Annotated in this window: 50 protein-coding genes, 1 tRNA gene and 2 pseudogenes (2 of these 53 only partly in view); 27 read left to right on the top strand and 26 right to left on the bottom strand. The window is 38.1% G+C overall.

What is annotated here, in order from left to right:
* Positions 1-145 carry the 5' end (the start) of a hypothetical protein gene (locus ACFX5U_RS20330; protein ID WP_400261901.1) on the bottom strand. The gene continues 1,010 nt to the left of window position 1, outside the view, so 145 of the gene's 1,155 nt are visible here — the first part of the coding sequence; it begins with the start codon at positions 143-145; its stop codon lies beyond the left edge, outside the window.
* 1 nt (position 146) lies between these two features.
* Complete coding sequence (locus ACFX5U_RS20325) at positions 147-2,141, bottom strand: SusC/RagA family TonB-linked outer membrane protein (protein ID WP_400261900.1); 1,995 nt, start codon at positions 2,139-2,141, stop codon at positions 147-149.
* 598 nt (positions 2,142-2,739) lie between these two features.
* On the opposite strand from ACFX5U_RS20325, the gene ACFX5U_RS20320 reads away from it, so the two are divergent.
* The 11 genes from ACFX5U_RS20320 (at position 2,740) to ACFX5U_RS20270 (ending at position 15,491) form a co-directional block, all read left to right on the top strand.
* Positions 2,740-3,057 (top strand): hypothetical protein, encoded by a 318-nt coding sequence (locus ACFX5U_RS20320; protein WP_400261899.1) that lies wholly within the window; start codon positions 2,740-2,742, stop codon positions 3,055-3,057.
* A gap of 591 nt (positions 3,058-3,648) precedes the next feature.
* Positions 3,649-4,278 (top strand): fibronectin type III domain-containing protein, encoded by a 630-nt coding sequence (locus ACFX5U_RS20315; protein ID WP_400261898.1) that lies wholly within the window; start codon positions 3,649-3,651, stop codon positions 4,276-4,278.
* 2 nt (positions 4,279-4,280) lie between these two features.
* Complete coding sequence (locus tag ACFX5U_RS20310) at positions 4,281-4,730, top strand: DUF5675 family protein (RefSeq protein ID WP_400261897.1); 450 nt, start codon at positions 4,281-4,283, stop codon at positions 4,728-4,730.
* Between the two features lie 63 nt (positions 4,731-4,793).
* The gene (locus ACFX5U_RS20305) at positions 4,794-5,069 is read left to right on the top strand and encodes a hypothetical protein (RefSeq protein ID WP_400261896.1); all 276 of its coding nucleotides are present in this window, start codon (positions 4,794-4,796) and stop codon (positions 5,067-5,069) included.
* Between the two features lie 10 nt (positions 5,070-5,079).
* On the top strand, positions 5,080-5,229 hold the full coding sequence (locus ACFX5U_RS20300; protein WP_400261895.1) for a hypothetical protein: 150 nt from the start codon (positions 5,080-5,082) through the stop codon (positions 5,227-5,229).
* A gap of 2,362 nt (positions 5,230-7,591) precedes the next feature.
* Positions 7,592-10,831, top strand: a complete 3,240-nt coding sequence (locus ACFX5U_RS20295) for a SusC/RagA family TonB-linked outer membrane protein (protein ID WP_400261894.1) — start codon at positions 7,592-7,594, stop codon at positions 10,829-10,831.
* 11 nt (positions 10,832-10,842) lie between these two features.
* Positions 10,843-12,612: a RagB/SusD family nutrient uptake outer membrane protein gene (locus ACFX5U_RS20290; protein ID WP_400261893.1), complete on the top strand. Its 1,770-nt coding sequence runs from the start codon at positions 10,843-10,845 to the stop codon at positions 12,610-12,612.
* Positions 12,613-12,991: 379 nt separating this feature from the next.
* Entirely contained in the window at positions 12,992-13,504 is a 513-nt protein-coding gene (locus ACFX5U_RS20285; RefSeq protein ID WP_400261892.1) for a hypothetical protein, read from the top strand.
* Positions 13,505-13,849: 345 nt separating this feature from the next.
* Positions 13,850-14,524 carry a hypothetical protein gene (locus ACFX5U_RS20280; protein WP_400261891.1) on the top strand — a complete coding sequence of 225 codons (675 nt, stop codon included), beginning with the start codon at positions 13,850-13,852 and terminating at the stop codon, positions 14,522-14,524.
* Positions 14,525-14,640: 116 nt separating this feature from the next.
* Positions 14,641-15,117, top strand: coding sequence for a lipocalin family protein (locus ACFX5U_RS20275; RefSeq protein ID WP_400261890.1), 477 nt, complete (start codon positions 14,641-14,643; stop codon positions 15,115-15,117).
* An 11-nt stretch (positions 15,118-15,128) separates the two neighbouring features.
* Positions 15,129-15,491 (top strand): hypothetical protein, encoded by a 363-nt coding sequence (locus ACFX5U_RS20270; protein WP_400261889.1) that lies wholly within the window; start codon positions 15,129-15,131, stop codon positions 15,489-15,491.
* Between the two features lie 101 nt (positions 15,492-15,592).
* On the opposite strand, the gene ACFX5U_RS20265 is transcribed toward ACFX5U_RS20270, so the two are convergent.
* From ACFX5U_RS20265 to ACFX5U_RS20240, 6 genes and pseudogenes are all read right to left on the bottom strand, one after another.
* Positions 15,593-15,997: a cytochrome C gene (locus ACFX5U_RS20265; protein WP_400261888.1), complete on the bottom strand. Its 405-nt coding sequence runs from the start codon at positions 15,995-15,997 to the stop codon at positions 15,593-15,595.
* Positions 15,990-16,214 carry a hypothetical protein gene (locus tag ACFX5U_RS20260; RefSeq protein ID WP_280571657.1) on the bottom strand — a complete coding sequence of 75 codons (225 nt, stop codon included), beginning with the start codon at positions 16,212-16,214 and terminating at the stop codon, positions 15,990-15,992. Before ACFX5U_RS20260 ends, ACFX5U_RS20265 begins: the two co-directional genes overlap by 8 nt.
* A 49-nt stretch (positions 16,215-16,263) precedes the next feature.
* Positions 16,264-16,845, bottom strand: coding sequence for a c-type cytochrome (locus ACFX5U_RS20255; RefSeq protein ID WP_400261887.1), 582 nt, complete (start codon positions 16,843-16,845; stop codon positions 16,264-16,266).
* Positions 16,846-16,869: 24 nt separating this feature from the next.
* A pseudogene (locus ACFX5U_RS20250) lies at positions 16,870-16,923 on the bottom strand (hypothetical protein); the annotation flags it as partial.
* A 142-nt stretch (positions 16,924-17,065) separates the two neighbouring features.
* Positions 17,066-17,272: pseudogene (locus ACFX5U_RS20245) on the bottom strand (cbb3-type cytochrome c oxidase subunit II); the annotation flags it as partial.
* 7 nt (positions 17,273-17,279) lie between these two features.
* Positions 17,280-19,418, bottom strand: a complete 2,139-nt coding sequence (locus tag ACFX5U_RS20240) for a cbb3-type cytochrome c oxidase subunit I (protein WP_400261886.1) — start codon at positions 19,416-19,418, stop codon at positions 17,280-17,282.
* Positions 19,419-19,712: 294 nt separating this feature from the next.
* On the opposite strand from ACFX5U_RS20240, the gene ACFX5U_RS20235 reads away from it, so the two are divergent.
* The 3 genes from ACFX5U_RS20235 to ACFX5U_RS20225 all read left to right on the top strand — a co-directional run bounded on the left by ACFX5U_RS20235 (position 19,713) and on the right by ACFX5U_RS20225 (position 24,036).
* Positions 19,713-20,075 carry a cupin gene (locus ACFX5U_RS20235; RefSeq protein ID WP_400261885.1) on the top strand — a complete coding sequence of 121 codons (363 nt, stop codon included), beginning with the start codon at positions 19,713-19,715 and terminating at the stop codon, positions 20,073-20,075.
* 430 nt (positions 20,076-20,505) lie between these two features.
* Positions 20,506-21,123, top strand: a complete 618-nt coding sequence (locus ACFX5U_RS20230) for a LuxR C-terminal-related transcriptional regulator (protein ID WP_400261884.1) — start codon at positions 20,506-20,508, stop codon at positions 21,121-21,123.
* A gap of 90 nt (positions 21,124-21,213) precedes the next feature.
* Positions 21,214-24,036, top strand: coding sequence for a collagen binding domain-containing protein (locus ACFX5U_RS20225; protein ID WP_400261883.1), 2,823 nt, complete (start codon positions 21,214-21,216; stop codon positions 24,034-24,036).
* On the opposite strand, the gene ACFX5U_RS20220 is transcribed toward ACFX5U_RS20225, so the two are convergent.
* From ACFX5U_RS20220 to ACFX5U_RS20200, 5 genes are all read right to left on the bottom strand, one after another.
* Positions 24,033-25,442 (bottom strand): hypothetical protein, encoded by a 1,410-nt coding sequence (locus tag ACFX5U_RS20220; RefSeq protein WP_400261882.1) that lies wholly within the window; start codon positions 25,440-25,442, stop codon positions 24,033-24,035. The two genes, ACFX5U_RS20225 and ACFX5U_RS20220, sit on opposite strands and share 4 nt — an antisense overlap.
* A complete protein-coding gene (locus ACFX5U_RS20215) occupies positions 25,417-25,743 on the bottom strand; it encodes a hypothetical protein (protein ID WP_400261881.1) in 327 nt (108 codons plus the stop codon). Before ACFX5U_RS20215 ends, ACFX5U_RS20220 begins: the two co-directional genes overlap by 26 nt.
* On the bottom strand, positions 25,712-26,218 hold the full coding sequence (locus ACFX5U_RS20210; RefSeq protein ID WP_400261880.1) for a hypothetical protein: 507 nt from the start codon (positions 26,216-26,218) through the stop codon (positions 25,712-25,714). Before ACFX5U_RS20210 ends, ACFX5U_RS20215 begins: the two co-directional genes overlap by 32 nt.
* Positions 26,219-26,243: 25 nt before the next feature.
* A complete protein-coding gene (locus ACFX5U_RS20205) occupies positions 26,244-26,765 on the bottom strand; it encodes a hypothetical protein (RefSeq protein WP_400261879.1) in 522 nt (173 codons plus the stop codon).
* A gap of 90 nt (positions 26,766-26,855) precedes the next feature.
* The gene (locus tag ACFX5U_RS20200) at positions 26,856-27,476 is read right to left on the bottom strand and encodes a hypothetical protein (RefSeq protein ID WP_400261878.1); all 621 of its coding nucleotides are present in this window, start codon (positions 27,474-27,476) and stop codon (positions 26,856-26,858) included.
* Positions 27,477-27,786: 310 nt separating this feature from the next.
* Between ACFX5U_RS20200 and ACFX5U_RS20195 the strand changes: the two genes are divergently transcribed.
* Positions 27,787-28,023: a hypothetical protein gene (locus ACFX5U_RS20195; protein WP_280571664.1), complete on the top strand. Its 237-nt coding sequence runs from the start codon at positions 27,787-27,789 to the stop codon at positions 28,021-28,023.
* A gap of 16 nt (positions 28,024-28,039) precedes the next feature.
* Here the strand turns inward: ACFX5U_RS20195 and ACFX5U_RS20190 are convergent, their stop codons facing one another.
* Together ACFX5U_RS20190 and ACFX5U_RS20185 are read right to left on the bottom strand one after the other, a co-directional pair.
* The gene (locus tag ACFX5U_RS20190; protein ID WP_280571665.1) at positions 28,040-28,753 is read right to left on the bottom strand and encodes a response regulator transcription factor; all 714 of its coding nucleotides are present in this window, start codon (positions 28,751-28,753) and stop codon (positions 28,040-28,042) included.
* Complete coding sequence (locus tag ACFX5U_RS20185; protein WP_400261877.1) at positions 28,750-29,997, bottom strand: sensor histidine kinase; 1,248 nt, start codon at positions 29,995-29,997, stop codon at positions 28,750-28,752. Before ACFX5U_RS20185 ends, ACFX5U_RS20190 begins: the two co-directional genes overlap by 4 nt.
* Positions 29,998-30,063: 66 nt before the next feature.
* Here ACFX5U_RS20185 and ACFX5U_RS20180 point away from each other — a divergent pair, with 66 nt between their 5' ends.
* Positions 30,064-31,050 (top strand): hypothetical protein, encoded by a 987-nt coding sequence (locus ACFX5U_RS20180; RefSeq protein WP_400261876.1) that lies wholly within the window; start codon positions 30,064-30,066, stop codon positions 31,048-31,050.
* A 290-nt stretch (positions 31,051-31,340) separates the two neighbouring features.
* Here ACFX5U_RS20180 and ACFX5U_RS20175 read toward each other — a convergent pair whose 3' ends face one another.
* On the bottom strand, positions 31,341-31,976 hold the full coding sequence (locus ACFX5U_RS20175) for a TetR/AcrR family transcriptional regulator (RefSeq protein WP_400261875.1): 636 nt from the start codon (positions 31,974-31,976) through the stop codon (positions 31,341-31,343).
* Between the two features lie 370 nt (positions 31,977-32,346).
* Between ACFX5U_RS20175 and ACFX5U_RS20170 the strand changes: the two genes are divergently transcribed.
* Both ACFX5U_RS20170 and ACFX5U_RS20165 read left to right on the top strand, forming a co-directional pair.
* A complete protein-coding gene (locus ACFX5U_RS20170) occupies positions 32,347-33,309 on the top strand; it encodes a glycoside hydrolase family 43 protein (RefSeq protein ID WP_400261874.1) in 963 nt (320 codons plus the stop codon).
* A 248-nt stretch (positions 33,310-33,557) separates the two neighbouring features.
* Positions 33,558-34,220 (top strand): Pr6Pr family membrane protein, encoded by a 663-nt coding sequence (locus ACFX5U_RS20165; protein WP_400261873.1) that lies wholly within the window; start codon positions 33,558-33,560, stop codon positions 34,218-34,220.
* A gap of 204 nt (positions 34,221-34,424) precedes the next feature.
* On the opposite strand, the gene ACFX5U_RS20160 is transcribed toward ACFX5U_RS20165, so the two are convergent.
* From ACFX5U_RS20160 to ACFX5U_RS20135, 6 genes are all read right to left on the bottom strand, one after another.
* Positions 34,425-36,233, bottom strand: coding sequence for a hypothetical protein (locus ACFX5U_RS20160; protein WP_400261872.1), 1,809 nt, complete (start codon positions 36,231-36,233; stop codon positions 34,425-34,427).
* Positions 36,234-36,263: 30 nt separating this feature from the next.
* Positions 36,264-36,437 (bottom strand): hypothetical protein, encoded by a 174-nt coding sequence (locus ACFX5U_RS20155; protein ID WP_400261871.1) that lies wholly within the window; start codon positions 36,435-36,437, stop codon positions 36,264-36,266.
* Between the two features lie 709 nt (positions 36,438-37,146).
* Positions 37,147-38,142 (bottom strand): hypothetical protein, encoded by a 996-nt coding sequence (locus ACFX5U_RS20150; protein WP_400261870.1) that lies wholly within the window; start codon positions 38,140-38,142, stop codon positions 37,147-37,149.
* A 10-nt stretch (positions 38,143-38,152) separates the two neighbouring features.
* The gene (locus ACFX5U_RS20145) at positions 38,153-38,980 is read right to left on the bottom strand and encodes a hypothetical protein (protein ID WP_400261869.1); all 828 of its coding nucleotides are present in this window, start codon (positions 38,978-38,980) and stop codon (positions 38,153-38,155) included.
* A gap of 467 nt (positions 38,981-39,447) precedes the next feature.
* Positions 39,448-41,286: a hypothetical protein gene (locus tag ACFX5U_RS20140; protein ID WP_400261868.1), complete on the bottom strand. Its 1,839-nt coding sequence runs from the start codon at positions 41,284-41,286 to the stop codon at positions 39,448-39,450.
* 32 nt (positions 41,287-41,318) lie between these two features.
* On the bottom strand, positions 41,319-41,486 hold the full coding sequence (locus ACFX5U_RS20135; RefSeq protein WP_400261867.1) for a hypothetical protein: 168 nt from the start codon (positions 41,484-41,486) through the stop codon (positions 41,319-41,321).
* Between the two features lie 1,111 nt (positions 41,487-42,597).
* Between ACFX5U_RS20135 and ACFX5U_RS20130 the strand changes: the two genes are divergently transcribed.
* The 5 genes from ACFX5U_RS20130 (at position 42,598) to ACFX5U_RS20110 (ending at position 48,784) form a co-directional block, all read left to right on the top strand.
* Positions 42,598-44,202 carry a hypothetical protein gene (locus tag ACFX5U_RS20130; protein WP_400261866.1) on the top strand — a complete coding sequence of 535 codons (1,605 nt, stop codon included), beginning with the start codon at positions 42,598-42,600 and terminating at the stop codon, positions 44,200-44,202.
* A gap of 37 nt (positions 44,203-44,239) precedes the next feature.
* Entirely contained in the window at positions 44,240-44,401 is a 162-nt protein-coding gene (locus tag ACFX5U_RS20125) for a hypothetical protein (protein WP_400261865.1), read from the top strand.
* A gap of 386 nt (positions 44,402-44,787) precedes the next feature.
* Positions 44,788-46,413 (top strand): hypothetical protein, encoded by a 1,626-nt coding sequence (locus ACFX5U_RS20120; protein WP_400261864.1) that lies wholly within the window; start codon positions 44,788-44,790, stop codon positions 46,411-46,413.
* Positions 46,414-46,987: 574 nt separating this feature from the next.
* Positions 46,988-47,170 (top strand): hypothetical protein, encoded by a 183-nt coding sequence (locus tag ACFX5U_RS20115; RefSeq protein WP_400261863.1) that lies wholly within the window; start codon positions 46,988-46,990, stop codon positions 47,168-47,170.
* Positions 47,171-47,194: 24 nt separating this feature from the next.
* On the top strand, positions 47,195-48,784 hold the full coding sequence (locus tag ACFX5U_RS20110) for a hypothetical protein (protein ID WP_400263634.1): 1,590 nt from the start codon (positions 47,195-47,197) through the stop codon (positions 48,782-48,784).
* Positions 48,785-48,867: 83 nt separating this feature from the next.
* On the opposite strand, the gene ACFX5U_RS20105 is transcribed toward ACFX5U_RS20110, so the two are convergent.
* Positions 48,868-49,671 (bottom strand): tyrosine-protein phosphatase, encoded by an 804-nt coding sequence (locus tag ACFX5U_RS20105; RefSeq protein ID WP_400261862.1) that lies wholly within the window; start codon positions 49,669-49,671, stop codon positions 48,868-48,870.
* A gap of 474 nt (positions 49,672-50,145) precedes the next feature.
* Here ACFX5U_RS20105 and ACFX5U_RS20100 point away from each other — a divergent pair, with 474 nt between their 5' ends.
* The 4 genes from ACFX5U_RS20100 to ACFX5U_RS20085 all read left to right on the top strand — a co-directional run bounded on the left by ACFX5U_RS20100 (position 50,146) and on the right by ACFX5U_RS20085 (position 56,209).
* The gene (locus ACFX5U_RS20100; protein WP_400261861.1) at positions 50,146-51,261 is read left to right on the top strand and encodes an SDR family NAD(P)-dependent oxidoreductase; all 1,116 of its coding nucleotides are present in this window, start codon (positions 50,146-50,148) and stop codon (positions 51,259-51,261) included.
* Positions 51,248-52,123 (top strand): polysaccharide biosynthesis protein, encoded by an 876-nt coding sequence (locus ACFX5U_RS20095; RefSeq protein WP_400261860.1) that lies wholly within the window; start codon positions 51,248-51,250, stop codon positions 52,121-52,123. Before ACFX5U_RS20100 ends, ACFX5U_RS20095 begins: the two co-directional genes overlap by 14 nt.
* Positions 52,124-52,325: 202 nt before the next feature.
* The gene (locus ACFX5U_RS20090; protein ID WP_284180537.1) at positions 52,326-54,488 is read left to right on the top strand and encodes an ATP-binding protein; all 2,163 of its coding nucleotides are present in this window, start codon (positions 52,326-52,328) and stop codon (positions 54,486-54,488) included.
* A 653-nt stretch (positions 54,489-55,141) separates the two neighbouring features.
* Positions 55,142-56,209 carry an acyloxyacyl hydrolase gene (locus ACFX5U_RS20085; protein ID WP_400261859.1) on the top strand — a complete coding sequence of 356 codons (1,068 nt, stop codon included), beginning with the start codon at positions 55,142-55,144 and terminating at the stop codon, positions 56,207-56,209.
* 31 nt (positions 56,210-56,240) lie between these two features.
* Here ACFX5U_RS20085 and ACFX5U_RS20080 read toward each other — a convergent pair.
* The 3 genes from ACFX5U_RS20080 to ACFX5U_RS20070 all read right to left on the bottom strand — a co-directional run.
* Positions 56,241-56,318 (bottom strand) — tRNA-Val (locus ACFX5U_RS20080).
* A 242-nt stretch (positions 56,319-56,560) separates the two neighbouring features.
* Positions 56,561-57,637, bottom strand: a complete 1,077-nt coding sequence (gene gmd / locus ACFX5U_RS20075; protein WP_400261858.1) for a GDP-mannose 4,6-dehydratase — start codon at positions 57,635-57,637, stop codon at positions 56,561-56,563.
* A gap of 9 nt (positions 57,638-57,646) precedes the next feature.
* Positions 57,647-57,671 carry the 3' end of a GDP-L-fucose synthase gene (locus ACFX5U_RS20070; RefSeq protein ID WP_280571684.1) on the bottom strand. It continues 923 nt past the right edge of the window, so 25 of the gene's 948 nt are visible here — the last part of the coding sequence; its start codon lies beyond the right edge, outside the window; its stop codon occupies positions 57,647-57,649.

Raw genomic sequence — 57,671 nt, 5'->3', positions numbered from 1 at the left:
TGGTAACGGTTTCCCAAGTTAAGCCTCTATTTGCTGGTTTGGATTCTTTTGTACCCGTAACTGCTTTATCATTGAAGTTATAAGCAGGAAATATTGCATAGGTCTGGAAGTAATCGTAGTAGCCTACGTTATTGATGTTCCCCAATTCACCCCATGAAACCTCTTACTTTTAGGTTTTGGATCCAAGATACATCTTGTAGAAAATCTTCCTGATCTAAACGCCAACCGGCCGAGAATGATGGGAAGTATCCCCAACGGTTGTCTTTATGGAAGCTAGAAGAAGCGTCTGCGCGCATATTGGCTTCAAACAAATATTTATTGGCAAAGCTATAATTGATACGGCCGAAATAAGAAAGTAACTTATTATCCTCAAATCCTCCGTTATTACTGATATCAGGTCCTGCGGTAGAGCCACCATTCATATCTATCAGACCATCTGTAGGGAAGTTTTTTCTTGAACCACCTAAGGCTTGGTATCTCATATCTTCATAAGAGGTTCCAGCCAAGATTTTAAAGTCATGATCACCGATGGTTTTGGAATACTCTGCAGTTGCTAAGTATTGCATACGTTGTCTACTTCTCCAGTCCATAGACATCTGGTTGGTGTAGACACCAGTACCCGGAATAGGAGCTCCTGTATTGAAGTTTTTCACTTCATCCTGCAATGCCGTGTAGGATTTACCTTTGTACTCGTAGCGGTTCATGATACCTTGCGCGCTCAAGACCAATCCGTCGATAGGTTTTAGATCAAATCCCAAGTTGTAAATGGTGTTTTCTGTGGTACTGTTTGACCAATTGTTTTTGCTATAAGCCCGTAATGGATTGGCGTTTAGAAAGGATTGCGTAGCCAGTTGACCACCTGAAATACTTCCCCATTCCCCATTCGAATGTTTGGCGACCATGGTTGGCGGGGCAATCAGGAAATTTGCTAGACCGGGTTGGCCATTTTTCACATCGCCCTGGTTGCGGATATAGCTTATATTACCTTTAATCGTTAACCAGTTGGTAACATCGGAACTCAAATTGGTTTGAAAGTTGTATTTTTTACTTTCGGAACCTGGTGTAAATGCTTGATCTTGGTTATAACCCAATGCAGTAAAGTAATTTATCTTACTGGAACCACCACTGAAATTCAAGTTATGATTGGTCGTTGGTACAGTTTTGTCCAAAGCGATATCAAACCAATCGGTATTGGGGTAGCGGTCAGGATCGGATCCATTCGCAAATTTTTCAACTTCTTCCGGAGTATAGGCTTGATTCATACCTAGTTTTGGGTTGCGGTTGAACATGGCTTCGTTCATCAGTTCAGCATATTGGGTCGAGTTCACCACTTTCGGGAGGTATGTCGGTGTTCTATAACCCAGATACCCACTGTAGTTGATGGCCATCTTGCCTTCTGTACCTTTTTTGGTCGTTACCAAAATCACACCATAAGCAGCACGTGATCCGTAGATAGCAGATGAGGCGGCATCTTTTAGAAACGATACCGATTTAATGTTGTTCGGGTCTAGGTTACTGAATACAGTTCCATCAGAAATGGCACCGTCGATGACATAGAGGGGCGAAGATGCACCTAGGTTTCCTCGACCACGCACGTTAATCGCTGCAGCTTGGCCAGGACGAGAAATAACCGTAACACCTGGTGTGGTCCCTTGTATAGCTGAAGCCAGATTGGGTTGTACACGATTCTGAACGGTGCTCAGGTCTAATGATGCGACCGAACCTGTTAGGTTGGCTTTCTTTTGCGTACCAAATCCAACCACGACTACTTCTTCCAGTGCTTGGTTTGATGCCGTAAGATCAATGTTATTAACTAGGCTTGAGATAATTATCTCTTGGCTGTTGTATCCAATTGCAGAAACAACCAGTGTTTGTCCTATGGAGGCTTGAATGCTGAAATTACCCTGATTGTCGGTCGAAACAGATACAGTGGGTTTCTCTTTGACGGTCAAGGTTACGCCTGCTACAGATTCTTGATTCGCAGTGACACGTCCTGTTACGTTTTGCTGCGTAACAACAAGGTTATAGGGCAAGGTTAATTTGGCTGATGCTTCTTGAGTAGCCATTGTGCTGAGCAAGATCAGCGTTGCTAAGCGTGAAGTCTTTCCCCTAAATAGTAAAGGTCCAAGTTGGTTTATCATATTGGTGAGTTAATGGTTTTATGATTGAGTTTAGGGTTACAATCTACAGGGAAAATTAGGTCTTTTAAAATTAGTTTTATAAACAATCGTTTGCGCATATTGCGCATCCGATTGCGCAATATGTGGTGTTTATTTTGCTTTAGATAATTAGTTATTAGTTCGTTTGTATGGTCATCATCACTTGTTAATTAGCGAATCAATATGAAATTCATAGAGATTTTTTGTAATTTTTAATTGTGCATTTGATGGAGATAAAAGTGATACTATAATAGTAATTGGTGTTATATACCATTAACTAATACTTAGATATTACAACATAACTGTGTTAGTGTTCCCTTTGTCACTTTTTTTACTGTTTATTAGATTAGAAAGTTATGCTGTTTACTACTATTATAGTAGCAGTTGTGGACTTGAATCTGCTCTTCGGCTGTAACTTTCATCGTAAATCGTTATCTTCAAGGTAATTATAAACCTTTACCATCCCGTTGTGGAATTTCTATTGTTTTTAGGGGCTTGGCGGACCTTTGAACTGTTACTTTTTTTCCTGGTCCTAGGAGATTCCTCTACCTGTGCGATGATGGTCTTAACACAATAGACCATGAATTTACATATCGTGTTGATGACACTGATCGATAAAATTGAAAAATTGACGGAAGCGTTGCTTCTCATCTATAATCTTCTTACGCTATTTAACACTGTCTCAAGAACTAGGAAGACACCGATAACCGATTTGTCCGAGCGGAAGTTGTGGACACATCTCGAGGTAATGGATTATCTGAATATCAGCTTGTCAACGTATAAAAGGAGGGTGAAAGATGGGCTCCTCAAGCCCATGACACTGACGGGGGATGACCGCTACTTTGAGGAAGACCTGACCGAGGCGATGGAACGCAGCCGAATCAAAGGTAAGGTGTAGCGGAGTTTGCTAGGTGGTTACTTCGTCACTCGTTCATTTCGTTACTATTGCTAAAGTTTGTTGGTTCCGCGTTATGGCGGAAGGTTTTCGACAGGAGAGTAAAGTAATTTGTCGTACGGAAATGTGGTTCACTCACAGCGAAAATAGTCAATTGTATACGGGTAAATCAATCCGACATTAGTCTTTTTGATTCAGCCATATGGAAAGATCAGTTTCTCATTGGTCTTTATGGTGTTGCGCTATGGGGAAACCGAAATTCCAGGAGGAGAAATGATACTTCCACAGAGAAAAATGGAACTGATGTAGGGCGGAATGATTTCCTCAAGTTGGGAAATGACAGGTCTGTTCAGGAGCTTCCTTTCACTATAGCGCGAAATTGCCGTACTGCTGATATTTCTGGTTCAGCATGGCTCAAATGGAGTCAATATCATCCAATCCGATTCAAAAGTTCATTTTTTTTGACCTTGAGGATATGTTTGCCTCATTAAATAAGCTCGCGAGGAATATTTAATGTGTTAATAAACAGATTTTTAATCGATATGTGGGACCTGTTGTGAAACAGATCTGCGTATCAGTCCAATTGACAAAATTATGGCGACAAAAATGAAAGCCCTGATCGGGTTTGCTAAAATGAAAGATGATGAATTGGTTATTGTAACTAAAACCATTATCGGAGCGATGAGTTCAAACGCGAAATACCCTAATCCGACACCGGACCTACCGGACTTGGAGGCTATTTTAGATGAATTTATACTTAAACTGGCGGTGGCCAGAAAGAGAGGGTCTCCGGAAGATACGGCTGTTAAAAATGAAAGCCGCGAACCGCTGATTGTGGCTTTGCAGCAGTTGGGTTATTATGTCAACGGTGTGGCCCAGGGGCATCTTTCGACCTTGCTGAGTTCGGGATTTCCGACCAATAGTGCAGTTTTTGCTAATCAGGTTCCACTAAAAGTGGATAACGTACGCCTGTCGGATGGGAGGCAATCGAGACAGGTAAAACTGGAATTTGCCTCGCAGAAAATAGCGACCATCTATGAATACCGTTTTCGTATCCGTGATGATTTTGAAAATTTGTGGGGCGATCGGTTTACTACGACTTCATCGCGGGGAAATATCATTGCTCCTCTTGAAGTTGGAAAATTTTACGAAGTACAGGTAAGGGCGGTGAATACGCAAGGTACCGGCGACTGGAGCGACGCGGCAAGTATATTGGTCAGGTAGTGATGTTTACACTTATACGTAGGAGACAGGGGAAGAATAGTACGCTGTCTCATCTTTATCTGAACGGGATTTTTATCTGTTATGTGCTGGAAGACGCGATCCGTGAGGTGAAAATCAGGGGCGAAACATGTATCCCAGTGGGAACATACGCATTGGGATTAAATAAAACGGCTGGTATGAATGCGCGCTATAAACAGCTGCATGATGGTATGCATCAAGGTATGGTGGAAGTTAAGGGGATTCCGAACTTCAGTTTGGTGTTCGTTCATATCGGTAATTACCATCAAGATACGGAAGGCTGTCTGCTCACGGGGAGCTACTATCAGTTCTTTGAAGGTGATTATCGGGTATTGCACTCGGCTGCAGCGTACAAAATATTGTATCCGCTTATCCTTGAAAAACTGAATGCCGGAGATTGTTTTTTGGAGGTTAGTAATAGGGTGACCGAGTGACCTAGTAACGGATTGATTAGTAGTGAGTAACGAAGTAAAGAGTAACCTTTAAACTTTTTTAATATGAAAAAATGGTTCAATAAAATAAGTAGGGCAGTACAGGTAATCTTAATGGCTCCGGTGAAGTTGCCAGGTAAGGTAATGAGTATTCTCAAATATGTAGGGCTGGGGCTGGGGGTTATCGAGATGGTGCTGGAGCAACCGGATGATAAAGCTGAGCAACATAATGATACTGCTGAAAAGAAATCGGATTCTGCTGGTTTATCGGAGGAAACTTCTAATGAATTATTGTCGCCTACGCGCACGACAGATGACAAGGAGGTGCGCGATGAAGTTTAATGATCTGCGGATGGGTACGCTGGGTGGTGGCATCTGTTCGATATGGGCATCAATCTCATTTGGAGATGTCTTGCAGACGGCATTGACTGCGATAGTGGGCACATGTGTTAGTGTGTTGGTGAGCAGGTTGTTGGGCCGAGTGATGAAGCAGCGCAAGTAGCTTGAGCTGGATTGATTACTGCTGCAGGATTTAAAATCCTGTATATTGGAAAAGGGTAGGAAGTTTATGTTTTCCTCCCCTTTTTTTATTTACCTGAACTTAAAAAGGGGAGGCTTTTCAAGATAATCTTGTCTTTTTTGTACTTGCTTTAAGGTGAGTTATTGAGCTGGCCTTAAAAAAGGGTACATTTTAAGGTGAGTAAGTTTTCTATTCTATTAATTATACCGCTATAAGTAAAAACAGGGTAGTATCTGACGCTATGTGGTACAATTCGGGGAATGGGGCTGCATATCTTTTAGCCCTTTCGTTATCCACAGTTTGTGGATAAGACTCTTGATTTTGTGAAATGGGCATATTTGTCCGTAAGTTATCCACTTTTTGTGGACGGAGGGAAGCTTATTGTGAATGAGTCTTCTCTTGCTGTTGATATCATGTTGATAAGATGTTAGTTTGTGTGGAAAACTATCCCAATTATCCAGATGAGTCTTTCTTCTTTTCTTTTTTAATTTTAGTTTATAGTCTGGTTATCCATATTTTATCTATTTCTATAAGATTTTGTGTGTAATATATTTGTATTTTAAAATGTGGATTACTTTTTCCACATTTTGTTCACGTGATGTTAAGATAGTTGTGGTTGGTGACGAGTGATTTGCTTGGCAATGTGGTGGGAAGTGAAGAAAATCCGTTAGTTTGTTAACAGCCCGACTTGTTTTTAAGCCAAAATCACAAAATGACCAGATTTTTCCACAATGTTGGTAAAATGGTATTAAGATAGAAAAGGTACTGTTGATAAATTAGCAAAATGACCTTAGTTATCTACGATGTTGGTAAATGATCTGAAATTTATCGAGTTTTTATATGGGGATGATATTGGTAAAATCACAAATCGATGGTACTTATAAACAATGTTGATAAAAGTATGATTTCGGATGAGTGTGATTTCGTTTTGTCAGTAACATCATGATTCGTTTTTAAGCCAAATTCACAATAACACTAAATCTATCAACAATGTTGGTAAAATGGGGATAATTTTCAGTCAAACTCACAAAACGGGAGGATTTATCCACAATGTGGATAAGATGATGTTAAAAATAACAAAGGGGTGGGTGCAAAGTCATAAAACCAGCAAAGTTATCAACGATGTTGGTAAAATGGGAATAATTTTCAGTCAAACTCACAAAACAGGTACATCTATCCACAATGTTGATAAGAGCTGTGATTTTGAATGTAGTCGTGGAAAGATTGGATAGCTTTTTTTATGTTTCTGAACGTTTTTAGTGGCGTTATTCACTTTTTGTTAATAGTGCTGCCAATTTAATGGTATATAAGTGTTAAAAATGTTGATAACATGTTAATAAGTGTATTTGCCGCATTATTTGATAGGCTTTTAAATGTGATTATTTTGTGAATAATATGGACTTATATTCATATTATCGACATATTTGATTCATGCTTTGCCTATTTGTTTGCAATAACCAGTTTGCTATGGAATGTTAATTACTTTTTCAACATTTTGAGTTTTTTGTTAGAAAATATGAAGTTATACACCATTTAGAGAAAGTTATAAACATTATGTTAATAACTGTATTGCCATTTGTGGGAATTTTAGTGTTTTATTGTTGGTAACATGTTGATAAGTGTTGATAATTATTATTGAGGTATAAACATATCGTTATCGTCCCCTTCCATAATATTACTTTATGCACACATAATCTACATTTTGTGTTTGTAAAATAACAATCTCAGTATTATTTGATACTTCATTATGAATGTGGATTACTTTTTCCACATTTTTTTCACATTGTGTGAAAAATCGTATTTGTAGTATGAAAAGCAAGATGAACATACCTAAGGAATCAGAGGGGGATTGCAGTTTTAATGCAACGCATGTAGGTGGAAATACCCACTATGGGGAATAGGTCTAAATAGACGTGTTTCGCTAAAATTTGCTGTATTCGTATTTAACTCCGAAGCTTTGAATACCAGAGAGACAGAAACAAGCTATTAATCATAGGTACTTATTAAGTAATGGTAAAGTGAAATGAATTATTTAAATGGTGTGTTAGAGGAGCAATTGCTATTTTTTAAGGCTGTTAATTAACTAAATCTAAACATATTCTTAATGATGAGTTGACATAGATAGGGTAACCTTGTACCGAGAAAATAAGAGGTGGCAGAGGTAGTGTTGTGTAAGGTAAAAGATGACTGTTATATTCTTGTTTTACTGGGTTGGGCCGATGTTTTTTTATGTATTGCTAGTGACTGACATTGCATTTTCTTTTTATTCTAATTGCTTTAAGTTATCCAGATAACTTAGAGCATGTTGCAAGATTTGAAATTTTCTAAACCATAATAATCAATAATGAATAAATTGCTATCTATTTCTTTATTAGCGGGTGTGCTTTACAATTCCAACACCTATGCTAATAATTTTGTGAAAGTCGATTTTAATAAATCGAGGAGTAAACATGTTCAAAATCGTATTACTGGAACGGTAATTAACCAAGATGGCCAATCGGTAAGTGGGGCTACGGTATCGATTGTAGGAAAAAATATGATAACAACGACAGATGATCGTGGAAATTTCTCTCTCGAGGAAATAAACGAAGCTGTTGTTTTGCGTATTAGTTTTGTTGGTTATACAACAAAGGAAGTTAAGGTGGAAGCAAGGGCTTCCAATTTAAAAGTTACCTTAGAAAGTGATAATACACTGGAAGAGGTGATTGTTGTCGGATATGGAACTCAAAAGAAAGCGAACCTAACTGGTGCAGTGGATCAGGTTGGTTCTGAGGTGTTTGAGGGTAGAGTAATGGCTAATGCAAGTCAGATGTTGCAGGGTGCTGTTCCAAACTTAAATATTCTTCCTGCTGATGGAAAACCGACTCGTTCGCCAAGTTTTAATATTCGTGGTACCACATCTATCGGTCAAGGTGGTTCTGCTTTAATCTTAATTGATGGAATTGAAGGTGATCCATCTACATTGAATCCAAATGATATCGAGTCGGTATCTGTATTGAAAGATGCATCTTCTGCTGCAATATATGGATCTAGAGGTACTTTTGGAGTCGTATTGATCACGACAAAAAAAGCGAAAAAAGATCAAAGCTCAATCGCGTATTCGGGTAGTGTTTCGTTACAAAACCCAGTGACTTTACCGGACTTTGTAACTGATGGCTACCAATATTCAGAACGTTTTTACGAGGCTTATAATGCTTGGAATAACTACTCTTCTGTTCCAAGTAAATTAAATAAAACACAGATCTTCACCTTGGATTGGTTAGAACAATTCAGACTTAGAAAGGAACAGGGCAATACCGAAGAAGTAACCGTAAATCCAAATGGTGAATATGTGTACTTTGGAAATGAAGATTATTATGGTGAATTGATCAAAGATAAAACGTTTGTTCAGGATCATAATGTCTCCATAAGTGGAAATAACAAAAAGCTAGATTATTATCTGTCGGGACGTGTATTTGATAATAACGGTTTGTATCGTCATAATTCGGATACCTATACCAGTTATAATACGCGTGCAAAAGCAGGTCTACAAGTTACGGATTGGCTGAAAGTGAGCAATAATATTGATTACTCTTTTATCAAATATCGGGATCCTTCAACTGGGGGTGAGGGTGGAAATATCTGGAGGAATATTGCGGATGAAGGTCATCCATCTTCTCCGATCTATAATCCTGATGGTTCGCTCTCGTATTCGGCAGCTTATACCGTAGGGGATTTTATCTATGGTAAAAATGGTACGAATTCGGAAAATATCGATCTCAGAAATACGACCTCATTCGAAACAAACTTCTTTAATAATAAATTCAGGATCAAAGGGGATCTGACATTTAGAAATCGCGATTTTTCTTCTACTCGTGTTCGTATTCCTGTACCTTACAGTGTGAAAGAGGGTGAAATAAGGAGATTGGAAACGAGTATGAACGATAATATTTATGATGTTTCTCAAAAATATAAAAACTTGTTTACGAATATATATGCAGAATACGAGGATACCTTTGGAAAGGATCATTATTTTAAGGGGCTGTTAGGGTATAATTATGAACAGCAACAATATGAGTCTACTTACATTACTAAAAATGGTCTTCTTACTGAAAATACAGAGAACTTAAATTTAGCATTGGGCGAATCTGTTACGGCTACTGCTGGATACAATAAGTATCGTCTAGCTGGTGTGTTCTTTAGAATGAATTATATCTATAAGGATCGGTACTTATTGGAAGTGAACGGTCGCTATGATGGTTCTTCGAAATTTCCGAACAATGAGCAATGGGCATTTTTCCCTTCTGTTTCTGCCGGTTGGAGAATTTCTCAAGAATCTTTCTGGGATGTCAACCCGTCCATTATTTCTGATCTGAAGGTGAGAGGGTCTTATGGGTCTCTTGGAAATGGAAATATTAGTCCTTATGCTTTCTTGAATCAATATGGCATCTCTACCTCAGGAAGAGTGCTGAATGGTGCTAAAAATCCTTATACATCTGTTCCTGCTGTGATTCCTAATAATCTAACATGGGAGACTGCTCGTACGGCAAACTTTGGATTAGATCTATCCCTTCTGGATAATAAATTGAGCCTTGTGGCTGATTTTTATTCTCGCCAAACGTTGAATATGTATACCACTGGTCAGCAGTTGCCTGATGTGTTTGGAGCGAGTTCTCCAAAAGGAAATTTTGCTGACATGACTACGAAAGGGTTTGAGCTATCAGTTAACTATAAAGACCAATTTCAGATCGCTGATAAACCATTCAATTGGAGTGTAAGAGCTACGGTGGCTGATTACAGATCCACCATTGATAAATATAACAACGAAACTGGAAACTTAGATGATTATTATGCTGGTCAGCGTGTAGGTGAAATATGGGGATATCAAACCCAGGGGTTATTCCAATCGCAAGCTGAGATCGATGCTGCACCAAAACAAACATTGATTAAATCGTCCAACTCTGGAATTGTGTATCCTGGGGATATTCGCTTTGCGGATCTGGATGATAGTAAGGTGATTGATTATGGAACAAATACATTGGATAATCACGGGGATAAAACGATTATTGGTAATAAAGATCCTCGTTATATCTATAGTTTCAATCTGAATTTTGATTATCAGAATTTCTATTTGTCAAGTTTCTTCCAAGGGGTTGGACAACAACAATGGTATCCAAGTAATGAGTCTATTTTTTGGGGTCAATACAATCGTCCGTACAATAATTTGCCAGCATGGCACGTCGACAATTACTGGACTGAAGAAAATACGAATGGGTACTTGCCAAGATATGCGGGATATAATACTTCTTTGAAACAAACGACTCAATCGCGCTATTTGCAAAATGTTGCTTACCTGAGGTTGAAGAATATTCAGATCGGTTATAATTTCCCGAAATCAGTGACTACGAAAATGAAAGTGCAAGGGTTGCGCATTGGTTTATCGGGAGAGAATCTGTTCACTTGGTCACCATTGTATAAACATACCAAAGATATTGATGTTGGAAATATATATGGCTCTGATCCAGATATTGGCACAGGTTCGGGTGATGGGTTTAACTATCCGATTATGAAAAGTGTGAGTTTTAACCTTTCGATTAATTTTTAAGCTAGATAAAAATGAAACATATAATCTATATACTGAGTATTTTAACCTTTATCCTGAGTTCTTGTGAGATGCATGAACTTCCTGAAGCATCTGCTACGGAGGATGATATTTTTGGAACAGAAAGTGGTCTGAGAACGTATAGTTATTCTTTTTATAATAACATTACGTCGGGGTCCGATGCTTATAAAGGTGATGCAATGTCTGACTATGGAGCAGTTAATAGTTTGAATAATTTTTTAAGAAAAGATGCTTACTCAGCGGAAACGAGTTCTGGTTGGTCTTGGACTGCGCTAAGGAACATCAATCATCTTATCAAAGAGAATGATGATCCTAAAATTTCTGAAGTGGTAAGAAATAATTACACGGGAATTGCCCGTTTCTTTAGAGCTTGGTTTTATTATGACATGGTCGTACGTTTTGGTGACGTGCCTTGGATCGATCAACCAATTGCCGTTGATGAAAAAGAATTGTTATTCGCTAAACGTGATAGTCGTACTTTAGTGATGGATAAGATCATGGAAGATCTGGATTATGCTTATGAGCATATTGCAGCAGTAAATTCGGATGGTACCACGATTACGAAATGGACTGCCTTGGCTTTGAAATCTAGAATAGCATTGTTTGAAGGTACATTTAGACAATACCATACCAAATTGGGGTTGAAAAATACGGCGAGTACGTTTTTTAACCATACGGTTGATGCTGCAACGGAGTTGATGGAAAAAGGACCTTATCGCTTAAATACAGGACAAGGCGTTGAAAAATCACAACGTCATCTGTTTATAAGTGATGCGGTGCAAACAAACGAGGTCTTATTCGCGGTGGCTTTCAGTAAAGATCTGGCGGTGCTGAATGATGCTAATTGGTGGTGGACATCGGCAACTTATGGACCTAGATTTAGCTTAGTGCGTCCGTTTATCAATACGATTTTGAATATCGATGGAACTCCTTATACAAGTCGTCCGGATTTTGAAACAGAAATGTTCTATGATGAAACGCAGAATCGTGACCATCGTTTATCCCAATTGATTCGTACTCCTGGCTATACGCGAAATGGTGTTGCTGCTCCCCCTAACTTTGCAAGTTATACGTATACGGGTTATCAACCGATAAAATATACATTGGATGATTCGTATCATGATAACGGAAGAAGCAATACAAACGCAGTACCATTGATCCGTTATGCAGAGGTTTTATTAAATCTTGCTGAAGCAAAAGCGGAACTGGGGACATTGAGTCAAGGTGATTGGACAGCAACTATTGGTGCATTAAGAGCACGTTCTGGAATTACAAGTGGTATCAATTCATTGCCAACGAAAGTAGATAATTATCTTCAAAAAACTTTTTTCCCACTGATAAACGACCCTATTTTATTGGAAGTTCGTCGTGAAAGACAAGTGGAGCTGGCTTTGGAAGGATTTCGTTTTAATGATCTGAAGAGATGGAATCGTGGCGAATTGATGGCAACTTTGGAGTGGTCGGGAATCTATGTGCCCGTATTGAATCAATTGATCGATCTGGATCAGAATGGAACTTTCGATGTGGTGTTTTATGATGGAAAGGAATCAGCTCCTTCAATCAAGGTTCCTGCTGGTGTAGTTCAGGTGCCAATTGCAGGGAAAAGTACGAATTTCCAAACCTTAACACCAACAAAGCATTTGGAATGGTTTAAGGATCAGCGTAGAAATTGGTATGATGATAATAGACAGATCTTTTACCCAATTCCTGCAACGGCAATTGTTAAAAATAATAATCTGGAACAAAATCTGGGGTGGAAATGATGAATTCATAAATTGAAAAGCAGTAATATTAATTTTTGATTACGTATAAAAAATGAGACGAATTTATAATTGAATTGAGATTAATGAGCCCGATATTATATCGGGCTCATTTCTTTTAAATAAGGGTTTATGCTATCATTGTTTATTACTTAGCTTGTTTTCTTTTAAAAATATTCAAATTTTACGCGTATCTCGCTGTAACTGGGGGGAGCCTTTTATTTTACATATTAATAAAATATTTCAATAAAAAACTTTGATAATTAGGTTGTTGTGTGAAATCGGGTTGTTGTAGTATTTTGATATTGCTTGTTTGGCAAACTATTTGTTATAACAGCAACACCTTAAGTAAAAGGTATCATTAATTATTTTTATTACTATCATGAAAAAAGTACTTCTACCTATTTTTACTCTTTTTATCATGCTATTTGCCCTAAATAATCAGGCGAATGCACAAACACCTTATCGTACCGCTATTGGTCTAGGAATAGACATCGGCAATGGCGAAACATTATTCGGTCCGCAGATCAAACATAATTTTGGTGGGAATGATGCTGTTAATGCGCAAGTATTATTTGGAGATCATATCACTGTTGTTGGTGTTGATTATTCCTATAACGAACGTATTTCTGGCACTCGTGGTCTATCTTGGTATGTTGGTGTCGGGCCACAGGTATCATTTTTTGACTATGACAAAGGGTATAAGCATAACCATTGGAAAAATGATGACACGCATGTAGATTTTGCAATACGTCCGGCGCTTGGTCTAGAGTTTAGAATTCCTGCTGCTCCACTCGCCATGCATTTTGATTGGAAACCATGGTGGAACCTATCACATGGAGCGCATTTTGAACCGTCCAATTTCACTTTGGGGCTGAAATTCGTCCTGAAATAAAGGACATATAATACAAAATAATCGAAAGAAAATTAGCATGATCCTGCTTTAACGTAAAACTTAAAGCAGGATTTTTTTTAGTTGTTTTTCCCTTCTTATTTTATCAACTGCTTACGGTGGAACTAGGCTGCTACAATTGATGAACCTAAGATATGCGTTGGATTTAATAAGTCTTCATAATCACGCGATGGCGTTCTAAAATCACTGTGTACTAAAGCACTTGCAGTATGCCATGTTTACTAAATACCTAGGAGTAGGTATTGATTAGTGATATAAACAGATATAGATTTGAATCAATAACTGAGCTATTATTGATAGTGCCTTATTTTAATAAATATAATTGTTATGAAAAGAATAGTATACTTAATAATTTCCATTGGTTTTGTATATTCAAATCTCTATGGACAGATCAGGCCCCGGGCTAGCTATTTTAATATAGGCTATGTTTCTGAAAAATTAAAACCTGAAGTTCTTCTTGATGGGGAAGTCGCCTTGAAAAGTAAATTTGGCGCTTCGTTAAGCAAAGGAAGAACGTATTTTTTAAATGATAAACCAGTTGCCAAGATGCTTTATTTTGGTCTCGATTGGTCTTTTATTGATCTGAATTACGCATCGTTTAAGTTTGATGATGTTTATCATTCCCCTGAAGGTAGTCCTGGTGAATTGGACTATGAAGATATGGATGCTATCGGGATTCATAAACTTGAACTTGGTATGCAGTTCGGCCCTTCGGTTCATCTCTCTTTTAAGGGTGGTTTTAGTCTTTCCACTTACATCCGTTACTCGCCTGTATATTCGATGTTATATGAGGATAGTGACTTTTCTGGTGGCTTTGGGAATTTTGGTACGGCAGGTATAGCGGCAAATTATAGTGCATTTGCGTTAGGATTTGAAAATAGATGGGGTACTGCAAAACATAATTTTTATCTGGATACGGAAGAACTTGAAGGCGGTGGGGAAACTGAAAAGCAAAAACTAAAATTAAATGGTACGCGGGTATTTTTCTCCTTGAAATTTTAATCGTAACGCCTCTTATGAGCAGATTTATGGTGGTATTAATCTGTTGTAAAATGCTATAAATCTGTGATATTTCTGGATTTTAGCTCGGAATAATTTAAACTTTAAATACGAATATTATGAAAAAGATTTTTTATGTAATTACACTTAGCATATTATGCATGCTTTCTTCTTGCGAGAAAGATAAGCCAGAAACTGAAAACACTGAAACCATCGTTGGTAAATGGGAGCTTATGTCTGCTTCATATGTGGATATCTCAAAAGATGGCTCGGAGATACCAGGGTCGGCGGAGGAAGAAGATTTTTCGCATGAAGCCAGAAGAACGACTTATGAGTTTAAAAAAGATGGAACAGGTGTTTCGGTTGAATACGAAGATTCTGGAGAGGAAGTCTATCATTTTGAGTATCGCGTCAAAGATGATTTGATTATTTTAAATGTCCATGACGATGGTGAGCAGATAAAGATTGAAGGTAAATTTGTACGAAACGGCAATAATTTGATAATTGAGGTGATTTCTGACGAGACTTATGATTTGCCGAATGGGGGTAGTGAGACCGTTAGAATAAAAGAAACCATGCACTTAAAGAGAATGTAACAGGATAATAGGTGTTTTTTTTCGGGAATGATGCTGTTAATGTGCAAGTATTATTTGGAGATCATATCACTGTTGTTGGTGTTGATTATTCCTATAACGAACGTATTTCTGGCACTCGTGGTCTATCTTGGCATGTTGGTGTCGGGCCACAGGTATCATTTTTTGACTATGATAAGGGGTATAAGCATAACCATTGGAAAAATGATGACACGCATGTAGATTTTGCAATACGTCCGGCGCTTGGTCTAGAGTTTAGAATTCCTGCTGCTCCACTCGCCATGCATTTTGATTGGAAACCATGGTGGAACCTATCACATGGAGCGCATTTTGAACCGTCCAATTTCACTTTGGGGCTTAAATTCGTCCTGAAATAAAGGACATATAATACAAAATAATCGAAAGAAAATTAGCATGATCCTGCTTTAACGTAAAACTTAAAGCAGGATTTTTTTTAAGTTGTTTTTTCCTTCATATTTTAAGTCAGCTCTAAATACCGAACCAAGTAATATAATGCCCAACCGATGAAACTGATAATCAATATCCAGATCCACCAAGGGATACTCTGTGGTGTTTCACTTCCCTCTATCAAGAAGGATTGCTGATTACCTTTTCCGTAGGCATTGATCATGATGGGGATGATTCCATCGATGATTGCTCCTTCTTTTATACCCGAGATATCGATGGCGGGTCCATTTCTAACTTCGAAAGGAATAATGCGTAACCCTTCTGTGCCATTGGGGTCTTGGCTCACGATCTTCATGATATGCTGTCCATCTACTAATTTTCGGGTATCCAAATCGAACGCAGTAGGGGCATGCATCTCTGCAATTGCAGTGGTCTCGTCATCTATGAAAATATAGATTTTGCTCTTCTCATTCATGATCATCAGTTTTAAAAATGGAATACTTAATGTGGTCTGTCTCTTTTTCCTGTGGTCGAATCAACATTTTGACGGCGTAAAACAAAGTCGCTAAGGAAATGATGACCATGAGGGCTACAATAACATAATCCCAGTAATTGGATGGTCCTCCTCCATGAATGATACCCCGCAGTAGTTTGGGCTGACGACGTTCGCAAACAGGGCAAGCCCACAGCATGACGGGGCTGCCTAATATCAGGAATATAGTGAAGATCTTTTTCATGACGTTATTTGGCTTTAAGTTTTACAAAGTCCACTATTTTTTTAATCTCTTCGGCAGTGACTTCTTTGGCTTTATTGCCCCAACTGGTCCGCTCAAAATTGATGATGGCTGCTACATCGTCTGCTGTAAAATCGGCATTGGTGCCTACTGCGGCCATTACGCTATATGCAGGGCGACTGTCGTAGCCATTCATGATGATATCGATGTATTTTTCTAAATCATCATCCTGTACGATCTTGCTCCCTTTTAATGGGGGAAATGCACCTGGTAGTCCTTCGCCATTAGCTTGGTGACAGCTTTGGCAATGTGCGACGTAAAGTGCCTGACCATCGGATTTTGTAGGCGTTGCGGTAGCCGAGCCTTTGTCGGAAACGGTTTCTCTTTTGTACAGGAAATCGGGGGGTGCCACATTTTCCGATAAGGGTGCTTGTTTTAGTTCTTGTAAATACGCGATGAGATATAACGCATCTTTTGATGCGATGACCTGGCGGCCATCTCGTGGAGCAAACTCTTCGGGTATGCTGACCACAACGTCTCCTTCTTCGGGAGTTACTTTTAAGTCAAATAGCCAAGGATAAGGTGGCATGATCGATTGCTCGACGACTATCCGCGGATTGTAAAGGTGAACGAGATTCCACTCTTTGCTGGGTTGTCGTGTACCGATATCGGTCAGGTCGGGGTCCTGTCCGTTCGGTGCCCATTAGGGTGGCAGTATTGCGCCAAAAATCCGTACGGCCTATTGCAGCATAATCCGCTGCTAAGCTAGGACGCTGGCCCCAAATGTTATCCATCTCGATGTTGCGCACTTGTTGTGTATGGCAGGCAACACAACCATTGGCTACATATACGGCTTTACCTTTTATAGCATTGGGAGACAAGGCCTTTGCTGTAGGCAGGGGTGCGTTGATCTGCTGATTGTGCAACGCTGGTAAAATAGCGACAAAGATGGTCAGTACGACAAAGAATATTGTTGCGGTAACAAATAGCTTTCTATGATTGTTGAAAAAATCCATATCCAGATTATTTAGTGTGTTCTATAGTATGCAAGTTCGCTTCAAGTTTATCGATTGCTTGTTGCCTGATGTCTGACGTTTTGGGATAGACTAACATCCGATACATATTGTAAGCGAAAAAAAGATGGGATATCCACATCAGACTACCGCCGACTGCACGCCATAGCCAATGGGGCATCATGAAGGCAACGCCTTCAATAAATGGTTTACCGTCCATCCAGAGCAATCCTTTTAATGTGCTTCCGTACATCAATGGAATGGTATAAAAGAGCAGACCGATCAAGGCTAACCAGAAATGTGCACCTACGGTGACTTGTGGTGCTTCTTTTCCTGTTAGACGGGGTATAACGGCATAGATACAGGCCCATAATAGAAAGCAGATGATACCATACATGGTCAAATGGGAATGCGCAACGGTAAAATCTGTAAAATGCCAGAGGAGGTTGGTATTTCGAAAAGCTTCTGCTGTGCCTTGAAGGGAACCTGAAAAATAGAAGATAATGCCTACGAGAAAGAAGGGGAGGGTATAGCTATCGCCTAACTTGTACCAGGAACCTTTAAAAGTCATTAAAAAGTTGGTCGTACCTGCTACGACAGGGATGACCATACCTGCACTGCCCACGATGGCTACGGTCTGCAACCACCATGGAATAGCGCTGAAGACAAAATGGTGGCTACCGATCAAGGTGTAAAATAAGATCTGTGTCCAAAAGGCCAACACGCCCAGACTGTAGGAGTAAATGGGTTTGTTGAGCTGTTGGGGAAGAAAATAATACACGAGTCCTAAGGTGAGCAGCATAAACCACATGCCTACACCTTGGTGCATATAATAGCCTTGTACAATGGTTTCTCCAAGTCCTTGTTGCCAAAACGGAATGTAGGCAACCAAAGCAATAACGATGGTGAAAATAACAGCCGAAAGGATATACCAATTGGATATGTACACTTCTCGTGTGGTCCGCATGGCAATTGTTTTATAAAAATTTAGACAGGTCAATACGAGTGCGATAGCGAATAAAAGCATGATTGGCCAAATATATTCACGGTATTCGCCACCGCCGTTGTTGATGCCGGCCATTAAGCTGATGCTACCTGCCAATACACAGGTGTTGAGGAGTATAAGGGTTATCCAGCCCCATTTGAGATTATAAATCGTGGTATTGCTCACGCGGGGGACCACATAATAGGATAAGCCGATCATAGCAATGGATGCCCAGCCCCAGAAAACCGAATTGGTATGTACCGGACGCAATCGGCCAAAACTGAGCCAGCTGACACTGTCCAGATCGGGAGCGATAAATTTAATCCCGATGTATTCGCCTACGGTTGTACCGAATAATAACCAAATGGTAGCAGATATGAGATACCATAAGATCAATTTGGACAATTGTGGGTCTATATTGGGGCGTGGTACGGCCTTTTTCTTTGCTGACACAATGGGAACACCAACACTTTCATAGGGCTGTAGCAGCCCACGTTCATCAGCAGCTTGTGCTGTTCCCGATAAGGTACGTTGCGCGACTTGATAGGAAAGGGCCTTTTTGCGCTCTTCTAATTGTGGTGCTATCTTTTCTAATGGGATATCCTCGAGGAAGGTGCTGAGTTTTTCGGCCGCTACGTTATCTTGAAATTTGGCCAATGTTTTTAAACGCTTCTTCGTCTTAATAATGAGCAGTATGATACCCAATAGAATGGGAATCAATATTAAAAAGATGGTAATCAAGATCCCCGCCTGTTCCAGTAGGTTGGATCTGTTGACGGTAGATGCCGCTGTTTGCCCCATTAAAGGAGTCGTGGAGCTAAAATAACTGATGCCAAATATAAAGAGAAGGAGAGTGGTACCCTTTTTCTTAATTTTTAACAAACGTGTAATCTGCTCTAAATTTAATCGATGGAGATGTGATTCCAGGGGCTTTTCTTCATGGTCTGAATCCGCTTTGAGTAGGTGAGTCGTACTGTCTTTAACCCGCTCTTTTAAGAGTAGTGCACCGCATAGGATGATAACAAAAAGGATAAAGATCAACCAAAATAGTATAGAATCCATATGCATGGAATAGCTCGCTGGTCGAAATTCCTGTGTATATCCTGGAGATACGGAAAGGAGAAAGAGTAGTGTGTAAAACAAGATTTTAAATTTCGATTTCATCTGATGTACAATTAAATGAGGTTAAAATACTGTCATGACTAGGTGTCTGTAAAGACACGGTTGGGATCTATAGCGTTCCATCGAAATGAAGGGAGGATGTAAATCCATTAAGACAAATGTAGGGAATAAAAATAATAAAAGATAATAAACTCTTTTATTGTTTTTTTAATGCTTATCTTTATTCTAGCGTTACCAAACATCAGTGTTTAGAGACTAACAAACAGCGTAAATGAGTGGACGGGAATAAAAACTAGCATGAATGAATGAGCAATGAATGATGATGAAAAATTTGATATGAAAACAGAAACTAAAAACACGCCGCTTTCACTTTATACGGCATTGGCATTTGATAAAAATAAGCCATTGGTTGCCCTGATATTAGAAACACCTATGACTAAGGAATTGCGCATCTGCTTGTCCGAAGGCGTAATGATGAAAGATCATAAAAGTCCTTTTCCAATTGTGATCCACGTTCAGGAAGGTACAATGGAATTGGGAGTGGAGGGGGATTCTTTTGCAATGGTAAAGGGGGATTTGATCAATTTAGAGGGTGGTGTCATGCATAACTTAAAGGCACTGGAAAATACGATCGTTCGATTATCGATAGTGAAAGAGGATAAACTGGAACGTGTGGAGCAAGTGATCAATCCAAGCTAAAGGTTTGAAATACTGTACCTATTGAACTAGAAAAAATAAAGATTGTGATCTAAGCGGGAAGTCAAGAATACATGAACGTAAAGGTGTGAAAATGATTGACACAACAGCATTGGAGTCGACTGCGAAAAGAGCAGAAAGATGTTTAGAATAACGAATACCTATTCAAAATATAGCGCCAGTTATGATACCTGAAAAGAGGGACCTAAAATTAGGTTCCTCTTTTATTTGTGAGCCGATCAATAAACGAATCGCCTCAGTTTTTATATGAGCTATACGCCTGTATTATTTTAATTGTTTTGGGTAAAAACAAATCAATTATAAGCTAAATTTGTTATATTTAGTAAAGAGCATGTTTTTTCAGCTGCAAGCTCCGTTTCGAAGATTTTTCATTATCCGAAACTAGAACTTATGAAATGAAAAAATGTTAGATATGATTAGACTTGGGATAATTGATAACGACGAAAAGGCAAGAAGTAACATCATCGAAATTTTAAAATCAAATGATGTGGATCGTGCAAATATACCTGTAGAAATTCTTTTTGAGACAGATAAGAGCAGTCTTGCCTTAGATTTTAAACTCCTCTCTCCGGACATAGTGATTCTCGATATTGAACATCAAGATGTCATGGCTGTTGAAAAATTAAAACAACTGTTTCCAAAAACAGAAATCATTATTTTAACCCATTTGTCCGACGTGAAAACTGTTCGTAAGTCCTTTCGAAATGGCGCCGTAAGTTATTTATTAAAACAAACTTGCATGGAGTATCTCAACTATGCCGTAATGACCACCCTGGACCAAGGATCTTATATAAGTCCAATCGTTAACAGGGCCTTGATCAATCAAGCTTTTATTTCAAAAAAATATGAAGACCTACTTACCGCGAGGGAGCTTCAGATTGCAAACGGGATCATGGAAGGGTTGAGCTATAAAATGATTGCCGAACAATATAAAATATCATTGGATACCGTGCGCATTTATATCAAACGGGTATATCGAAAACTGAATATCAATAGTAAAGGGGAGCTGATTGCACAACTATCGTTGTAATAGCTGATTTCGTTACATGAAGATGTGACCCTATATATTTCTTTCTATCCAAATTTAGACTGATTTTTGTGAATCTATGAATTTCTTAGTATGCCGATAAAAAGTCTGTTGACTTTCCTGTTGTTTTTATGCTATTCATTTGTTTTCTTATCCGATGCGAAAAGTCAACAGGTCTTTGACGTTGCCTATCGTTTTGAACAGGATACCTTACTAATCAAAGGAGGACAGACTTTTTCCAACAAAATAAGCATCATCAATCGGACGGATAAACAAATTGAACTCATTCCTTCAGCTTATCAATCATTGGCTTTAGCAGGTTTAATCAGGCTGCCACAGGCTATAGTCTTGCAGGCAAATGAGACAAGAAGCTTTCCTTTGAAATATATGGCTGACCGTCAGACCATCATTAGTAATAACCAACCTTTTACGGTCGGTTTCTCCGCTCTTGATAAAAACATCAGCATACCAGCTCCTATATCTTTTTATACCAGATTAAACAGTGAAAGGACTCTGCTTTTACAGAGCGAGCAACCCGAATATTACCTGGATCAGACGACCAATCAAGTACAGGTGATGGTACAGGCGACAAATATTGGGCTTGTTCCAATCACTTTTCAGCTTTTGTTTTCCGGATATCCTGCAGGCTTTGAGATCAGTGGTGAAAGCATGTCAGTGACGCTCCAACCTGGGGTGCAGACCCTTTTGCCTTTTACTGCGCGTATGCGTTCCAAAAATACGGCTGTCGATTTTAATGTCATGCTGCAAGCCGTGGATAATCTAGGGAAGACGTTCAGCACAAACAATATCCGATTTATGAGCATCGGTCATATCAAACGTTTTGATTCAGGTGGTTTTTCACCGTATGAGCCATATGGCAATGCCGTCGCATTTCGATACATGAATATGGGGAAGGGGACTGATATCTATCAATTACAAAGTAATGGTCAATTTGATTTCACGGAGACTCGGAAAATGAATTATAGGCTTAATGTTGACTATTATAAAAAACAAGATGCCATCAATAGTTACGATACTTTTATCGAGTATCAGGATAAAGATTGGGGAATAAAAGTAGGTAATATCTACGAAAATTTGGATCGGAATATCAGCGGACGTGGGATAAAAGCGAGTTATAAATTGGATGCTGACCGTACTATAAGTGTGTATGGTGTAGATAATAACTATCTATTGATCAGTCAGATGAATCATCATATTCCTGGAGCAAAGATCATAGGGGCTAATTACTTGTTTCGAGCTAAATCGGGACAGGAAAGTAACCTTTCTTATTTGTATGGTAAAGATAACTATCGGGGCGTGAATAGTAATCAGATCAGTGGAAAGACCTATTGGAGCATTAGCCCCGATGAGCAGGTTGTATTTGAGGGAGGCTATAGCCTGGAGCATGTGGGTAACGGGAAAAGCAAACATGCGCTGGCAGTTGGTGTAAATTATAACTATCAATTCGGACCCTATCAGCTCAGCAGTATGAATTACTACAGTTCTCCCTTTTATACAGGCTTACGTAGGGGGCTTATTCAAAGTGACTCTCGGATCAGTAGAGCATTCGGGGACAGTAAGAGTATGGCGGCAAGAATGAGCTTTATGGGCAACGATGCCCGTTATCAACAGCAAGACAAAGGGTATTATTTTACTAACCCAAACAATATCCAGATCTATGAACTTGGGTATCATACCGCATTTGGAAAGTTTCAGATTGATTTCAAGCCTTATTTCATGGGACAGCAGTTGCAATACCAAGGGTTTGATCTTTTGGGTGATATGGCCCTAAACTTGGAGTCCAAAGCGATTCGGACGATTGGCGATATCAGTTTCTTCAGTTCCATACATCGTTTTTCTATCCGTACAGATTATGGTTATACCTATCACAATACATCGAATAGACCTCTTGCTCCATTTCACTCGCTTAGGCTCACGGGAAACTACTCCAATCCATTCCTAGGGTTCAGTACCTATGTACAGGTAAATCCCTATTACCTGAGCGACCTTATGATGCGTAACGCGACGGACAGATACAGGGTGTATTCTTTTGGACCCAATACGCAATTTAAAGCTTTTCAAGACAGGCTTCAGGTACAGTTGATGGGCATGTACAGTTATTATGAAGCTTCGCATAGTAACAACATATCGGTAAACAGCAATGTTAAATGGCGCCTGATGGGAAATTGGAATTTGTCGGCAGATCTTTATTATACGTTGAACCAAAGTCGATCGCTCATTGATTTTCCATTGGAAGGTTCTCTGTCGCAATCGTATTCATTTGATAGTCGGCAGATAAGAGTAGGTGTGGAAAGGAAGTTTTCAAAATTGGGTAATGGGATAGGACATAAATTGAATTTACAGTTTTTCGATGATGTGAATAATAATGGAATGCTTGACGTAGGTGAAATAAGCTTAGATGGAATTGTGGTCAAAATCGATAATCATGTTGCATTGACGGATTCGAAAGGACGTGTCAAGTTTTTGGACATGACACCGGGCTCATATACTGTTCATCTTGAAAATAACCAAGGATGGTTGGCACAAGGTCCTATTCAAATCGTATTGACAAAAAATCAAACGCAAGCAATTCCACTGGTTAAGACGAAGATCTTAAAAGGACAAATAAAATCGGTTGTGAATAAATATGCGAATACAAATCCTGAACTGTCGGGTATTCGTATCAATGCTGTTGATGCCCTTGGCAATGAGTATAAGACGTTAAGTGATTTTGAAGGGAATTATACTTTTTTCTTACCATTGGGTAGCTACACTGTATTTATTTCTACTGCAGGAATGTCGTTTTCTATTGATAACCCAAGTCGTAAAATCGAAGTGAATAAGGATCAGAACATCTATCTACAAGATTTTGAATATCGGGATGAACGTAGGAAAATTGGTATCAAGCGGTTTTAAGGTGCAACGAAGCTGAAAATGATAGATGTGGAATAGGTTCTCGGTGGTTTATTGAGCAAATGATCGGTTTCTGTCGCTGGAATGCTATACTTGATATTCAATAAACGGTCAATGACGGGGTCTGCGGCTTGGATAAGTTGCTGTGGCGTTGTGGAAAGACTAATGGTATTCATGCCGGTTTGACCATTCATGGGGCCGATTTTCATGACCGATAGCGGAATCGTATTGGGACCTGATGCAAAATTTTCTGTCGTAGCGCGGACATACAGGTTGTATGGTGTGGTTTTACTGATTTTGAGATGCGCAGGCATATCTTGGCTTACGCCATTAACATAATGGCTGGTTGTTGTGAAACTTAAATTAACAGCCTGTTGATTGGCAATTAACTCGCCAAGATCACTGACCACTACTTCTAGCGTTCCATTCCTTTGTGTCTGTAGTGTACCAGATGGATAGGATGACGATAATTTGCTATAGGTATAGGTGAGTGGAACGGTATAGTTACCTGCTTGTACGAAACCCGTTTTCAACTGCTCGCCAGTAATCGAAAAGCTGTGGTTAAGGGTTTGTGAATTGATTGTGGGAACCGGAATCCCGAGCGTAGTAGTCAACGCTTTGGGTGCCGCAGATAAGGTAATAGCTGTTGCATTGGTAATTCCGGTGAGTGTCGCATTGGCCATCGCTACTGGCGTATTCGGTAGGTAGTTATAAGGAAGGCTGGTACTGAACGCGAAATTGGTGCCTATTGTCTGTATGTTGGGAATATAAGGTACCGTGCTGGCTAGGTATACGGATTTATTGGTACTGATACCATTTACCGAGCGGAAATAACTTAAGTTGTCCACTATGAATTGTGTAGGACCAATAGTAGGCTGTGGACTGATAAATGCGGGTATCGTGATCGTAGCGCTTTGAGTTGGTGGACTTATGACATTACCGCCTAAGAGTCCAGGAGCTAAAAATGCCAGTTCAGAAGTGTAGACACCGGCGATCCAGGTGTTGGAAGCTGTTTCCACACGTGCATTTCCTGTCACTGCTCCAGGTAGGAGATTTGCCAGTGACTTTGCTACATCTTGATAGGCAGTGGTTAATGCAACTTCTGTACTTGTGCTGATGAGGGATATGTTTCCAATACTAGCAATTTTGATGTGCAGCTGATTGAGCGGAATAGTGGTGCTACCACCTGATGTGTTGTTGAAAGTGGCGGTGTTGGCTTTGACGCGAATTGCAGGTAATAGGTTTATGAGTGCTGTGTAGTTGCCTGCAGGAAAAGTCTGCTGATAATCTGTTCTATTCTGAATATTGGATTCAGGTAAGGTAATAGCGAGCTGTGCCTGTACGGAAATACTGTACAAACTTACCCCTATGAAGAGTCCTAATTTAATATGTAATTTCTTTTTCAGCAATTTTTAAATCATATTGGCTACCTGCATCTAGAATGGCTACTGCGAGGTAGCGACCGGATAATGTAGCGGGTAAATCCAATTGAACCCATTGTTCAGCGTAGGGTAATAGAGCAATAGCGATAGATTTAACAGGTATTTCTTCTCCTGTTTCTATATTTGTCAATTCAAATCGTACGTATGCATCCTTGTTGATCTGTCCTGTATTTTTAATCTTGACGCGCATCCTGCGTATGCGCTGATCTTCTTGTTCAGATTTGAAACCTTCATCTTCAAATGCGAGGAACTCCAGGGTCTCCGGCATCGAGGCCAGTAGGAGTATGGTAGACCTGTATCCCGACTTCAAGTAAAACATTGACATGGAAACCTTTTGCGAGTTCTTTCTGCTGTTCTTTGACTTGTGTGAAAAACAGCATACTATTTGTCTGTTCAAGGGGTGCAGGATCAACAGGTATGGTCATGGATAAATTGATTTTTTTTTCTTCTCCTGGCGCTAAGCGTACTGTATTTTCAGATAGGGAAAGCCATGTCGAATTGGACTGTTTGCGCTGCCCTGCAGGAACATATTTTTTAACCCCTAGCGAATCACGGTCCCAGTCTTTTAGATTGGCGATAAACTGGAAGTCGGCCGTAGAGGCATTACTAAAAGTAATGATCTGGCTTACCGTTTGACCTGGCTCTCCTTTGAAAAATATCCGGGATGGGGAAATAGAAATACCCTGAGCATGTGCCAGGGTATTACATAGGTATACGATAAATAATGCTAAATAATATTTCAAATGAAAATTAATTTTAGTTAAATCTTTACAATTGCGTTGCAGTATAAACTACTGTAGTGGTATATTCCCCTGCTGTCAATCCTAAAAGTTTGGTTGCATCTGGAATTTTATAATCGATGTCATAGGTTGCACCTTTAGATGCAATAGCATTGTCCACCAAAGATGCTGCGGTTGTACTAAGCACAGCGGTATTGAGGGTTCCAGTACCATATATTGATGGTGCTGTTGTTGAAGCAACGCTTATTTGCACCACATCCAAGTCTAAGCTTGGGGTAAATGCACTTACGGCATTTACGGTGATGTTATATTTTTGGTTACTCACAACTGTAAAATGTGCTGGTTTCGTTATGGTTTGAGAACCTGCATAATCTGCTGCATTTGCATATACAAATTCTACTTCGGGGGTACCTCCTAATGTAATGGAAATGGCATCTTGAAGCTCAATGCTTAAGTTGACTGGTGTCGTACTTGCAGTCTGCGCTTTTGCTTGTTGGCCAATGCATATAGCCACTAGGACTAAAATAGCCAATGTTAATTTATTTTTCATAAGATTTTTCTAATAGTTGTCAATATATAACTTCCGTAAAAGTAGCGATAGCGATAGGCATTTCCAATTATTTAGGGTCACATGATGATGTTATGATTTATCGACTTCTTCTTGTAGGATGTTCAATTTTCCAGAGGCATTGTTTGCGGTAAATTGGATATAGATATTGCCTTTATCTTCAGTTCGGATCATGTAAAACTTGATGCGTTCATCTGCATAGCCCATATCGCCTTCACCCCCTTTATTTGGGTCTTCGTTGTGATAACGATCATACTCATCTGCTGTAATATGGCCGTCGAATATTTTTACGGCACCCCTAGATTTTAAGTAATCTTCAAGGCTCTTTTCAAAATATCTTTGGGAAAAGGATTCTTTTTCAACACCTGTGACAAAAGTCTTGTATAGCTTGCCTTCAAATGGGGTCATAACACCATTAATGGGGAAATAACAGACGTCAAAATCCTTTTGCAGCGGTTTATTGAGCTCTTTCAGATTTTTTGGTAATGTAAAGAAGGGAAATGCCCCAAGATCAGCGTTTGAATAGGGGATGTCGGCTATATTTAGATTTGTAATCGTCGCACTGTCACCCTCAATGGTTTCTTCTCCATTAGTTTGCTCAGATTGTTTTTGCTCGTTTACATCTTGCTTCACTTTCTGGTTACAGGAAAGAACCAAAAAGGACCCTGCGATTAAAAGTACTGTCTTCTTCATGCTCAATTTATTTGCTATCGTATTATTAAAGTTCTAAATAAACGATGTAATAAACAAGTGATTGCGTAGAAAAATGAATTTTAAGATTTAAGAGGGGAGATGCCACACGGAATTTTATAAAAGAATATCCTGAACATTCATGCTGTAGAAATCAGGGTATCTTCAGATAACCTTGATTTGGTATAAAAAGGAAGCCCTTTGGTATAAAATCTTGATTCCTTCTGTAAGGATCAATTAGATTTGTTAGACAGTGTATGCTTCTTATGAGCAATATCCTGTGAGATAGGATTAAATTTTAAATTTAGGAATAATGGTCAAAGAGGTATTAATTTTTAAAAGTTCTATAAAAACGATTGAAAACAAGATTTTTTTAATGCAGTTATTGCAGCTTAATATGCCTGAAGTGCTTGCTGCGACGGTAGACCTCGATGATGAAGATTCGATATTTCGTGTGGAAACAGCAGGTTGCTCCATAGATCGATTGACCAATCTGTTGCACAATCATGATATCAACGTCGATTTATTGGGACGTTTTAAAGATTCCTGATTTTGCTGTTGATTCCCTATAAAAGACCGCCCGTATATTTCTGAAAAAACGCACTGCGATAGACTTCTCCGATGGGTATTTCGGATTCGTCGATGTAGATGGTATGGTTGTCAAATGAGTCGATAAACGACATGTTGATCAGATAAGATTTGCTGACGCGAACAAATAGATCGGAAAGTAGTTTTTGGTGTATCGTTTTGAGGTTCATGGCTGTAATCATCTTGCTGTTGCGGGTGTAAATGACCACGTAATCTTTTAATGCCTCAATAAATTTGATGTCTTCAAATGCTATTTTATAATACTTACGCTCTGATTTAATCAAAAGGGAATCTTCATTGCTCGCCTCGAACGTATTTTGATTGTCTTTGAGGCTCAACAATCTTTTATAGGTAATAGCCTTGTCGATTGCTTTTGCCAATCGTTCCTTTTTGATGGGCTTGAGGAGATAGTCGATAGCATCCAATTCATAGCTCTTCAATGCATATTGGGTATAAGCTGTCGTTAGGATGACCAATTTGTCTTCCGACAGCGATAGTGCAAAATCCAGCCCATTTAGGGTTGGCATCTCGATGTCAAGAAAGAGGAGGTCTACTTGATTTGCTTTCAGGAATTCTTGTGCCGAAAGGGCATTGGAAAATTCACCAACAATCTCAATAGAAGATATTTCTTGGACCAAATTGCTCATTTCTTCACGAGCAAGAGGTTCATCATCAACTATAATACACTTCATAAAGGGATATTTAATTTGACAAGATATTCAGTATCGGTATTGACGAGATCTAAGTAGTAATTATTTGGATACAGCAATTCTAACCTGCGTGTAGCATTGGTGAGCCCCAGACCTCCATATTTGCTTTTAGTATCCGCTAGATTTGGATCTTTCGAGTTTTTGCATTCAAAGCATAGTTGCTGTTCAGTAGTCGTAAAAGAGATGTGGATATAGGCTTTATTTTCTGTTGCACAAAGGCTATGTTTAATTGCGTTTTCAATAAAAGCAGTAAAGAGATGAGGGGGTAAGAATATGTTTTTTTTAGCCAATTCGGGTTCGCAATATAAGCGGGTAACCAGGTGATCTCTTCGTATCTCTTCCAACTTGAGAAAATTGGATATAAAGTTTATTTCAGACTGCAGTAGCGTCTTGTCATTATCGTTTTCGTATAGTTGATAGCGTAGAAAATCCGACAGTTTTAAAATGACTTCGGTGGCCATCTCCGGATTCTTACGGATCAATGCTTTGACATTGTTCAACATATTGAACAGAAAGTGCGGTTGTATCTGATTTTTTAACGAGGCTAATTCCGTAGTAAAAGCAAGGTTCTTCAATTCGGATATTCTTTTATTATCCAATATCCAGCGGTTGAAGAGTTTAAGTGTGGTGGTTGTCAATATAATCGGTATACAAATTAATATGCCGTTGACAAAGCTCATGGTTTGTGGCGTGACTTTTTTATAACTGGGGGCATGTAAGAGATGGATACAGTTGGCAATCTGAGAAGCCACCATTAAACTGGTCGTTACGAGTAAAACCAACAATAAAATATACATCTCATATTTTCCTCTGAAAAAATAGCGGGGTATCAGGACATACATATTGACGTAAAACATACATACAAAAACTGCCCAGATGGCGAAGGAAAAATAGGTTTTGTATGGAGTTGGAAATTCCACGTGCATATTGGAATTGATGAACAGTAAAAATAGACCTATAAGAAATATTCCATGACGTAAACACCTGAATTTTTTTTCGGTCAGATAACGTATGATAATACCATTGTTATCATCTTCTATTGTTCTTCCATCGTACTCCATAATGGAGACAAAAGTACTTGTTTTTAAGATCAGTCTGATTTCTTTTATACCAATCCAGCTCTTTATTATACCAAAATTGATGGAGCGCAGTTGAAACGATGGTAATGCTGATTGTATCAAAAGTACTTTCGTATAATATAACGACCCTTTTGTATAAATTGCCATTTTCATATGTAGTTATTGGATATCCTTGTATGGTTATCCCAGCTCGGGATTCTATAATTTTTTTATATGTTAAAAAAGATCTTGCTGTTATGTGGAATTGGATTTTGCACAGTTGCTGCACAGGCACAAAAATTAGATAGCATCCCTCAAAAGGTACGTGCTATAGTGGCTGATAAATTTCCAATTACCCGTGTTTTGAACCTGGAATATGAGTCTGTTGGGGGATATAAATATGCTTCCAAATATTTGGGTAATCCTTTACCTAAAGGAAAGATCGAAAATATGCAACAGGCGAATGGCAGCATGAACGTCAACGTGAAGAAAGGAAAAAACTGGACACTAGGGGCGCTTGTCGGCTACCGATTCCTTTCTACCGAGACCCTCAGACCAGACCTTGTTACCCATCAGATGAAACGGGGAACCCAAAACTACCATTATCACTATGAGACTGTAAATTACACCTATTATTCGAAGTTATTTGGAAAAATGGCTATCTATACGGCGAGTATCATGACTGATGGAAGTGAGAAAGGCTTTGAAAGAGTACGCGGTATGTTGATGGGTAATTTGGTGCTAAAAGCGACAAGAGAAGTGCAAATGACAGTGGGGCTTGTTGGCTTGCTTGATCCCAGTGTGCAAATACCGGTGATACCGACGTTTACCTACAAGCAACAATATGCTGAAGGGTGGGCACTGGATGTATTATTACCAAAAGGAGCTTTTGTACGAAAGGCTTTATTCGGGAATGCACGTGCATCTTTTGGATCCGAGCTTAATAATACTTTTTTCTATCTCTATGATTTTGGAGGATCATCACGGGTTCATACGTTCAATCAAATCGATATCAACTCCGGATTCACATACGAACATAATTTGGGACGCTCTTTTATAGCCATGGTCAAAACAGGGATGCGTACAACCGTACAATCACGGGTGTCGGAGAAAAATGAATCACAAAAAGATTATATTTATGAAACATCACCAGACCCGACCTTCTATTTTAATGTCGGTCTATCCTTTAATCCATTTGCAAAAAAGAGGATGCAAAAGTAGTCGATTATCCGTATTTAATATCTTTTAATAAAGAGGACTATCCATTGGAAGATTTGTTTTTGAAATAAGCTTAGAAATTGAATTTCTAAGCTTATTTCTTATTTCAGCATTTTTTTATCGCTCTCCTTGTAAATCTTTGACAATAACCATGAGACGGTAAAGCTTTATAGGTCATGCCCATAAAATGGGACGCTTATCGATAAATATTTCGCTCGTAATACAGGAAGTTATTGTCTGAAGGATTTAGTGCTTTTTATGTTCCATATTGATTTTACGTAGGTGTCAAAAAATCAGTCTGTTGGATAGGTTTGCTTTAAAATCGTCCTGACTGCATTTTTGATTCGGTCCATTCCTGCTTCTGTTGAAATATCGATTTCACAAAAAGTGCTGTCCGTGGTCTTGCTATGTAAAACCAGGTAATAGATGCCGGCGACCAGTAAGCTCGATACTGCGCGGAGGTCAATGTCCTTGCCTGCCAGTTCTTTATCGGATTGCGCGAAAAATAGAGAACTCATCTTCTCCCTTTCTTGGGTTACGTGTGACATGATCTCTGATGGTTCACTAATCTGCCACAAGACCACCTTCTGCATTTCTTCATTGAGCCCAAATTGATCGATCTGGTTAATCAATAATTCTTCTATAAAATGACGTGTACTGGTATCTTTAGCATTTGCTAAGGACTGCTCTGCTTGCTCGGTAGCTGCCACCCAATAATCTTTACTCTTAATATAGATTTCGATCAGGTTATTGATATTTCCGAAATAAGTAGAAATCAGTTTTCTGTCCACACCAGCAGTACTCGAGATATTGGCAATCGTCAAGCCGGTATATCCTTTTTTTTCCAATACGACTCCAACAGATTGGATGAGTTTGTTCATCGTTCTATTTTTATCGTTTTTTTCCCCTTGATATGTTTTTCTAGCCATCGCGTTATGTCGCTTTTTTTATTGACTCGCAAATTACGGAATAAATTTGTGAATAAGCTAATTACCTGTCATAGTGGTTGATGGGAGTGGGTGGTAGGTTGCTAATAGTTCGGAAATATATTGCTGTTATAAATGTTAATATTTTCTCTTATTAGAGATATTTATATTAATGATACCCAATAGGTTGTTATTGGTAATCATTATTTGAATGGAATACATTTAAATATTTAGATGGTTAGTAGAAAAAAAAGGAATATGTTTCCAGAGCTGTGCCAAAACCGATAAATGTCGGATTGAAAATACACGAAATAGTTAGTTTTGGATAATTCCCCGAAATTTATTAATTTCAATGCTTCTAAACCGATTAACCATGAAATATATCCTTTATCCTTTAACTGCTTTAGCACTCTGTTTCTCACAGACAGCACATGCGCAGAAAAATCCTATATTCCCTGGTTGGTACGCTGACCCCGAGGGCATTATTTATAATAATAAGTACTGGGTATTTCCTACTTATTCTGCGGCATACGAAGACCAGATTTTCTTTGATGCATTTTCGTCCAAAGATTTGGTAAAATGGGAGAAGCATCCACGTATTGTTGATACGGCAGCAGTGAAATGGGCTAAAAAAGCGATGTGGGCACCTAGTGTGATCCAAAAAGATGATAAATACTACCTTTTCTTTGCGGCAAACGATGTGCATGAAGGTGAGATAGGAGGTATTGGTGTATCGGTAGCTGACAAACCAGAAGGGCCATATAGAGATCTGTTGGGGAAGCCCTTAGTCAATGAAATCGTGAATGGTGCACAGCCTATCGACCAATTTGTATTTAAAGATAAAGATGGTCAATATTATATGTTTTACGGTGGGTGGAAACATTGTAATGTGGTCAAGTTGAGTGCGGATTTTAAAAAATTGTTACCCTTTGAAGATGGTACAATCTATAAAGAGGTGACACCCGAAGATTATGTCGAAGGGCCTTTTATGTTTATCCGCGATAACAAGTATTATTTTATGTGGTCCGAAGGCGGCTGGGGAGGTCCAGATTATAAAGTCGCTTATGCAATTTCTGATTCGCCGTTAGGTCCATTTAAGCGTATAGGAACTATTCTGGAGCAGGATCCAACAATAGCCATCGGTGCCGGTCACCATTCCGTGATTAAAGTACCCAATGCAGATAAATATTATATTGTCTATCATAGAAGACCGTTGGGCAAGACCGGTGCTAACGAAAGAGAAACCTGTATAGACGAGATGACATTTGACGAACAGGGATTTATAAAACCGGTAAAAATGACCTTCGAAGGAGTGAAGTATCCATTGGTACCTTAATAGATGAATAAGTAATATGGTATATCAAGTTGTCTAGGATATAGAAAAGATCACTATTTTTATTTCGGCAGAACTGATGAAATCACCAGGAGCTTAAAATCAACGATCATGAATTTGAAACAGCGCATAAGTAAAATCAATAGCGTACCCATGATCGTTTCATCAACTTAGATAATGCATAAACTAACTGAGCATAACGAGATTATTAATACCGTTTAATCAATACACTTCTTGATAATTATATTCTGATGAGAAAACCTGAAATGCCCCAAAAATTAAAATGGATAAATGCGCTCGTATTGGTTATTATGGCCATAGTTACCATAGATGCTATTAAGCCTTTTGATGCCTGGAAAATAAGTCCTGATTCGCCGGGTTATGGTTGGAATAAATTTAGCTATTTTACCGTGCAGAGCAACCTGATTGCAGCTACCTGTTACTTGATCGCTGCATTTGCAATCTTTAGAAAAAAGAAGTTAGGCGAATGGTTCAGGTATCTTCGTGGTGGAGCGGTGCTCTATATGATGGTAACGGGAATAGTTTTTGCCTTGCTACTTAAAAATACCGCGGTAAATCCTGATCCTAGTCATTTTAATTGGAGCAACTTTGTTTTACATGAATTTGGACCTTTTTTTATTACGGTATGGTGGTTATTATGGCCATCTAGATCACCGATCACTGCTCGTGAATCTTTTTATTGGCTCTTGTTTCCTTTCCTTTGGGTCATCTATACCTTTATTCGAGCGGCGATGACAGGTTGGTATCCTTACCCATTTCTAGATCCTGATACTGCTGGCGGTATGGTCGGAGTAAGTACCTATGTTGTCGGCCTAACCTTATTTTTTGTTATTCTTTGTCAACTGTTGGCTTGGATAAGTCGTGTTCGTGCCAACAACTATACGCTCTATTAAAAGTTTGGTTAGCAGGTGCAGTTAGTTAGTTAGTTAGTTAGTTAGTTAGTTAGTTAGTTAGTTAGTTAGTTAGTTAGTTAGTTAGTTAGTTAGTTAGTTAGTTAGTTCTTTAAAAAAGTAAGGGCCGTATCTTTCGAAACGGCCCTTTATTTACTTATGGGTAGATTGCTTAGCAGTAATATTAGCTAAGATCATATTTTAACCTTAATAAACAGGGTTTGGATTATAATCAGGTTGTGCGCTGATTGTAGCCCAATTTGAATTACGAACACAACGTACAGGCATTAAAGCAGAACTAACTACATTTAATCCTAATAAATCGATAGTTAGAAGACTCGCACCGATACTACCTTTTGGAACACGTGGGCCTAAACCTAAAATTCCACTTTTACCTGCAAATCCAAAGTAATTAAATGCACCAACACCAGCTAAACCAAGAACATCAATAGCTTTGTCTTGTGTCCAGAATGCAACTTGGTGTCCTTTGGAACTTCCTAAATCTAATTTAACTAATCCTTCTACCAAACTTATGTTTGGTTGTAAACCGTCAAAATTGAAACGTAATTTGTTACTCGCTTCATCATATGCTGAATTGTTACCTTTTGAAGGTGTAAATTCAAGATATTGTTGATCGGCATCAAGTTTCGCTCCAGGAGTTGCACTTGTACCAAGTAAGATTTCTCCAACACTACCTAATAGGTTGCCAAGGAGCCCACTTTGATTTTGAATCTTAGCTAAATCATTTTCCGTTGGAGTTTTCCAAAGTTGAGCAGGATATACCAGTGCACAAGGGTCTTTTTGTAACGATTCATTTCCAGAAGCTAATTTACGTGGAAGATGTCCTCTAAATGTGAAATAACCGTTTGGATCTGCTGTTGGAGTATATACGTTACTTGACTTGAAGCGATAAGGGGTAACATCACCGCCAAAATAAGTTAAGTTTGATCTCGACCATTGAACTCCTTCATATGTTAATGCCGACTCAGCAAGACCAACTAATAAGCGGTGATTTTTACCTGCTTCAGGTGCTACTTTTAACGTTTGATTTAATGTTGTCGAACCAAATGAACGTGCTGTACCATTATCAAGTTTAATTTCTAAATCTTTTACTGTAACTGCAATTGCTTGTTCAGTTTGTGCTGCTGTATAGAAATAAGCAACTTTTTGGAAGGAAGTCCCATTGATAGGGCTAACATCTCCGAAACTAGTTTCCGTCAAAGCAAGGTCTGAACCTGTTGCTGATGGTACTAATGTACCTGTAGCTAGATCTAATTTCCCTGATTTGATTAATTTATCGCCCGATACAGTGATTGTTGGATTTTTTGTCATTGGTCCGAACATTCCTAATGTATTAATCTCAACTGCAATACGTGAGAATACACGGTCAAAAGTAATGTTAACAGGAACTTCTTCCCCACCAATGATGATGTCTTCAGTAGATGCTTTGTAAAGAACATCCGTGTTTTCTGGTAGGTCGATGTTATTTGTAGTACCATCTGGTAAAGTAGCCGTATTGTTGTAAGATAATGCTACCCATTTGTAAGCACCATTCGTCAATTCAACAGCAGTTTCTTGACCAGCAATAAATTGGATTACTTTTTCGAATGTATAAGTACCGCCATTATTTTTGTACAGGTATAGGTTGTAAGTTGTACCAGCTGCAATTCCTGCTGCTGCACGTGCGCCAGTAGCTGCTCTAAGGCCTTTTGCCAATGGACTTGCGTCTGTCGTGATGTTGTTATCTGTTGCTACTAAGGCATCAAATCCGTTTGCTTCAACGATAGTAGCGGTGTTATTTGTCGATGCTGTACGTAAACCTGCTTTAGGTCCTTTTGCTACGCTTTCGCCGTCACTGATACCAGCGATGCGTACAATGATTTGACTTTTGCCAGTTGGAATTTCTTGTCCTGCTTGGTTGCTGTCTTTGTTACAGCTTGTAACTGCTAAAGTACCCAGGGCTAAGAATGCTGCAAGCGCTAATTTACTTGTTAGGTTTTTGTTGGTGTTTTTCATGATTTTGTTAAATGATAAAGTATAATTGGATTAGAAGCCGTCTACATTCCAAGCGTTGCTGCCTTGACCTTCTTCATAGTCATTAATGCTTGGGGCACCTGGTTGTGCAACTCCTTGTGATCCTGCAGCAATTCCTTGCTCCAATTCTACTTCGAACTCCTCGATTTGAGGGGCTACATACATTTGTTTTTTTGTGTTTTTCATAGTGTTAAATAAAATTTTCCTGTATATGTGATAAAAAAAATTTTTTGGCAATATGGTACAGAATCCAGAAATTACGCTATCTGGATTTTTGATATTCAACCTAATTCATATTTGAATTCGAATATATAGCTTAATATAAGTTCGTTAGAACATGAATAAGTGTTAACTAGACCTATACTATGTTTTAACCAGTAATTTGATTATTCGATAACATGGCCAAGCATATCAATATGTCTTGTTATCGGGTTTAGTAAGCGTATGCATAGATTTGCCATGTGCTATTAGCTTTTTATTATGACACAACATCTTGTATTTCAATAGGTAATATATGTATCTACTTTATTTGTTAGTAAATCACATGTTTTGATTATGTAATTTTATAACTTATAATTTAGACGGACGAAAGTACTAAATTAATTGTTGTTTTACAATACATTGTTTGATTTGTCATTTTTTTTTGACAATAAGGTAAGTTTTTATTTATACATGTTATAACATTGATAGTGCTAGGTTTGTTGATAAAGACTGATGCGTGCCTGTAATTTTGTGGCTAAACTTGGTAAGATGTGTTTTTGATATTTTATTTGGAACGAATAGGAGAATTCCGTTCTTTTTTTGTTATCCTAAAAAGACAAGAAGATTCTTTAAAGAATCTTCTTGTCTTTTAATTGCGAATCGGATTTTACAAAAATTACTATTGTAATAAGCTTTATAAAACAGGATATGGGTTGTAATTTGGTGAGGTACTTGCGGTGCTCCATGATGCATCGCGCACGCAGCGGACATTCATAAAACCTGAACCTATAAGCCCGAGTCCCAATAAATCGATGTTTAGAAGGCCTGCGCTTTTGGTGGCAATGGCTCTTTGAGGTTGAAATAACGACATTGCTTTTGTTGAACCTAGGTATCCCCATCCACCAACTCCTGTGCTTAGCTGATCTAGCAGCCCTCCATCTAACACGCGGTCACTCGTCCAGATACCTACCGTTTTCCCACCTTCGATTACCGACAGGTTGATGAGCCCATTTGCTAAAATGACATTATTATGTACACCGTTGTAATAAAATCTTACCCTATTTGAACGTGAAGTTGTGCCTCCGTAGGCGGGATTGAACCCAGCTGTAACGGGATATTCGATGTATATAGTGCCATAGTTTGAACCCGGAGTTGCGGGCATAGTGCCCAAAAGGTCGAGCACGCTTCCGAGGGCACCATCAATTAGCCCTTGGTTGGATGTCAACGGACTTATTTCAGCTTGAGATGGTGTTTTCCAAAGGCCAGCAGGGTATACCAAAGCGCAAGGGTCTTTTTGATTGGCTGGATTTGCGGATGCTAATCTACCTGGAAGGTGTCCTTTAAAAGAAAAGAAGCTCTCTTGCTGATTGGGCAGATAAGGGTTGTTGGCATAGAAGCGGTAGGGTGTTCTTGCTCCAAGTACGTCCGTGGTTCTATAAAAGAGGTTGGATCTTGCCCATTTAGTTGTGCCCAGTGTCAAGGCGGATTCTGCAATACCGACCATGAAGCGGTGATTCTTACCGCGCTCAGGTGTAATCGATTTGCTCTGCGTGAGTGTACTGAGGAAAAAATAACGTTTTGTACCGTCATCTAGCTTAATTATTAAGTCGGATAGCTTTAATGTTAGGTCTTTTGCGGGTTGACCTGCGGTGTAAAAATAAGCTACTTTTTGATAAGCATCACTACCCACTGGATCTATATCAGTAAAATCGGTCGAGGTTAATGCGAGGTCGGTTTCCCGTTGTTAAGCTTCCGATAAATTCGCCTGTTGTCAGGTCAATCGTTCCCGTTTTAAGTACTTTATCACCGGTTACACTGATAGTGGGTGTGGATTCCATGGGTCCGAAAATACCTAAGGTGTTTACTTCTACAGCGATGCGTGCAAATACACGATTGAATGTAATGTCGATAGCTGCAACTTTTGGGACGCCAATTGTTAGGTTAGATGATGCATAAAGTACATCGGTGTTTTCAGGTAAGGTTATCGAATTTGTATTTCCATCTGGTAAAGTTGCGGTATTATTGTACGATAAAGCCACCCATTTGTAATTCCCGTTTTCCAGTTCTACTGTTGTTTCAGTACCTGCGGTTAATGGAGCTACCTTTGCTAGTGTATAGGTACCCGCCTGCTCTAGGTAAAAATATAGATTATAGGTATTGTCCGGTTTCATTGCAGTGGATGCTGCACGTGAATCTCCTGTTGCTTTTAACCCGCCTATTGCGCTTGCATTTGTTATGTTTTTATTGTCTAAAGCTACTATGGCATCAAAATCGTTTGTTTGCACCAGCTCTATAGTGTGGGCAGGAGTTGTGGCCATTTTTGACGAACTGCTTTTCGTTCCTGGTGTAGCAACGCTTTCGCCATCACTGATACCAGCGATACGAACGACAATTTTATTCTTACCAGTTGGTATCTCTTGCCCATTTTGGTTTTTGTCCTTGTTGCAGCCAGTAATAGCTAAAGTGCCAAGAGCCAAGAATGCATAAAGGACGAACTTAGTGGTTCTATTTCTTTTTATTTTCTTCATTATGGTTAGTATTGGATGGCTATATAAGTATTTAAATTTTGTTTGCGTATTAATGTATAGATAGGTAATAATACAGCGTAAATCATTGACGATATACTTTAAACTTACTTTTCTTGTATTTATTCAGGTATTTATAGTTATTTGTGAAGATACGTGTTTTTAACCTAATGTAGGTAATTTATTTTCATTTTAAAATAGTTGGATTGGTTGGGGCAAAGTTGGTGATTTATGATTAGGTTGGAATCGCATATTGTGGGAGTTTTAGAGAAGGCAATCCGTCTTTAGGATAGGGAGGTACCGCCTCGAGCAAGGGGGAATTCGGATTGGTGGATGGTTATTTTTCAATGATTAAAAGTGCTTTAAAACAACAAAAGCCGCCCTAATTTCGGACGGCTTTTATTATTGTTTAAAGGTAGATAAATTCTTCGCTTAAAATTTGATTAAGACCTTAATTTATCTAGATATTATTATAAAATTGGCATTGGGTTGTAATTTGCCGCTTGACTTGCTACTGTCCAAGCTGCATCACGTACACAACGAACATTCATAAATCCAGATCCTGCGACATCAAGTCCGACAACTGCAAGATTCAAAACACCAGCTCCTTTAGAAGCAATAGCTCTTTCTGGACGAGGAGGAAGGCCAATAAGTCTTGCTGGTGCTGTTGAACCAAGGTATCCCCATGCTCCAACACCAGTACTTAAAAGAGCTAATAATCCGCCATCAAGAACACGGCTAGAAGACCATACAGCAGCTGTTTGACCTACATCACCTAAACTCACATTAATCAACCCAGAAACTACACTTATATTGTTTTGTAGTCCATTATATTGAAAGCGAAGTTTATTTGTTGCAGATGTTGCTGATCCGTAAGCCGCATTCACACCTACGGTAGGTGTATATTCAATATATGAAGGACCGAAAGCAGCTCCAGGAGTTCCAGGAGCTGTAAAGACTAAGCCTAATACACTACCAAGTAGACCGTCAAGTACACCCTGATTTGAAGTTAAAGTTCCGATTTGCGTATCTGTTGGTGTTTTCCATAGACCTGCAGGGTAAACTAAAGTACATGGGTCTTTCTGGTTTACTTCTGTCGAAGTGGCTAAACGACCAGGAAGGTGTCCTCTGAAAGAGAAAAAGCTTTCTTGTTTATTCGGGCTTAACGGATTGGTATGATAGAAACGGTAAGGTATTGTTGCACCTAATGCATCAGTTGTTCTGTAGTAAAGATTTGAACGTGCCCATTTTGTCGTTCCATATGTTAAAGCAGACTCTGCGATACCTACTAAGAAGCGGTGGTTTTGACCTAATACAGGAGTGATTGATTTGATTTGTGTCAATGCTGTAGAGCCAAAAGTACGGTCATTTCCATCGTCTAGCTTAATGCTTAAATCTGTAACCTTTACAGTTAGATTTTGAGCAGCTGGATCAGCAGTGTAATAATATGCGACCTTTCTGCTGGCATCGCCGTCGATGTCCGTGAAGTCTGCTTCTGTAAGTTCTGGGACTCCGGCAGATGGTGCAAGTGTCAATGTGCCAGTCGTCAAGTCAACAGTTGCTGATCTTGCGCTTTGTCCTGTCACTGTAATCTTTGCAGAATTCATAGGAGCAAACATCCCCAATGTGTTTACTTCTACTGCAATTCGAGCGTATAGACGGTTGAAGCTAATGTTAATTGGCTCTACGCTTTCGCCTACGGTAAAATCAGCAGCTGAAGCAGCGTAAAGGACATCTTTGTTTTCTGGTAATGTAAAGGTGTCATTGATGCCACGGTCTTGAACGAGGTCGCTTGTGGAGTTGTATGATATGGCAATCCATTTGTAGGTAGCTCCTTTTGTTACTGTAACAGGTGCTTCGGTGCCTGAAGAGAAGTCTACAGATTGGTCATAAGTATAGGTGGCTCCATTTTTCTTGTATAAGAATAAACGATACTTGGTTCCTCCCAACATTGGTGTTGAAGCTGCACGTTTTCCATTTGCAGCTTTAAGACCTGCGATTGGTGTTGTTTGAGTAGCGGGTACGTTGTTGTCAACGGCAACGATGGCATCAAAACCATTTGACTGAACCAATTCGATAGAATGAGTGGAAGCAGAAGTTTTTGATGTACTTCCTTTCGCTCCTTTTGTAGAAATATTTTCGCCATCGCTGATGCCCGCAATGCGAACGATGAGTTGGCTATTTCCTGTTGGAATCTCTTGCCCCGTTTGGTTATTGTCTTTGCTACAGCTTGTTACAGCTAACGTGCCCAAAGCCAAAAAAGCGGCAAGAGCAAACTTACTCGCTATATTATTATTGATTGTTTTCATATTGTTAAAATTGTTAGTTAGGGTTAGTGAAATTAAAAGCCGTCTACGTCCCAACCGCTTGCTCCTGCACCATCTTGATCATTAATAGTAGGTGCCCCTGGTTGTGCACCTCCTGATCCTGCAGCAATACCTTGTTCTAATTCGACTACAAGCTCCTCAATAGTCGGGGCTATGTACATTTTTTTTGTGTTCTTGTTCATAATGTTATTGTTTGAATATACTAATGTCTTGTATTATAGTGGTTAAAATTAAAATATGATTAATTAATATTATTATTCATACGTGTTTTAATTGAGGTATAACACTGCCATATGGGAGGTATGGGTCTTTAAAACCTATTTATCCTTGTTCGGTAAATGCTTTGCTCTCTTTTACTGATGGTTATAACTTGTTAAAATATGTTTTCGCTATGTAATATTACGAACTAATAACAATTTTACAAAATAAAAGTTTAAAATATTTTATTCCCTTTTAGTTTCCAATAGGGATAATCAGTTTCTTTATTGTTTGTTTAAACATGGTATTCTATTCCAAAACGGTGTGTAATTTAAATTATGATATTATAAAGGCGTTTTTTTTATTTTATTTCAATGATTGAAGCAAAAGTAGGACTAATGTTTTAATCTATGTATCCTGTCCATTAAATTTAATATAAATTTAATGACAACTAGTTTTATTTTAATTTTCAGTCATTAATTTTATGTAGTACATATTTCGTTTTTTTTAAGTTGTTTATAAAAATCCAAAATTTGGATTGATAAACAACTAAGAAAATATTTGATTGAAAAATGAGAAATTTAGATCCTTTTTTGATAAAACTTTGTTTTTTTTCTTATCGCATTTACAGATAAGAATGTTTTTTAGCCTCCTTGTTCTTAAAAAGAATTCTTAGCAAATCTGATATACTTTTTTAACCTTTTTATTCGTGTTATTCATCTATGCTGTTTTTTAGCTAAAACGATATTTTAATCATGAATCGACCCTTTATTGGCTATCATGCCTGCAATTAAGTAAGTGAGTTTTTTATAGTGATAAGTTAATGGATTTCTATTAGTTTTTTAGTTAAAAGTAGCTGATTCAAAAATATTTGTGAACTGTAAACGAGCGTTTAGGCTTGTAGAAACTCGTCTACAAAATTTTAACTCAAGTTGGAAATAACTTTTCTGAATAATCAATTTTTCCACCTTTGGCGTCAATATTATTGCTTTGCTAACTATTTGTTTTGAAAGGACAAATGGTTCGGTATGCTGGCAGATTAGTAAAGATATATGAATAGTTTTTTAAACATTTTGACACATAAATTTTAATAGTATGAGTTTGCAATTTTATCAGAAAATAAAAAGTAAAGCGATTTTGGTCCTTGTAGGCTTCTTGTGCTTGACATCGTACTCTTGTAAAGAAACACAAGATAGTATCGTGAGTGATAGTACTGTAGTGAAGGTGAATCTTTTGGGTGTAGCGGACAGGGATGCTAATAATGGTCTTAAAGCTAAGGCGGGTGGTGCTGCTCATCAAGAAGAGCAGGTGGTAAACGTTCCTTTTTCAAAGAGTTCATCCTTTCATGTAACATTGACTTCCAATACATCCAATCCGGTGGGTAATGGTTTGCGTGCGTCTAGTGCGAGTCGTGCGGCTGCAACAATAGACCGGACAGCTTTGGATGAAAATGTAAAATTCAAGGTTTTGGTATATGCACAAGATGGTTCTTTAGCTGCAGAAAAGACTTATACGAATGGAGTGGATAACCAAATAGGTATTCCTTTGAAAGCCGGTGAAACGTATTCATTTGTCACTTTTTCAACCAATAGTACTGCTGCTACTCCTGATGTGAAGGGACGTAGCAGTTTGTCGACTGCTACTTTGGAAAAGATTGATAGTGATTTGATGTATTTCTCGCGTAAATTGACGCTCGTTTCTGGTGAGAACAATTTGGATGTGATATTGAAGCATCAATTTAGTCAAATTATTACCCGAGTTAAAATTAATGAAAATACAGCAGGAGCAATCACGAATATAACAGCACCGGTAATCACGCCCTCTCATATAGATGCAAATTTGAAATTGGCAGATGGTAAGATCAGCTACAACGGATTGAATAAAGAGGGAGTCAAGGTCGTGTTCCCTGCTCTGGGTAGTGGTGTGCGCCAAGTGGAAAGTCTGCCTGCCTTATTGATTCATGAAACTGAAACTGCTGGTGTGCTTAAATTTGGAAGTATCACCATTGGCGATCAAACGAAAATGAGTGTGGTCATTCCCGACCTGAGTGTCATCCCTGGGCAACGCTATTATTTGAATTTGGACTTTAGCACGTGTAAACAAGATGTTCGTGGGGGTGGTAATATGAATTGGACATATGAAGAACACATTAAAGATGGTAAGAAAGGAATTATGGTCAATAATGTATTTATGCCTAATGGGAAAAGTCTTACTAAGGATTTTGCTGCCCCAGGAGCTGATTATGGTTTTGTGTTTGATATCCAAGAGTTTGATAACTCGTTCAATATGGTGGTAAATGGTGTTCAGTTGGCAACATCTGAAATCCAATTTCAAAGTGGAAATGGTGGAGGTACTAAACAAAATATCATGTTTATGGACGGAAGTACTCATGGAGGTGCTAATACTGAAATTAAGAATGGTAAGGTAGCAGAGGTTTATAATTTAAAGGGTACTGCTTTAAAACCTTTGATAAAAGTGGTGATTAGTGCAGACGGTGAGGTGAGTATGTGGGGAAGTAAAATCTCTGGAGGGCCGTTATATCCATTGAAGTTGGTGAATAATGTGAAGTTCAATAAAATACAATGGAAGTCGGGTATTGGCGATGCTAATGCTGTTAAGGTAACTCAAATGATAGCTGGTGCGACGAAAATCATTGCAACGGGTAGTGGAAAGAGAAAAACAGCGTGCAATTACTTGTAGTCTTAAAGAATTAATGAATTTATAATAATCAGATATCATGGATAATAAATTGAAAAAAGTATATGTAAGCCCAAAAGTTGTGGCTGCTGTTGTGGAGTTAGAGCAGGGTATTGCAGCTGGTTCTGCTGAAGTGAATAACAATACGGTAAAACAAGAATGGGAAAATGGTCCTGATGATAATCGCACCATTTCTTGGTAGAAGAATTTGGCTTAAAAAGAAACACGCTCAACTGGTTGAGCGTGTTTCTTTTTTTTATATGATTTGTAAATAAATGATTGTGTCTTAGAAGCTAAATATTGTTAAGTAACAGATTATTCTATCGTGTTTCGATCTATAGTTAAGTTAAGCTGTGTTTTGTAGTAATACAACTACAGGAAAATTATAAAAGTTAGATAAGTGTAGTTTATTTACAATAAAGTAGTTACTGCTGCAGCAGAATTTTTTTCTAAGTAAAACTATTTACTTAGAAGTGTTTAGTGTAACATCGAGTTTTGGTTTTTGAACGCTTATTTTGTCAATGTATAATCAGGTCGATGAGTACATCATCATGTTTCTAACATATTTATAAATAATTAAAAAAAAGAATGATTTCTCAATTTTATCAAAAATCCAAAGGTAAAGTCATGATGGCAGTTGTTGCTTTCTTGTGCTTAACTTCGTACTCGTGTAAAGAAACACAGGACAGTATCGTAAGTGGTGATACTGTAGTTAAAGTAAACCTATTGGGTGTTGCTACTCCGGCTTCAAGTAATGGAGCTAAAACAAAAGCAGGTGCAGCTTCTCATCAACAAGGTGTGCAGGTGTCTTCAGTACCTTTCGCTAAAGGAAGTACGTTGACTGCAACATTAACAACAGATGCTCCAGCTAACCTAGTAAATGGCCTACGTGCTGGTACTAGTCGTGCAGCTGCTGCGACATCAACAGATACTTTTAACTTAGCTAATGGCGTGAAATATGCGGTGTTGGTATATGATCAAGATGGCGTATTGAAATCTAACGTATCCTATAATGCTGAGGAGACAAATACTTTAATTGCTTTAAATGCAGGTACATATACTTTTATTGCTTACTCGACGAATGAAACCTCAGTTCCTACTGTAGAAGGTGAGAATAATTTATCTACAGCTTATTTAAAAGATATCAGTGCTGATTTGATGTACTTCAAAGGTACATTGGAAGTGAAACCTGGTGTAACGAATACGTTGAATGTTACTTTGAAACACCAGTACAGCCAGGTTATCACAAAGATATTTGTGGCAGAAGGTACAATTGGTACTATTGGACAAATCGTAGCGCCAACTATAACGCCTTCGCATGCAAGTGCAAGTTTGACATTTGCAGATAATAAAATTGTTTATAACGGTGAAGCTAATCAACATGTTGCTGTAGCATTCCCAGGTTTCACTCCTGGTTCTCTTGTCGCTACAAGTACACCAACATTATTGATTCATGATGAATTATTAAAAGGTGCTAAGCTTACTTTTGGTACTTTGGAAATTGGTGGAGTTGTGAATAATAATTTCTCTTTTGAAAATTTGAATATTGTACCTGGACAACGTTATAACTTGAACCTAGAGTATAAAGTATGTACGGGTGAAGTTGTTACGAGTGGAATGGATTGGAATTTCCTTATTTACGGTAATCCAGGTGATGGTGCAGTTATCAGAAATTTCATCGTTAACGATGTATTCCAAGTTGGTCCTTTTAATGCTGCAAATGGATCGATCATATCTAAAGAGATTACTGCTCCAGGTGCTGATTACGGTTTTGTATTTAATATCTACTCGCTAGACAATTCATTTAATATGAATGTGAATGGGGTGAATATCGCAAATCAAGAGTTACAATTTGAAGTTTTTGAAGCCGGTCTAGGTACAGCTCAGACCATTGGGTTTACAGATGGAACGCGTCATGGTGCTGGTGGTATCCCTCAGGTATGGGCCAATGGAATGGCGGGAAATTACGCTATGCAGACGAATCCATTAATCCAAGTGAACATTGACCAAGCTGGAAATGTGACTGTATTCGGTAGAAAATCTGCAGATGGTGAATTATTACCAATGAAAATGCTTGATAATAAGCCATTCAATAATATTAATTGGAAAGGTGGGGCTGAATCAAACTCTGTGAAAATAACACAGCGTGTGGACAATGCAACAGGTATACAGGGCTATGGAAAAGGTCTGAAAAAAGGTGCTTGTAAGAATTAATTTCAAATAATATTAAAGAATACAATAAGATGAACAACGAATTGAAAAAAAACATATACAAGCCCAAAAGTAGAAATGACTACGATTGAGTTGGAGCAAGGTATTGCTGCTGGGTCTAACCCAACTAATAATACAATACAGGAATCATGGGATAATGGTGAGGATGATAACCGTACTTTTTCTTAAGTAGTAGCTATACGAAACAAAAACCTCCCGACCCTAAAAGGTCGGGAGGCTTTTTTTGCTCAAAAAGAAAATATCAGCTATATGTTTCTTTTTTTAATTTCTTATTAACCATCTTCTTACTTGTTAATGTTCTGATATTTAGTTAAATGTGTATTATTTTGGTGATCTTGCTTTGCGCGTAGTGTTTACTCTACAATTACAAATTGTTATTTCAAAATTCGAATTTTGTGTTGGACTATTACCTACTTTCGTCAAAATTTTAAATAAAAACAGACTGTTTAATGCCATATAATTCTTGTACAGTTCAATGTTTGAATTGCTGAGTTTCGGCTTAAAAGTAGTTTCGATATAAAATTTTGAAACAAATATTAATAACAATAATAAAAGAATGAAAACAACAAATGAAAATTTGACCAACAATAAAGGTCAAATACGCTATGAGGCGCCACGAGTAAATCATCAGTATGTAGAACTTGAGTACGGTATTGCGGCGGGTTTCTGTGGAAAGCAATTTAAAAGAGTCTTGGAATACAGAATCGCAGGCACAAGAACAAGAGTGGAACTAACCTAATTTCATTACATCCATAATAAACTGATGAACAATTTTAAATTAAAAATAGGCCTAGCCTCTAGCTTAGCTGTACTATTATTTCTAACTTCTTGTAATAAAGATACAAATATAGTTCTAACCGAAGGGTCTACAATACGCTTAAATATAGGACAAGCCTTTGCGAAACCAGATCCAATAAAAGTAGGTTCGGTAGGTAAAAGTTACGTATCTGCTGTCCAAAAAGTTGAAATACCATTTAATAATGAATACACATTGGAGGCGACATTGACTCCGGTATATACTACTTCTTCGAGTCGTACTTTGAAAGGTTCGAATCGTGCGGAATCTGTCGATACTGGGCATAAGGAAGGTCAGTTAAAAGCAGGTACAGTATATGCTGTAGCAATTTTTGATGCTTCAGGTAACTATAAAGAAACAAAGTCCTTTACTCAGGGTAATGGCACACAGGATTTTTCTATTGCTAAAGGAAATTATACATTTTTGATATATGCTTCAGGTACAGGAAAAGGATTGCCAACTATTCCAGCAGATGCGACTTTGAACACCGTTAATTTTGAGGGTTTAAAAGCTGATGTGGATTTTATGTTGGATCAGGTACCGTTTGAAGTAAAGGACGGCCAAAATGTATTGAATGCAGATTTAGACCACTTATTTACCCAAGTAACGTTAAAGTTTGATTCTTCGAAAATATCTGGTGCAACAGTGATCGGTGGTGCTACAGTAACACCATCTAGTGTTAGCGCTAATGTAAAACTGTCTGATGGGGCTGTTTCTTATGCTGCCACTACTGAGGAAGTTAGCTTTACATTACCGACTAAGACTGGTAAAGTAATTGTGTCGGATTCGACTTTTATTACAACAGCATATACGGAAACGGGTATTGTTAATTTAACAGGATTGTCGATTAATAATAGTATAGCTAAACCATTTTCATTCAAAAATCTGACTTTCAAACCAGGTGTTAAATATATCTTAGAACTTTCGGTGAAAGCGCCAGTTAGTGTAAATATTGGAGGTGAAGTTTGGGCATTGGGTAACTTGACGTATGAAAATGGTGTATACGGTTTCGCTGCGACTAATGATGCTTCTGGTGATTATTGGTTCCCAGGTTACCTAAAACCAAAGGTGATTGATGCTGCTAATACGAATCCTAGTCCATCAGAAGGAATTAATGGTTTGCAAGGTGACCCTTGTGCATTGGTATTACCATTGAATACTTGGAGACTTCCTACAAAAGCAGAAGCAGATAAATTGATTTTGCGAACAAGGGAGACAGGTAGTGGAGAACAAGGAGCTGATAATCCAAAAAATGTGAGTCAATGGCGAGTGGGCAGGTTTGTCATTAATTATAATGGATCAGCGTCAAAAGTAGGTATGTTCTTTGGTAGACAGGATGACCCCGGTGTTAATCGCACTAATTATTTGTTTTTCCCTTTTTGGGGTTCCTATAATGATAATAATACAGGAGATGGATTTAATAGCCAAGGAATGTATTTACTTGCGGACACACAAAGGTTGTATATGACAGGAAATGCAAATGATTTTGGAGATTCTGCTCGTACGGAATCAGCGTCAGCAAATTTTGCGGCTCAAATCCGTTGCGTGAAAAACTAAAATTTTAATACATTTATCTACCGTGAATTATAAAAAAAGGGTTCTTTTCCAAATGGAGAGAACCCTTTTTTTATAAAATCGATCTAACCTGCTATGGTGTGTTGCCCTTTGCTGGCATTGATATGGTCCAATAAAGTTGGATTCAAAATAGTACAGGTCTTCAACATCTCTCTAACAGGATATTTTTCTACGATATCTTTGAGTTGCTGTAAGTGCTTGTCGTGGTGAAGATCTGTTCCGACAAAGTCATACATGCCTGATTTTAATAGCGTCATGGCAATGGCTTTAACGTCAACACCATAATAACGACTTAGTGAAAGTAGGTTTAACTGCAAGAAACATCCTGCGTCTTTGATTTGCTTATAGATATCAAAGTTGCTATGGTAATAATTGTAGCGTTCTGGATGTGCCAAAATTGGTTTATAGCCTAGTTTCTGAATATTCAAGATGGTTTGAAATAAGGCTTTGGACTCAGAAAGATAGGACATTTCAATTAAAACGTAACCACCTGGAAGGAGACAAAGGTCATTATTTTGTATAAGTGTATGCAAACCGTCATCTATCATATGTTCCGCAGCTGCAAATATCTCTACTTCACTTCCCGATTCTTTTAACCCGTCACTTAAAGCACGGTGTGCTTGCTCGATGCTAAATTTAGTGTTCGGATGTACACCTTCCATAATATGGGGTGTGCAGATAAACTTCTTAAAACCTAGGTTATGGAGTTCTTTGATATAGCCCAAGGATTGCTGAACGGATTTACTACCGTCGTCGATTCCTGGAAGCAGATGATTGTGCATGTCGACTTCGAGGAAGTCTAATTGTGTTAGAGATCTAACAGAAGTTGATTTTTTCTTTTTTAAAAATAAATTAGTAAAGAAGGTCATTTTTAATAGTAGTAATGTTTTTGATAAAGTAGATTAAAGCAATTGATGTTCGTTTTTCATTGTGATTTTAAATCCGATCATTTATTGTTTTGACAACAGTATATTTTCCCCAAAATGTTGTCGTTAGTTGCTGGTCAAAGAGTATGCCACTTTTGGGTCTTAACAAGTCGTTAAGATTTAAGTTGCTTCATTCAAACGGAATGTAACGATATTTTTGCTTTAAGTGGAATGCCTATCTGTCATTAAATAAAATTTTTATCAACAATTTGTTACAATATTTGTTATGTCAACTGCCATAGCATGGGGATGAAGACATATCGGTGCATAAATTATGATATTAATTTCAATTCTAGCAGAATTGTTAGAATTTATGTAACTTGGTATAGTGCTACTGATTATAAGTTATATAGCTGTCATATTGCTAAGCACAAACTAACCTCATTTTATAAAGATTAAAAACTTAAATGTAAAGTTATGATAGGTTCTTGGGGGGATTTGAAAAGGCGTCTACGTAAAGATAATCCGAGATGGGTTATCCTGATGATTGATATGTTTTTTGTAGTTGCCAGTTATTTGCTTGCCAACTATATCTTTTTTAATATTAAGGGTACGCCGGAGGTTATTTTGATTTTTCAGAAATTGATGATCGTATTATCGGTTTATTTTACTCTATTTCTCAGCCATAGCATCTTTAAAGGGATCGTACGTGAAACTGGTATCCGAGATACCATTAAAATCTTTAAAACGGTAGCAATGGGCTATGTTGTTCTGCTTTTCATAAACTTACTTGTCCGAATTTTTATTGATAAGGGAACAGTTGCAGGTGATGTATTACGACAATCTTATCCTGTACTGACGATACAAGCCTGTATTTTGATGGTCATTATGGTCGGTGCTCGGGTTGTTTATCGAACCTTATTCGATTACCTCTTCTTGCCTGCTAGAAAATTGGAAAATGTGTTGATTTTTGGTGCTTCGCGTCCTGGTTTGACATCCTACACTTTGTTGAGAGAAGATGGTAGAGTTAAATATCAGGTTATTGCTTTTGTTGAAGATCAATTGTCCCGCATTGGTAAGCGTCTTGCTGGTTTGAAAATATTGGATATTTCCGAGATTAATAAAAGCTATATAAAAAAATATAGAATTTGTGAAGTAATCATAGCTGTAGAGAATAATGATCCGGAGCGATTACAATTTGTATCCGATTGGTTTCATGAGCTGGGTCTTGAACTTAAGATCATGTCTCCCGCTCGAATCTTACCAAATGCAAGATCTGGACGTGAAATACGTGCTTTGAAAATTGATGATTTATTGGGTCGTAAGCCGATAAAGTTGGAACATCAAGAAATTGAAATCGCAATGGAAGGCAAGGTTATTTTGGTAACAGGTGCTGCAGGATCTATTGGGTCGGAGTTGGCTAGGCAGATTGCCAAACGTGCTTATAAAAAATTGATTTTGGTGGATCAAGCCGAATCACCCTTATATGATATTCAGCAATCGATTAAATGTAGTCAACTTGAAGATATGCATTGTATCGTTGGTGATGTTCGCAATTATGGTTTTATGCAAAAGGTATTTGCAGAAACATAGACCTGACTTTGTATTTCATGCAGCTGCATATAAGCATGTACCATTGATGGAAGCTAATCCTTATGAATCTATACAAACCAATGTTTTGGGAAGCAAGAATATGGCCGATCTGTGTATGGAATATGATGTCCAGAAAATGGTCATGGTTTCTACTGATAAGGCTGTCAACCCAACGAATATCATGGGGGCGACTAAAAGAATGGCAGAAATTTATATTAGCAGTTGTGCTGGTAAGTCTAAAACAAACTTTATCATTACCCGTTTTGGAAATGTTTTGGGATCCAATGGCTCGGTTATTCCTTTGTTTGAAAAACAGATGGAGCAGGGCGGACCACTGACATTAACTCACCCTGAGATAACCCGGTTTTTTATGACCATTCCGGAAGCATGTTTATTGGTGCAGGAAGCAGGTATCATGGGCAATGGAGGAGAAATATTTGTTTTTGATATGGGGAAGTCAGTACGCATCATTGATTTGGCTAAACGGATGATTAATCTGAAAGGTTACCGTTATCCAGAAGATATCGATATAAAAATCGTAGGGTTGAGACCCGGAGAGAAAATCTATGAGGAGCTTTTGGCTAATAATGAGAATACAATCAAAACACATCATCCAAAAATTATGATTGCTAAAGTTAACCATGATGATCTGATGCAAAAAGTGCAAATGATAAACGATTTGTGTCTACAAATGGTTAATTCGCACATGATGTTTCCGGATTACATGAGTTTGGTCAGAAACATGAAAAAGATTGTTCCGGAATTTAAATCTCGAAATTCTGAATTTGAAATTTTAGATACTGAAATCTTGGATAATAGGGCTTCGGAAGTACCCATATACCCAATAACCAAGAAGGCATAAGTTTCGTGTTTAATAAAATTTGTTTCGCAGTTGCGATAAACAGCATTTATTTGCTGTAAAAAAAATAAGCCTCCTTTCTGAGCAATATAGAGATTACTGTGCAACTCTATTGAAAATACGGCCTTTTCATGGACTTTGGCGTAATTGTGTACCTGTGTTTTTTGCGAATAGATGATAAATTTATTTCGTGTCGTTTAATGAAATGCTTAACTTTACGGAAAAATATAGTCCATTGTCAACTTCTAAGAGTAAAAAAACATTTATATTAAGGAAGCTATTAATTGGTGCATTAATGGCTTCATTTGCTTACCTGATTGCGATATTTATTTATCAGTATCTCGAGCAACAAAAAGTTAAGGAGCGCCTCACATCGTACACGTCTTCTTATCAAGAATCTTCAGCCTTATTTCCGGTTTATTCAGCTTATAGTGAGGCTGATAATCTTTTCAGACTCTATACTGTAAATTTTGAAGATGACACTTATTTGGCTTATAAGCTAAAGCTGGATACCATCAAGCTTTATGTTGATTCGATATCATCGTTGCCTTTAGCAGATGATATCATGCAGATGAGTACTTTGGATATGGAGCAAAAGAACTTATTAGCGCAAGAGTTTGTCGGATTGAAACAAACAGTCGATCAGCTAATATTTTTCACAAATGATTCGCTGTCAACATTATCTTCTTCAGCTAAAGCAACTGTTGAAGCTCCTCGATTTGAACGTGCAGATTCCGTGATGAATCGAATTATGAGAGATACTTCATTCAATTCATTGAAACAGGATACGACAATTAGAAAGAAAGAAAAACTATTTAACCGTATTTTCAATGCTAAAAATGATACGCTCGTTGCAAATACAATCACTCAAGATTTTAATACTTCCCAACGTGATGTGATATCGAAACAAATAGAATATCTGATAAAACAGAATAAGATTGTATATGCGCAAAATGTGAAAAAGCTGCAACAGAAGTTTAAAGCTCTACAGAATAAAGAGAAGGAGCTTATTCAAGCGAATCGAAACCTTTTGGATAATCTACGTAAAGGAATCGATAAAATTAAAGCATTCGAAATAGAAAGTCTCAGAAAAGCGGAAGAAAAGGATTTAGCGGTATATAAACAAAGTACCATCAATTTTAGAAATCAACTTGTTGCTTCTTTGGCTATCATTTTATTGATGATGGTTTTTATTTTCTATTATCAGTCCAATGCGGTATCCTATGAGCGTAAATTGCAAGAAGAAAAAGACTATGCAGCGAAGATTGCAAGCGAAAAAACGACAATTTTGGCTAGTGTAAGCCATGAGGTCCGGACGCCGATTAACTCGCTCTTAGGTATTATCGATATATTGAGAAAAAGTGGAAGTCATGAGGTAATCGATGAGGAGTACCTGGATTCGGCTTCTCATGAGATTGAGGTTATCAATAGTACGGTTAATGATATCTTGAACATCAGTAAGTTGGAAGCGGGGGTGCTAGACGTTGAGTATGATTTCTTCTCACCTTATCAGGTAATCGATGATATCATCCATTTGCATAGGCACCATGCTCAAAAGAAGAATATTAAGTTCATTAAGAAATTGGATATCGATTCAAAATTGTTGATCTGTAGTAGTGAGTTTCGAATGAGGCAGATCGTGTCCAACTTACTCAGTAATGCCATTAAATATACCGAACTGGGTGATGTAAATATTCACGCTTATATAAAGGTGAAAAACGGAAAATCTTTTTGCTTTGTCGAAGTGAAAGATAGTGGACGTGGTATAGCACTTGAAGAACAGGTTTTGGTTTTTAGACCTTACTATATGGCAGGCTCAAAAGTTCAGTCGAGTAGTTTTGGGTTGGGACTTTATATCTCCAAATTGTTTGTCGAACAATTACATGGAAGCCTTGATTTGGAAAGTGTTTTGGGAAAGGGCTCGACATTTACTTTGTCATTTCCGATTAAAGAATCTAAGACTGAACAAACTCATGCGGAACTGTATACGTTAGCAGATCTTTCACTAGACCTTCAAATTGCTATTGTAGATGATAATCGAATCAATATTCTTTACCTGAAGCATTACTTCAAAGATTTTGCGAATGTACATATTTTTGAAAAAGGTCAAGATGCTTTGGAATATCTGCAACACAATCCGGTACAGCTGGTGATTACTGATTTGCATATGGCAGTTATGAATGGTTGGGAATTGCTTGAAAAAATACGGAATAATGGGGCATGGCAGCACATTAAAGTTTTTGTGTTTACTGCAGATAATATGTATTTTGAGATTGAACAACAAAATCAGAAAAATCAGTTTGATGGGAAACTCAAAAAACCATTGGATGCGCATGATTTGATTACATGTATTCGAAAAGTTAAATAAAAATATTTTTTTGTATACAGATGCTCCTCATCTTTATGTGGAGCAGCTGTGTTTTTTTAAGTTAAATCCTATCTTGAAAATCGAGCTAGTGCCTTCGATTTAAAATCTATCTATTTTATATTAGACCTGTAGTTTGCACGATACTAAAGATTAGAATCTTTGTGAAATGATTCATAGAATAGCACGGCAAGGATGCCGTGCTATTCTTGTTTACAGGTATTGTACATATAAATGCTGTGATCTTAGTTTATGTAATAATGGACTATTATTTTGATTTTTGGGCATGGCTATTATTTAAAAAAAGATAGATTGAATGGTAGTGAAATCTATTTGGATATTATTCGTTAAATTTGTCGATTTACGTCAAACAAAGCATTCTTAGCGCTTGTTATGAATAGTGCAATAGTTATTGTTCATAAATGAATAGCGTTTTATTTATTTTTATCGTTCAGGCGACATGGAAATCGTAAACTAGATTGCTAAAGTTTGTTATTAATCTTATCAAAACATTTTAAAGGCTTATTTAATGCTAGCAAGAATTTTTACTTTTTTCACTTTAACTTTTATTTCCTTCCAACTGAGCGCTCAGGTAAGCCCCCGAACCGATAGTTTCCCAAGACTCCAGTAAGCATATAATTCCGTCAAAAGTACGATTGATCTTTCAGCTCGAACATGAAAGTGGAGGTGAACTTAAATTGAATGAGCGAGCTAAAGAAACGCTTGCTGATTCTTATTATAGTGGTATCAATTTTAGAGTGGGTTTCCAGAGTAATTACGAAGACTCTGTTAAGAGCATTTATAATCAGATCTATAATTATCCGATTTATGGTGTAGGGCTATATAGCAGTACTTTTGGTCAAGAACATCTTGGAAAACCTTTTGCATTTTATGGATTTGTTGCTGTCCCAATTGCTCCTAAGACAAATAGTAGATGGAACTTTAATTATAGGATTGCGCTGGGTCTGTCAGGTCGATTTAATCCTTACAACGAAGAAGAGAATCCATTTAATTTGATTATTGGGAGCAAAAACAATGTGTTTATTGATTTGGGTTTACAGGCTAACTACCGCGTGACTAGGAAAATTCACTTGGGCGCAGGATTGGCATTTCATCATTTTAGTAATGGCGCTTTGGCATTGCCTAATACGGGAATCAATTTATTGCCTTTGAGTGTATCGGCTACTTATATACCGTCTAGCCAACCTTTTGATTTTAGAAAATACCCAATTCCACCAATGGAAGAAACGCATGAACTCCGCTTTAATTATGCCTTTGGATTCAAACAGATTAATCGTGATGACGATAGACAGTATTTTAAGTCAACATTGGGAGCTTATTATAGCAAACATCTGGGCTATAAGTGGCGTGTAGGTGCTGGAATGGATGCATTCTATTCGGCAAGTGGCAATGATAGTAAAATAGCCGGTGATAAAGCGGGTAGGCTATCGGCGTTAATCTCTTATGGTCCTGCTTTATATTTTGACCATGTACTCAATACCAGGCTAAATATTAATGCAAATCTCGGAACTTATTTACATCGAAATGAATTTAACGGAGAGGGAAGCCCAGTGTACCTTCGTATTGGCGTACGTACTAAAGTTTATAAGGAAGTTTTTGCTGGCGTTTCTATTAAGGCTCATGGTGGTAAAGCCGATTTTATTGAGTGGACGACCGGTTATGGTATTCGGTTAAAGAAGAAAAACGTGAAACAAAATGACTAATAAAAAAAGAGCATCTATCAAGATGCTCTTTTGGTGGAGACTACTGGGTTCGAACCAGTGACCCCTACCTTGTCGAGGTAGTGCTCTAAACCAGCTGAGCTAAGCCTCCAATTGTTTTATGGTCTAACCTGAATCAGGGCCAGATGACTCCATTTGTTTAATAACTGCTGCAAAGAAAGCAATTTTTTATAAATAAAAAAATCAAATTCAAAAATATAGGTTAAATTAATTGGGAATCTGATTTTTTAATCTATTTTTCGTATAATTTAGATAAATACCAAGCATTTTGTGAAGCTATGCTTGGTATTCATCCTTGTGTTGAGCTATATCATGATCATGTTAACCGGATGATTAATGATAGCGATTGTTTTTTGCTAAAGCGATATCGCAATCCATCATCTCTTTGACCAAACCTGCCAAGTCATACTTTGGCTTCCAACCCAATTGTGTATTTGATTTGGTTGGATCGCCCACTAATAGATCTACTTCTGTTGGTCTGTAGTATTGTGGGTCAACTTTTACTACAATTTTGCCGATTTCCAATTGATAGTCTGGATAGAGGCAAGCTTTAACTTTTGCTACTTCAGATGCATCATTACCTTGAAATTCCAATTCGATACCTACTTCAGCAAATGCCATTCGAACAAAATCACGTACATAGGTCGTTACGCCGGTTGCGATAACAAAGTCTTCAGCAACATCTTGTTGCAAAATACGCCACATCGCTTCAACGTAGTCTTTGGCATGTCCCCAATCGCGCTGGGCATTGAGGTTGCCTAGGTATAAACATTCTTGTTTACCTAATGCAATGGCGGCTGTGGCCATCGTAATTTTTCGTGTTACAAAGGTTTCGCCTCTACGTGGCGACTCGTGGTTGAAAAGAATACCATTGCATGCATACATATTATAGGCCTCGCGATAGTTCTTTGTAATCCAAAAGCCATATATTTTTGCTACCCCATAAGGAGAACGCGGATAAAATGGAGTTGTCTCTTTTTGTGGAACTTCTTGTACTAACCCGTAGAGTTCGGAAGTAGATGCTTGATAGATACGTGTCTTTTTTTCCAAACCCAAAATACGGACTGCTTCGAGGATGCGTAATGCCCCTAGACCATCGACATTGGCCACGTATTCCGGTGAATCAAAGGATACTTTGACGTGAGACATGGCTCCTAAATTGTAGATTTCGTCAGGCTGTACTTCCTGAATAATACGAATGATATTGGTTGAATCTGTTAAATCACCATAGTGCAATTTGAAATTGACATTATTTTCATGCTGATCCATGTAAATATGGTCAATGCGTTGTGTGTTGAAGGATGAGGCTCTGCGCTTGATGCCGTGTACCATATAGCCCTTTTCTAATAATAACTCTGCTAAATAGGAACCATCTTGTCCTGTTACACCGGTGATTAATGCAGTTTTCATATTGAATACTTATAATTTTACTTCTTTATAATTG

The organism is Sphingobacterium sp. SG20118 (genome assembly GCF_044740685.1).
GTDB lineage: Bacteria > Bacteroidota > Bacteroidia > Sphingobacteriales > Sphingobacteriaceae > Sphingobacterium.
The sequence above is the reverse complement of the archived record's forward strand: the minus strand, read 5'-3'. Positions and strand labels throughout refer to the sequence as shown.

Coding starts and splice junctions, on each gene's coding strand:
- ACFX5U_RS20325 (WP_400261900.1), bottom strand. CDS start 2,141: ATGATAAACCAACTTGGACCTTTACTATTTAGGGGAAAGACTTCACGC.
- ACFX5U_RS20320 (WP_400261899.1), top strand. CDS start 2,740: ATGAATTTACATATCGTGTTGATGACACTGATCGATAAAATTGAAAAA.
- ACFX5U_RS20315 (WP_400261898.1), top strand. CDS start 3,649: ATGGCGACAAAAATGAAAGCCCTGATCGGGTTTGCTAAAATGAAAGAT.
- ACFX5U_RS20310 (WP_400261897.1), top strand. CDS start 4,281: ATGTTTACACTTATACGTAGGAGACAGGGGAAGAATAGTACGCTGTCT.
- ACFX5U_RS20305 (WP_400261896.1), top strand. CDS start 4,794: ATGAAAAAATGGTTCAATAAAATAAGTAGGGCAGTACAGGTAATCTTA.
- ACFX5U_RS20300 (WP_400261895.1), top strand. CDS start 5,080: ATGGGTACGCTGGGTGGTGGCATCTGTTCGATATGGGCATCAATCTCA.
- ACFX5U_RS20295 (WP_400261894.1), top strand. CDS start 7,592: ATGAATAAATTGCTATCTATTTCTTTATTAGCGGGTGTGCTTTACAAT.
- ACFX5U_RS20290 (WP_400261893.1), top strand. CDS start 10,843: ATGAAACATATAATCTATATACTGAGTATTTTAACCTTTATCCTGAGT.
- ACFX5U_RS20285 (WP_400261892.1), top strand. CDS start 12,992: ATGAAAAAAGTACTTCTACCTATTTTTACTCTTTTTATCATGCTATTT.
- ACFX5U_RS20280 (WP_400261891.1), top strand. CDS start 13,850: ATGAAAAGAATAGTATACTTAATAATTTCCATTGGTTTTGTATATTCA.
- ACFX5U_RS20275 (WP_400261890.1), top strand. CDS start 14,641: ATGAAAAAGATTTTTTATGTAATTACACTTAGCATATTATGCATGCTT.
- ACFX5U_RS20265 (WP_400261888.1), bottom strand. CDS start 15,997: ATGAATGAGAAGAGCAAAATCTATATTTTCATAGATGACGAGACCACT.
- ACFX5U_RS20260 (WP_280571657.1), bottom strand. CDS start 16,214: ATGCTGTGGGCTTGCCCTGTTTGCGAACGTCGTCAGCCCAAACTACTG.
- ACFX5U_RS20255 (WP_400261887.1), bottom strand. CDS start 16,845: ATGCCACCTTATCCTTGGCTATTTGACTTAAAAGTAACTCCCGAAGAA.
- ACFX5U_RS20240 (WP_400261886.1), bottom strand. CDS start 19,418: ATGAAATCGAAATTTAAAATCTTGTTTTACACACTACTCTTTCTCCTT.
- ACFX5U_RS20235 (WP_400261885.1), top strand. CDS start 19,713: ATGAAAACAGAAACTAAAAACACGCCGCTTTCACTTTATACGGCATTG.
- ACFX5U_RS20230 (WP_400261884.1), top strand. CDS start 20,506: ATGATTAGACTTGGGATAATTGATAACGACGAAAAGGCAAGAAGTAAC.
- ACFX5U_RS20225 (WP_400261883.1), top strand. CDS start 21,214: ATGCCGATAAAAAGTCTGTTGACTTTCCTGTTGTTTTTATGCTATTCA.
- ACFX5U_RS20215 (WP_400261881.1), bottom strand. CDS start 25,743: ATGCCGGAGACCCTGGAGTTCCTCGCATTTGAAGATGAAGGTTTCAAA.
- ACFX5U_RS20205 (WP_400261879.1), bottom strand. CDS start 26,765: ATGAAAAATAAATTAACATTGGCTATTTTAGTCCTAGTGGCTATATGC.
- ACFX5U_RS20200 (WP_400261878.1), bottom strand. CDS start 27,476: ATGAAGAAGACAGTACTTTTAATCGCAGGGTCCTTTTTGGTTCTTTCC.
- ACFX5U_RS20195 (WP_280571664.1), top strand. CDS start 27,787: ATGGTCAAAGAGGTATTAATTTTTAAAAGTTCTATAAAAACGATTGAA.
- ACFX5U_RS20190 (WP_280571665.1), bottom strand. CDS start 28,753: ATGAAGTGTATTATAGTTGATGATGAACCTCTTGCTCGTGAAGAAATG.
- ACFX5U_RS20185 (WP_400261877.1), bottom strand. CDS start 29,997: ATGGCAATTTATACAAAAGGGTCGTTATATTATACGAAAGTACTTTTG.
- ACFX5U_RS20180 (WP_400261876.1), top strand. CDS start 30,064: ATGTTAAAAAAGATCTTGCTGTTATGTGGAATTGGATTTTGCACAGTT.
- ACFX5U_RS20175 (WP_400261875.1), bottom strand. CDS start 31,976: ATGGCTAGAAAAACATATCAAGGGGAAAAAAACGATAAAAATAGAACG.
- ACFX5U_RS20170 (WP_400261874.1), top strand. CDS start 32,347: ATGAAATATATCCTTTATCCTTTAACTGCTTTAGCACTCTGTTTCTCA.
- ACFX5U_RS20165 (WP_400261873.1), top strand. CDS start 33,558: ATGAGAAAACCTGAAATGCCCCAAAAATTAAAATGGATAAATGCGCTC.
- ACFX5U_RS20160 (WP_400261872.1), bottom strand. CDS start 36,233: ATGAAAAACACCAACAAAAACCTAACAAGTAAATTAGCGCTTGCAGCA.
- ACFX5U_RS20155 (WP_400261871.1), bottom strand. CDS start 36,437: ATGAAAAACACAAAAAAACAAATGTATGTAGCCCCTCAAATCGAGGAG.
- ACFX5U_RS20145 (WP_400261869.1), bottom strand. CDS start 38,980: ATGAAGAAAATAAAAAGAAATAGAACCACTAAGTTCGTCCTTTATGCA.
- ACFX5U_RS20140 (WP_400261868.1), bottom strand. CDS start 41,286: ATGAAAACAATCAATAATAATATAGCGAGTAAGTTTGCTCTTGCCGCT.
- ACFX5U_RS20135 (WP_400261867.1), bottom strand. CDS start 41,486: ATGAACAAGAACACAAAAAAAATGTACATAGCCCCGACTATTGAGGAG.
- ACFX5U_RS20130 (WP_400261866.1), top strand. CDS start 42,598: ATGAGTTTGCAATTTTATCAGAAAATAAAAAGTAAAGCGATTTTGGTC.
- ACFX5U_RS20125 (WP_400261865.1), top strand. CDS start 44,240: ATGGATAATAAATTGAAAAAAGTATATGTAAGCCCAAAAGTTGTGGCT.
- ACFX5U_RS20120 (WP_400261864.1), top strand. CDS start 44,788: ATGATTTCTCAATTTTATCAAAAATCCAAAGGTAAAGTCATGATGGCA.
- ACFX5U_RS20115 (WP_400261863.1), top strand. CDS start 46,988: ATGAAAACAACAAATGAAAATTTGACCAACAATAAAGGTCAAATACGC.
- ACFX5U_RS20110 (WP_400263634.1), top strand. CDS start 47,195: ATGAACAATTTTAAATTAAAAATAGGCCTAGCCTCTAGCTTAGCTGTA.
- ACFX5U_RS20105 (WP_400261862.1), bottom strand. CDS start 49,671: ATGACCTTCTTTACTAATTTATTTTTAAAAAAGAAAAAATCAACTTCT.
- ACFX5U_RS20100 (WP_400261861.1), top strand. CDS start 50,146: ATGATAGGTTCTTGGGGGGATTTGAAAAGGCGTCTACGTAAAGATAAT.
- ACFX5U_RS20090 (WP_284180537.1), top strand. CDS start 52,326: ATGCTTAACTTTACGGAAAAATATAGTCCATTGTCAACTTCTAAGAGT.
- gmd (WP_400261858.1), bottom strand. CDS start 57,637: ATGAAAACTGCATTAATCACCGGTGTAACAGGACAAGATGGTTCCTAT.